The organism is Streptomyces sp. SKN60 (assembly GCF_026236535.1).
Taxonomy (GTDB): domain Bacteria; phylum Actinomycetota; class Actinomycetes; order Streptomycetales; family Streptomycetaceae; genus Streptomyces.
On sequence record NZ_JAHTMW010000018.1, the window covers coordinates 1 to 56184 of the forward strand.

At 70.3% G+C, this 56184-nt stretch carries 50 protein-coding genes, 1 tRNA gene and 3 pseudogenes (1 of these 54 only partly in view); 22 read left to right on the forward strand and 32 right to left on the reverse strand.

Annotated features, from left to right (window positions below; genetic code table 11):
• Window positions 1-1902: 1902 nt before the first annotated feature.
• Together KV205_RS26675 and KV205_RS26680 are read right to left on the reverse strand one after the other, a co-directional pair.
• Window positions 1903-2181, reverse strand: a complete 279-nt coding sequence (locus tag KV205_RS26675; protein WP_265867174.1) for a hypothetical protein — start codon at window positions 2179-2181, stop codon at window positions 1903-1905.
• A gap of 354 nt (window positions 2182-2535) precedes the next feature.
• Complete coding sequence (locus KV205_RS26680; RefSeq protein WP_265867175.1) at window positions 2536-2934, reverse strand: helix-turn-helix domain-containing protein; 399 nt, start codon at window positions 2932-2934, stop codon at window positions 2536-2538.
• Between the two features lie 77 nt (window positions 2935-3011).
• Here KV205_RS26680 and KV205_RS26685 point away from each other — a divergent pair, with 77 nt between their 5' ends.
• On the forward strand, window positions 3012-3650 hold the full coding sequence (locus KV205_RS26685; RefSeq protein ID WP_265867176.1) for an NADPH-dependent F420 reductase: 639 nt from the start codon (window positions 3012-3014) through the stop codon (window positions 3648-3650).
• Between the two features lie 125 nt (window positions 3651-3775).
• Here the strand turns inward: KV205_RS26685 and KV205_RS26690 are convergent, their stop codons facing one another.
• Complete coding sequence (locus tag KV205_RS26690; protein ID WP_265867177.1) at window positions 3776-4267, reverse strand: hypothetical protein; 492 nt, start codon at window positions 4265-4267, stop codon at window positions 3776-3778.
• A 478-nt stretch (window positions 4268-4745) separates the two neighbouring features.
• Here KV205_RS26690 and KV205_RS26695 point away from each other — a divergent pair, with 478 nt between their 5' ends.
• Window positions 4746-5855 (forward strand): helix-turn-helix domain-containing protein, encoded by a 1110-nt coding sequence (locus KV205_RS26695; protein WP_265867178.1) that lies wholly within the window; start codon window positions 4746-4748, stop codon window positions 5853-5855.
• On the opposite strand, the gene KV205_RS26700 is transcribed toward KV205_RS26695, so the two are convergent.
• Both KV205_RS26700 and KV205_RS26705 read right to left on the reverse strand, forming a co-directional pair.
• Complete coding sequence (locus KV205_RS26700; RefSeq protein ID WP_265867179.1) at window positions 5821-6294, reverse strand: hypothetical protein; 474 nt, start codon at window positions 6292-6294, stop codon at window positions 5821-5823. The two genes, KV205_RS26695 and KV205_RS26700, sit on opposite strands and share 35 nt — an antisense overlap.
• 68 nt (window positions 6295-6362) lie before the next feature.
• Window positions 6363-7259, reverse strand: coding sequence for a hypothetical protein (locus KV205_RS26705; protein WP_265867180.1), 897 nt, complete (start codon window positions 7257-7259; stop codon window positions 6363-6365).
• A 633-nt stretch (window positions 7260-7892) separates the two neighbouring features.
• Between KV205_RS26705 and KV205_RS26710 the strand changes: the two genes are divergently transcribed.
• Window positions 7893-8222 (forward strand): hypothetical protein, encoded by a 330-nt coding sequence (locus tag KV205_RS26710; protein WP_265867181.1) that lies wholly within the window; start codon window positions 7893-7895, stop codon window positions 8220-8222.
• Window positions 8223-8500: 278 nt separating this feature from the next.
• Here the strand turns inward: KV205_RS26710 and KV205_RS26715 are convergent, their stop codons facing one another.
• On the reverse strand, window positions 8501-9385 hold the full coding sequence (locus KV205_RS26715) for a LysR family transcriptional regulator (RefSeq protein ID WP_265867304.1): 885 nt from the start codon (window positions 9383-9385) through the stop codon (window positions 8501-8503).
• 147 nt (window positions 9386-9532) lie between these two features.
• On the opposite strand from KV205_RS26715, the gene KV205_RS26720 reads away from it, so the two are divergent.
• From KV205_RS26720 to KV205_RS26730, 3 genes are all read left to right on the forward strand, one after another.
• The gene (locus KV205_RS26720) at window positions 9533-10288 is read left to right on the forward strand and encodes a flavodoxin family protein (protein ID WP_265867182.1); all 756 of its coding nucleotides are present in this window, start codon (window positions 9533-9535) and stop codon (window positions 10286-10288) included.
• A 323-nt stretch (window positions 10289-10611) separates the two neighbouring features.
• Window positions 10612-10806, forward strand: a complete 195-nt coding sequence (locus KV205_RS26725) for a hypothetical protein (RefSeq protein WP_265867183.1) — start codon at window positions 10612-10614, stop codon at window positions 10804-10806.
• 861 nt (window positions 10807-11667) lie between these two features.
• Window positions 11668-13167: an MFS transporter gene (locus KV205_RS26730; RefSeq protein ID WP_265867184.1), complete on the forward strand. Its 1500-nt coding sequence runs from the start codon at window positions 11668-11670 to the stop codon at window positions 13165-13167.
• A gap of 57 nt (window positions 13168-13224) precedes the next feature.
• On the opposite strand, the pseudogene KV205_RS26735 reads toward KV205_RS26730, so the two are convergent.
• A pseudogene (locus KV205_RS26735) lies at window positions 13225-13326 on the reverse strand (SAM-dependent methyltransferase); the annotation flags it as partial.
• Window positions 13327-13905: 579 nt separating this feature from the next.
• On the opposite strand from KV205_RS26735, the gene KV205_RS26745 reads away from it, so the two are divergent.
• Both KV205_RS26745 and KV205_RS26750 read left to right on the forward strand, forming a co-directional pair.
• A tRNA-Ala gene (locus KV205_RS26745) sits at window positions 13906-13979 on the forward strand.
• Window positions 13980-14366: 387 nt separating this feature from the next.
• Window positions 14367-14972: a dihydrofolate reductase family protein gene (locus KV205_RS26750; RefSeq protein ID WP_265867185.1), complete on the forward strand. Its 606-nt coding sequence runs from the start codon at window positions 14367-14369 to the stop codon at window positions 14970-14972.
• Window positions 14973-15879: 907 nt separating this feature from the next.
• Here KV205_RS26750 and KV205_RS26755 read toward each other — a convergent pair.
• The 3 genes and pseudogenes from KV205_RS26755 to eno form a co-directional block, all read right to left on the reverse strand.
• Window positions 15880-16059 carry a hypothetical protein gene (locus KV205_RS26755; protein ID WP_265867317.1) on the reverse strand — a complete coding sequence of 60 codons (180 nt, stop codon included), beginning with the start codon at window positions 16057-16059 and terminating at the stop codon, window positions 15880-15882.
• Window positions 16026-16858 (reverse strand): annotated as a pseudogene (locus tag KV205_RS26760) (SDR family oxidoreductase). The gene KV205_RS26755 and the pseudogene KV205_RS26760 overlap by 34 nt, the downstream one beginning before the upstream one ends.
• 556 nt (window positions 16859-17414) lie before the next feature.
• A complete protein-coding gene (gene eno / locus KV205_RS26765; protein ID WP_265867186.1) occupies window positions 17415-18722 on the reverse strand; it encodes a phosphopyruvate hydratase in 1308 nt (435 codons plus the stop codon).
• A 161-nt stretch (window positions 18723-18883) separates the two neighbouring features.
• On the opposite strand from eno, the gene KV205_RS26770 reads away from it, so the two are divergent.
• On the forward strand, window positions 18884-19306 hold the full coding sequence (locus KV205_RS26770; RefSeq protein ID WP_265867187.1) for a MarR family winged helix-turn-helix transcriptional regulator: 423 nt from the start codon (window positions 18884-18886) through the stop codon (window positions 19304-19306).
• A gap of 697 nt (window positions 19307-20003) precedes the next feature.
• Here KV205_RS26770 and KV205_RS26775 read toward each other — a convergent pair.
• The 3 genes and pseudogenes from KV205_RS26775 to KV205_RS36570 form a co-directional block, all read right to left on the reverse strand.
• Window positions 20004-20540, reverse strand: a complete 537-nt coding sequence (locus tag KV205_RS26775; protein WP_265867188.1) for a hypothetical protein — start codon at window positions 20538-20540, stop codon at window positions 20004-20006.
• A 147-nt stretch (window positions 20541-20687) separates the two neighbouring features.
• Window positions 20688-21496: pseudogene (locus KV205_RS26780) on the reverse strand (IS5 family transposase).
• Window positions 21497-21514: 18 nt separating this feature from the next.
• Window positions 21515-21814 carry a DUF6193 family natural product biosynthesis protein gene (locus KV205_RS36570; protein WP_374214729.1) on the reverse strand — a complete coding sequence of 100 codons (300 nt, stop codon included), beginning with the start codon at window positions 21812-21814 and terminating at the stop codon, window positions 21515-21517.
• Between the two features lie 724 nt (window positions 21815-22538).
• Here KV205_RS36570 and KV205_RS26790 point away from each other — a divergent pair.
• Window positions 22539-22688, forward strand: coding sequence for a hypothetical protein (locus KV205_RS26790; RefSeq protein WP_265867189.1), 150 nt, complete (start codon window positions 22539-22541; stop codon window positions 22686-22688).
• Between the two features lie 142 nt (window positions 22689-22830).
• On the opposite strand, the gene KV205_RS26795 is transcribed toward KV205_RS26790, so the two are convergent.
• Complete coding sequence (locus tag KV205_RS26795; protein ID WP_265867190.1) at window positions 22831-23388, reverse strand: Uma2 family endonuclease; 558 nt, start codon at window positions 23386-23388, stop codon at window positions 22831-22833.
• A gap of 206 nt (window positions 23389-23594) precedes the next feature.
• Between KV205_RS26795 and KV205_RS26800 the strand changes: the two genes are divergently transcribed.
• Window positions 23595-24029 carry a hypothetical protein gene (locus KV205_RS26800; protein ID WP_265867191.1) on the forward strand — a complete coding sequence of 145 codons (435 nt, stop codon included), beginning with the start codon at window positions 23595-23597 and terminating at the stop codon, window positions 24027-24029.
• A gap of 63 nt (window positions 24030-24092) precedes the next feature.
• Window positions 24093-24347: a hypothetical protein gene (locus tag KV205_RS26805; RefSeq protein ID WP_265867192.1), complete on the forward strand. Its 255-nt coding sequence runs from the start codon at window positions 24093-24095 to the stop codon at window positions 24345-24347.
• Between the two features lie 379 nt (window positions 24348-24726).
• Here the strand turns inward: KV205_RS26805 and KV205_RS26810 are convergent, their stop codons facing one another.
• On the reverse strand, window positions 24727-25431 hold the full coding sequence (locus KV205_RS26810) for a hypothetical protein (protein WP_265867193.1): 705 nt from the start codon (window positions 25429-25431) through the stop codon (window positions 24727-24729).
• A 191-nt stretch (window positions 25432-25622) separates the two neighbouring features.
• Here KV205_RS26810 and KV205_RS26815 point away from each other — a divergent pair, with 191 nt between their 5' ends.
• On the forward strand, window positions 25623-26621 hold the full coding sequence (locus KV205_RS26815) for a helix-turn-helix transcriptional regulator (RefSeq protein WP_265867194.1): 999 nt from the start codon (window positions 25623-25625) through the stop codon (window positions 26619-26621).
• 277 nt (window positions 26622-26898) lie between these two features.
• Here the strand turns inward: KV205_RS26815 and KV205_RS26820 are convergent, their stop codons facing one another.
• The gene (locus KV205_RS26820; protein WP_265867195.1) at window positions 26899-27084 is read right to left on the reverse strand and encodes a hypothetical protein; all 186 of its coding nucleotides are present in this window, start codon (window positions 27082-27084) and stop codon (window positions 26899-26901) included.
• Between the two features lie 922 nt (window positions 27085-28006).
• Here KV205_RS26820 and KV205_RS26825 point away from each other — a divergent pair.
• A complete protein-coding gene (locus KV205_RS26825) occupies window positions 28007-28588 on the forward strand; it encodes a restriction endonuclease (RefSeq protein WP_265867196.1) in 582 nt (193 codons plus the stop codon).
• 49 nt (window positions 28589-28637) lie between these two features.
• Here the strand turns inward: KV205_RS26825 and KV205_RS26830 are convergent, their stop codons facing one another.
• Window positions 28638-29531 carry a 2-dehydropantoate 2-reductase gene (locus tag KV205_RS26830; RefSeq protein ID WP_265867197.1) on the reverse strand — a complete coding sequence of 298 codons (894 nt, stop codon included), beginning with the start codon at window positions 29529-29531 and terminating at the stop codon, window positions 28638-28640.
• A 161-nt stretch (window positions 29532-29692) separates the two neighbouring features.
• Here KV205_RS26830 and KV205_RS26835 point away from each other — a divergent pair, with 161 nt between their 5' ends.
• The gene (locus KV205_RS26835; RefSeq protein WP_265867198.1) at window positions 29693-32683 is read left to right on the forward strand and encodes a carbohydrate binding domain-containing protein; all 2991 of its coding nucleotides are present in this window, start codon (window positions 29693-29695) and stop codon (window positions 32681-32683) included.
• A 69-nt stretch (window positions 32684-32752) separates the two neighbouring features.
• Here KV205_RS26835 and KV205_RS26840 read toward each other — a convergent pair whose 3' ends face one another.
• The gene (locus KV205_RS26840) at window positions 32753-33991 is read right to left on the reverse strand and encodes a trypsin-like serine protease (protein ID WP_265867199.1); all 1239 of its coding nucleotides are present in this window, start codon (window positions 33989-33991) and stop codon (window positions 32753-32755) included.
• Between the two features lie 327 nt (window positions 33992-34318).
• Between KV205_RS26840 and KV205_RS26845 the strand changes: the two genes are divergently transcribed.
• The gene (locus KV205_RS26845) at window positions 34319-35746 is read left to right on the forward strand and encodes an NAD(P)/FAD-dependent oxidoreductase (protein ID WP_265867200.1); all 1428 of its coding nucleotides are present in this window, start codon (window positions 34319-34321) and stop codon (window positions 35744-35746) included.
• 73 nt (window positions 35747-35819) lie between these two features.
• On the opposite strand, the gene KV205_RS26850 is transcribed toward KV205_RS26845, so the two are convergent.
• From KV205_RS26850 to KV205_RS26870, 5 genes are all read right to left on the reverse strand, one after another.
• The gene (locus KV205_RS26850) at window positions 35820-37286 is read right to left on the reverse strand and encodes a cellulose binding domain-containing protein (RefSeq protein ID WP_265867201.1); all 1467 of its coding nucleotides are present in this window, start codon (window positions 37284-37286) and stop codon (window positions 35820-35822) included.
• Between the two features lie 86 nt (window positions 37287-37372).
• The gene (locus tag KV205_RS26855; RefSeq protein ID WP_265867202.1) at window positions 37373-38983 is read right to left on the reverse strand and encodes a beta-N-acetylhexosaminidase; all 1611 of its coding nucleotides are present in this window, start codon (window positions 38981-38983) and stop codon (window positions 37373-37375) included.
• Between the two features lie 82 nt (window positions 38984-39065).
• Window positions 39066-39920 (reverse strand): carbohydrate ABC transporter permease, encoded by an 855-nt coding sequence (locus tag KV205_RS26860; RefSeq protein ID WP_265867305.1) that lies wholly within the window; start codon window positions 39918-39920, stop codon window positions 39066-39068.
• Between the two features lie 23 nt (window positions 39921-39943).
• A complete protein-coding gene (locus KV205_RS26865) occupies window positions 39944-40873 on the reverse strand; it encodes a carbohydrate ABC transporter permease (RefSeq protein WP_265867203.1) in 930 nt (309 codons plus the stop codon).
• Window positions 40874-40876: 3 nt separating this feature from the next.
• Complete coding sequence (locus tag KV205_RS26870) at window positions 40877-42148, reverse strand: extracellular solute-binding protein (protein ID WP_265867204.1); 1272 nt, start codon at window positions 42146-42148, stop codon at window positions 40877-40879.
• A gap of 272 nt (window positions 42149-42420) precedes the next feature.
• Here KV205_RS26870 and KV205_RS26875 point away from each other — a divergent pair, with 272 nt between their 5' ends.
• Window positions 42421-43266: a GntR family transcriptional regulator gene (locus tag KV205_RS26875; protein ID WP_265867205.1), complete on the forward strand. Its 846-nt coding sequence runs from the start codon at window positions 42421-42423 to the stop codon at window positions 43264-43266.
• A 15-nt stretch (window positions 43267-43281) separates the two neighbouring features.
• On the opposite strand, the gene KV205_RS26880 is transcribed toward KV205_RS26875, so the two are convergent.
• The 3 genes from KV205_RS26880 to KV205_RS26890 form a co-directional block, all read right to left on the reverse strand.
• Window positions 43282-43764: a hypothetical protein gene (locus KV205_RS26880; protein ID WP_265867206.1), complete on the reverse strand. Its 483-nt coding sequence runs from the start codon at window positions 43762-43764 to the stop codon at window positions 43282-43284.
• A gap of 43 nt (window positions 43765-43807) precedes the next feature.
• The gene (locus KV205_RS26885; protein WP_265867207.1) at window positions 43808-44509 is read right to left on the reverse strand and encodes an alpha/beta fold hydrolase; all 702 of its coding nucleotides are present in this window, start codon (window positions 44507-44509) and stop codon (window positions 43808-43810) included.
• A 115-nt stretch (window positions 44510-44624) separates the two neighbouring features.
• Window positions 44625-45206 carry a hypothetical protein gene (locus KV205_RS26890; RefSeq protein WP_265867208.1) on the reverse strand — a complete coding sequence of 194 codons (582 nt, stop codon included), beginning with the start codon at window positions 45204-45206 and terminating at the stop codon, window positions 44625-44627.
• Window positions 45207-45479: 273 nt separating this feature from the next.
• Between KV205_RS26890 and KV205_RS26895 the strand changes: the two genes are divergently transcribed.
• Window positions 45480-46682, forward strand: a complete 1203-nt coding sequence (locus KV205_RS26895; RefSeq protein ID WP_265867209.1) for a hypothetical protein — start codon at window positions 45480-45482, stop codon at window positions 46680-46682.
• Between the two features lie 43 nt (window positions 46683-46725).
• Here KV205_RS26895 and KV205_RS26900 read toward each other — a convergent pair whose 3' ends face one another.
• Window positions 46726-47652: a LysR family transcriptional regulator gene (locus KV205_RS26900; protein ID WP_265867210.1), complete on the reverse strand. Its 927-nt coding sequence runs from the start codon at window positions 47650-47652 to the stop codon at window positions 46726-46728.
• Window positions 47653-47787: 135 nt separating this feature from the next.
• Here KV205_RS26900 and KV205_RS26905 point away from each other — a divergent pair, with 135 nt between their 5' ends.
• Window positions 47788-48987 (forward strand): cysteine desulfurase-like protein, encoded by a 1200-nt coding sequence (locus tag KV205_RS26905; RefSeq protein WP_265867211.1) that lies wholly within the window; start codon window positions 47788-47790, stop codon window positions 48985-48987.
• Between the two features lie 4 nt (window positions 48988-48991).
• Here KV205_RS26905 and KV205_RS36345 read toward each other — a convergent pair whose 3' ends face one another.
• A complete protein-coding gene (locus tag KV205_RS36345; protein WP_306806348.1) occupies window positions 48992-49162 on the reverse strand; it encodes a hypothetical protein in 171 nt (56 codons plus the stop codon).
• A gap of 226 nt (window positions 49163-49388) precedes the next feature.
• Window positions 49389-49787: a MarR family winged helix-turn-helix transcriptional regulator gene (locus KV205_RS26915; RefSeq protein ID WP_265867306.1), complete on the reverse strand. Its 399-nt coding sequence runs from the start codon at window positions 49785-49787 to the stop codon at window positions 49389-49391.
• A gap of 168 nt (window positions 49788-49955) precedes the next feature.
• Here KV205_RS26915 and KV205_RS26920 point away from each other — a divergent pair, with 168 nt between their 5' ends.
• Window positions 49956-51083 carry an NADH:flavin oxidoreductase gene (locus tag KV205_RS26920; RefSeq protein ID WP_265867212.1) on the forward strand — a complete coding sequence of 376 codons (1128 nt, stop codon included), beginning with the start codon at window positions 49956-49958 and terminating at the stop codon, window positions 51081-51083.
• Window positions 51084-51182: 99 nt separating this feature from the next.
• Here KV205_RS26920 and KV205_RS26925 read toward each other — a convergent pair whose 3' ends face one another.
• A complete protein-coding gene (locus KV205_RS26925) occupies window positions 51183-51809 on the reverse strand; it encodes a LysE family translocator (RefSeq protein ID WP_265867213.1) in 627 nt (208 codons plus the stop codon).
• Window positions 51810-51929: 120 nt separating this feature from the next.
• Between KV205_RS26925 and KV205_RS26930 the strand changes: the two genes are divergently transcribed.
• Window positions 51930-52379, forward strand: coding sequence for an Lrp/AsnC family transcriptional regulator (locus KV205_RS26930; protein ID WP_265867214.1), 450 nt, complete (start codon window positions 51930-51932; stop codon window positions 52377-52379).
• Window positions 52380-52494: 115 nt separating this feature from the next.
• Complete coding sequence (locus KV205_RS26935; RefSeq protein WP_265867307.1) at window positions 52495-54234, forward strand: immunity 49 family protein; 1740 nt, start codon at window positions 52495-52497, stop codon at window positions 54232-54234.
• On the opposite strand, the gene dmpG is transcribed toward KV205_RS26935, so the two are convergent.
• A complete protein-coding gene (gene dmpG, locus KV205_RS26940) occupies window positions 54231-55277 on the reverse strand; it encodes a 4-hydroxy-2-oxovalerate aldolase (protein ID WP_265867215.1) in 1047 nt (348 codons plus the stop codon). The two genes, KV205_RS26935 and dmpG, sit on opposite strands and share 4 nt — an antisense overlap.
• Before the next feature lies 1 nt (window position 55278).
• Window positions 55279-56184 carry the 3' portion of an acetaldehyde dehydrogenase (acetylating) gene (locus tag KV205_RS26945; protein ID WP_265867216.1) on the reverse strand. 60 nt of this gene lie beyond the right edge of the window, so only the last 906 of its 966 coding nucleotides appear in the window; the start codon falls outside the window, past its right edge; its stop codon occupies window positions 55279-55281.

A 56184-nucleotide genomic window follows, 5' to 3' on the forward strand; every position in this document is an offset into this window, starting at 1 on the left:
CGGCCTCGGTCACGTTCTCACTGGTCATCGGTGCATCCTCCATGATCGGGAGTTACACCGAACGATTTACAGTCCCCTGTCGCGTTGGGGTGTGGCTGTCCTGCTCTTGCGTTGCAAGGACTGTTCCTTTCTCGGAAGCACCCGAAGGGCACAGAGCCTCAGGGCCTCCAGCCGCTCACCGCCAAGTAGTGGGCTGGGGGCCCTTTTTGGGCGCTCAGCCATGAGCGGGCGAGAGGCGCAGGCGATACAACCCCTTCCGGAAAGTCTCTTTGCTTCTTCGGTGTCGCCACCGTCACAGCCGTAGTCCTGCGGGGCGTCCCGCCCTATGAAATTGAACTCTAAGGCCTTTTGGCCTTCTGCTCGCCACAATCACACGCAGTGCACGGTGAATTCCTGTGAACATCACGCCCGATCGCGGTCAGCGGTGGTCTCCGTTCGCCTGAATGGCCATCACCCCTTTGAATGCAAGGCCGGAAGGGGAGGTTCATGGGGTACGGGGCTCGGAGGGGGCGACGTAGGTCGAAGCGTCGGCGCGGCGCTGTGCTGCGCCGATCGCGTTCGGCGTCCGCCTCGCAGGCCGCTCCGTCGTGACGCCGGAACGCCCGTGTGCGGGCGGGGGGCCATCCCCGCGGGTACCGGGAGCATAGGTGGAATCGACTCTGCCACGTGGGTACCCGGGCTTGGGCACGGGGCCTGGCGCCCGCAGGGCCTGCTCCTCGGTGGCCGGACGGACTGTGCGTACCGGGCCACGTCGTCCTGGCGCCGCTTCGCCTCCCCGAATTACCTCCTGCTGCTGGAGTCGAGCACCCGCATGTGTACGTCCTTCGCCTCCACCGCTCCGTGCACCGCCAGGTCGGCGAGACGAACGGCATCGTCACCCGTTCCAGTTCGTCCAGCGCACAAGGCAGACGGTGGAGCCCCGCACACCGACAGGTCCAACGCCTGTGCACGGTGCCCCACACAACGGCTGGCAAATCGTGTCGCCCAAGCAGGCGATGAAGCGGTGCGCAGGACCGCGATCGGGTCCTGTGCACCGACGTCACTCCCCGTCCACCGAACCGTTCCGTCGGGGGTGGGACTGGCTGGGGGCACGTTTCTCCTGAGTGCCGTGGGACGTTCGGCCCTGAGCCGCATCGCACCGGCCGTCGTGTTCGTGCCGGAGGACGGGAGAGTCGAGCCAGTAGGCGCCATGCAGGCCGGCCAGGGGTGCGGTGTAGCCGCGTCTGTTCATGATCGACACAACGACAGCGGGAACGGGCCGGAACGGCGAGCCACCCTGGCGGAGCGTGGCGGATAGGAACAGCGGCTGAAGGTCGTCGAAGAGGTCGGCCGCCGTCCGGACGGCCTGGGCTGCCGCGTCGGCCCAGGCAAGAACGATTATGGGTACGGCGCGGGAAAGCCCGGGACGGATGCCGCACAGGCCGAATCCCTCAGGAAGCTCCGAGGTGGCGGGTTCATCCGGGCACTGTCAGAGGTGCATGGTTGGGTGAGCGCGATCGGATCCTCGAATGAGGACTGACACGAGAAGGCGGAGTCATGGGGCGTGTGACGCTCGACCTGCCGGCACTCATGCAGTTGCGGGGCCCCTGGGCGGCGTTCGGGGCGGTGTGCGCGGCACGTGGGTGGGGGGTCGCATGTGCTGTGCCCGCGGGCCGGTCTGGCATTTCGACGACGGCGGCGAGAAGGGGCTGGACCTGCACCACCTCGGCGCCGGCCGAGCGGTCATCGTAAGCAACGACCATGAGTATGCGGGCATGTACCACTGCCCCGCGGCTGAGGAATTCGGCGAGAACGAGACCGACCGCCTCGCCGGGGCACCTGACTGGTGGCGATCTGTGGTGTCGCAGACGTTGGCAGCCGGGCAGTTCGTGGGCTTCGCCTACGGCTTCGACGGTCTGGTCGTCAGTGCCAGTTCTCGGCGTCGTACAGGTACAGCACCAACGCGTGTCCTTCCGAACGGGGTGCCGCGCGGGCCGGCTCGGTCGCGGCGGCGTAGTCGTAGGCGTCCTCGGCGACGGTCATGGCGGTCGGCGATCTCAGGACGCGGTATCCGCACACGCTGCGCTTCCAGTTGTCCAGGTACAGCGTCTCGCCGAACGGCTGCGCAACAGGGTCGACGCGAGGATCGCGGTACTGGAGCGGCCATTCGCGTACGAGATCACCGTGCCGGTGGACAGCCACCTTCTGAGCCCTCCGGAGGATCTTGTAGCCATCGGGATCCACCGGTACAGGTCAGGGGCATCGAACAGCGCCGGCTCGGTGAACGCCGACGAGGGCCGGTCCCCGCCGAAGACCAGGTACTGCGTCTCGGTCGCACGCCGTCGAAGGGGCCGATGCGGGCCGCCTCGGCCGGCGGGTAGAGCAAGTAGTCGATGCTGCGATCGTGACAGGCGCCCCGGCCGGCGAGGAGCCGTCCACGCGGAGCCCGCCGACGCGGCGTGGGCGGGGGTGGACGTCTCGGGGATGCCGTGGTGGCGCGCCTGGCGGAGCCGTTCCGCTGCGACGGGACGGCTTTGCCGCAGGCCTTCCGCACGTTCAGGATCCGGATCCTGACTGCTGTGCGTCCCAGCGCGCTCGGCTGGCTGCGATGCCGGCTCGGTGCTCCTCCGCCCAGTCGGCGAGTGACCGGAGCGGGACGGTCAGGGAGTGGCCTGTGGCGCTGAGCGCGTACTCGACGCGGGGAGGGCGCAGGTCGATGACGGTGCGGGTGATCAGCCCGTCGCGCTCGAGTCGTTGAAGGGTGAGCGTCAGCATGCGCTGGGAGATGCCGTCGATCGCTCGCTGCAGGGCTCGGAACCGATAGGGCTCACGGGCCAGCGCTGCCACGACCAGGATCGACCACTTGTCTCCGACTCGTTCGAGGACGTCCTTGAGTGAACAGTCCTCGGTGCGGAAGCGCGCGGGGACGGTTACGCCCGTGTGCCTATCGGTCATCGAAGTGCCTTCTGTCGCCGAGGATGCATGGTTACTACTTTCGTGCTGGTAATCAACCATAACCACGGAGGGACGTCATGAAGGCAGGCATTCTCGGCACCGGGCGCATGGGGCGGGCACTCGCTGAGCTCCTGCGGGCAGCCGGCCACGAGGTCGTCCTCGGATCCCGGACTCCGGACGACGCTCCCGTTCCGGCGATCGGGTCGGCCGAGGCCGTCGAGCGAAGCGACGTCGTCCTCGTCGCCCTTCCGCACGTAGCGATCGAGCCCAACATCGACCTGCTGAGCACCATCGCTCCGGGCACGATTGTCATCGACCTGGCCAACGCAGTCCGTGTCGTGGACGGACGGATCCGGTCGGCCCTCGACGAGCCTCACGGACGGTGGATGGCGGACCTCCTGTCGCACACGAAGGTGGCCCGCGCCTTCACCCACGTCCCTGACGAGTTGCTGGTGAGCCGTGCGACGCGCCAGCCGGACACCTGGGCTGTCGCCGTGGCGGCCGACGACGATGACGCACTCTCGATCGCCGGTGAACTGGTGCGCTCAGCCCGGTACCTACCAGTCCCCGTGGGCGATCTCGACCACTCGGCAGTCCTCGACCCCGGCGGTCCGCTGTTCGCGAACCTGTACCTGCCCGGGGACATGCAGGACCTGCTCAGCCGGAAGGACTCCTGGAAAGAGGCATCCGCCTGTCCCGCCATTCCCGGCGTGTGACACAGCGACTGCGTACGTGACAGCCCGGACATTCGATCCGATGGCGACGTGGCCGAAGGCGCGACCCGGTCGCTTCCCACCGCCCGGTCGCGTAGAGATGCGTCCGGGCGGTGGTTGGTGGCTGGTCAGGATGCGGGGCAGAGCGTCTTGCGCAGTCCGATGTTGATGTGCTTCCCGGCGTCATCGGTCAGCTTGTTTCCGTCGTACGAGAACTGCTGTGCGGCGGCGTGATCCGGGTTGGCCACACCGCTGTCGAGGGCGGCGCACTGCTTGCGAGCCGCGTCGACGGCCTTGTCCTCGTCGTGGACGAGACCGGCGTCGACGTCGAAGAGGGCTGCGAGGACGGCGTCCCGCTCGGCGCCGGTGGGCTCGGGCGGCAGGCCCGCGTCCTTGGTGGAGTCCTGCGCCGGGGTACTGCTGGGGGTCGGAGCACTCGAAGCCGCTGGCGCACTGCTCGTGGCGGCCCCGGTGGCCGGAGCGCTCGACGTCTCGGGCGCGGCGCTCACGGTGGTGCCGGCAGTGGCATCGGCCTTGCTGTCGCTGGTGTTGTCGTCGCAGCCGACGAGGGTAAGGGCGAGCGCGGCGACGACGGCGGCAGTGGTGATTCGGATACGCATGGTTCCTTCTGGTGGAGTGGTTCGGTAGGTGTATCGGGGCGGGGACGGCATCAAGCCGGCAACGGTGCTGTGGCATGCCCCGGACGGGTTGGCAGCGCCCCGTCGCCTCCGGCCGACGGCGATGCCGTATATCCAGGGCGAGGTCGGCGTCGGGAATGCGCTTCGTGATTCGGGTTGTCGGGCCCTGGAGGGAGACGGTCGGGGGATGTCCCGCTGCCCGGCCGTCGGCGCGTTGGGAGCCCGCTCGTCAGTGCGGGAACCGTTCGATGGGAGCCTCTCGTCGGGATGGATGGCGAACTCCGCCGCGCAGGTCGGCTGGCATGGACACGGCATAATGTCGCTGCTCAGCAGCGGGCTGCCCTTCGGCGTGCGCGGGCATGAGACGGCCGTGCCGGGTCCAATGCCCCTGTGGTGTGAGGTGAGTTGTGAGAGTGCGGATCGTCGTGGGATCTGGTGGACGCAGACGGGGGCCAGCCTGATGAACGCGGTCCTGGACACCTCGCTCGTGCCGCAGCAGGACCGGGAGGAGATCCTCCGCACGGCGTTGTGGGAGTCCTTCGTGCGCGTCGACATCGATCACCATCGGCCGGCCGGGGACATCTCCGCCCGCATGGGGATCAGCGCCGTCGGGTCGATCGGGATCTGCTCGGCGCAGTCGACCGCGGTCACGGTGCGCCGGACGGCTCGGCTCGCCCGCGGGGACGATGAACCGGTGATCTTCGTCGGTCTGCAGATGACCGGGACCAGCCTGGTGGAGCAGCACGGCCGCCAGTCCGTGCTGCGGCCGGGGAGCCTTGCGGTGTACGAGTCGATCGCGCCGTACACCCTGCATTTCGGCCAGGCCCTCGACCAGCACTTCCTGCGCATCCCCCGCTCGGTTCTCGCTCTGCCCGACCGGGCCCTGCGCGATGTCGCCGCGACCTCGCTCGGCTCCGACAACCCCCTCTCCCGCCTTGCCTTCACGTACTTCTCCGAGCTGGCGGTCAGCCAGGACCTGCGGGACGGCGTGTTCTCCGAAGCGATCGTCCAGCCGAGCATCGAGCTCCTGCGCGCGGTCGTGACCTCGCAGCTCGGTGCCTCCCATCTGCATCGGGCGGCGATGGAGAATTCGCTCGGTCTGCGGATCACCCAGTACATACGCCGCCATCTGCCCGATCCGACTCTGTCCGCCGCACGGATCGCCGCCGCGCACGGCATCTCGGTCCGGCATCTCTACACGGTGCTGGCCCAGTCGGGGATCAGCCTCGGTGACTGGGTCCGCTCCCAGCGCCTGGCAGAGTGCAGAAAAGAGCTGGCCGGCCCGGGCGGGCGAACCCGGACCATCGCGGGCATCGCCCGGAGCTGGGGCTTCATGGACCCCACCCACTTCAGCAAGGTGTTCAAGCAGACGTACGGGATCACGCCGCGGGCCTGGCGGGAACAACACCACCCCGCACCGTCGCGGCGCAGGGGCACGGCTCGGGACGCGCGGTCGACGGACGGGTCCTTATGCGGTGGTCACCGGTCGATCCGTGTCCGGCCCCTCCCCCGCGGGGGCCGGACACGGTGTGGGCTCACACCGCGAATGCGGCGCACGCGTCGCGGCTGACCCAGCGGTGCGAACCGATCGAGTTGTTGACGGTGCCGAACCTCGGATCTTCGAACCAGTAGTCGTCCCGGAGGTCGGAGGCGTATCCCTCGGATCGCAGCAGGCAGATTTGGTGGTTGTAGTCGAAGGTGCCGAAGGCTCCGGGGAAGAACTGCACCTCCGAGTAGTTGCCCTTGTTGAGGATCGAACTTGCCTTGTAGGCGTCGTCGGTCTGGAACTTGCCGGAGCTGTCATTCCAGTTGAGGTCGTTGTCGCTGGCCGACCCGAGGACGGTTCCGTCGCAGTTGACGCCGTCGTAGGCTGCCATGTAGCCGCTGGCGATGCCCGCGTAGTTGTCGGAGCACGTGCCGGCGGTGGCGGCGGAAGCGCTGGGCGAGGTTCCGAATATCGCGACGGCCGACAGGGCCGTCGCGGCGGCGACGAACGAGATTCTGCGCATGCTGAACTCCAGATTTCGGTAAGGGGCGTGTGCTCACCGGCGCGGACGTATGCCGGCCGGGGTCTGGATCAGGACAGGACTTCCCGGGCCTGCCGCAGGGCGAACAGGCGCATCTTGCGGTAGTCGTCCCACTGCTTGGGGTAGGGCTTCGCGGCCTGGGCCCGGTATCCCTCCTCCAGGGAGCGGGCGGTTTCGGCCAGTGAGGACTGCTTGGCGCAGGTCGCCTCGGTGACCGCGAGCTTCTTGTCGAAGGCGTCGGCCTTTGCGACCGGCATGTCCTGGATGGCGGTCTGCCGCGCCTCGCGGAGCTTCTCGGGAGTGTCGAACGGGCGCCCTGCCGCCTTCATGCAGCGCGCCCACCGCCCGAGCGCCGTGGTGAACCGCTTGTCCCTGCGCAGGTCCTGGGAGTAGAGGGGGAGGAGATTCTCCACGGTCCGGCTGGACTTGTACCAGGTTTCGGCGTCTCCGTAGAGCTTGCCGCGCGCCTCGTTGGTGCAGCCGCCACGCGGGTAGCTCAGGGTGCCGTGGCCACCGGGCACCTTCACCTCCATCCGGTCATCGGGGTCACCTTCGAATGCTTTGCTGTAGGCGATGCGGGCCGGCCGGTCGAGCTTGTTCTGGAAAAGGATGGTCGGGTGGGAAGAGCGGATCTTCGCACCCAGGTCGTCGAAGACACGGCCGTAGCCGTACTTCGCCGCCCAGCGGACGTCGTCGATGACGAAGGAGCCGTTCTTGCGCTCGTCGACACTCGGAACCGGGAACTCCCAGTACGGGAGGTGCCGGCCGTCCATGCACTGCTTGATGAGCTTCTGCTCCGCACGCTCGATCTCGATCGCCTCCGGCAAGGTGAGATCCCGTACCTCCGTGTCGGAGACGCTCTCCCACGCCGGCGGCCCGTCGGCGCAGCCGGTCGCGCTGCAGAGGGTCGCCATCAGCAGCAGGGTCGCGGATGCCTTTCGCCGCATAGAGGTCGCGCCTTTCGATGGTTCCGGGGGGCGGGCACGATCACCTGCGGTGAGCTCGCAGCTCCAGGTCATGCGCGCCGAGAAGTGCGCTGCCGGCCGGGATGGCGGTGCGCCGCACACCGCGAGAGTAGAAGCCGAAACGGGCCCGGACTTGGCCATGCGTGCACAGAACTTGGTGCATCGTGCGAGCCGTCGCCGCTCTGCGCGGCCCGGGCCCTGTCCGTGCGCATCGAGCAGCGCTCCGCCGCCGCGTCTTCCCCGTTGAGTGCTCCGGCCAGGACTCCACGGACGGGTGGTTTCCCCAGGTCGGGGCTTGATCGTTTCTTGATGGGGAAGCCACTGCCGGTACTTGGGCGGAGTGAGCCCCTGTCACCGAGATGAGGGAGATGCCGAGTGGACTGGTCGTTGTCCCGTCCCGCGATCGTGTGCCGTGTGTGCACGGGCAGGAAGACCGACGTCGTCGCGGTTGAGGGACGCCAAGTCCTGAGGTGTCGGCACTGCAGGAGGACCTGGCGGCCCTACGACACGGCTCCTTCGCCCGCCCCGGACTACCGCACCGCCTACAGGATCGCCCCGCCGGAACGCGACGAGGACGAGACGCTTTCGGCGCTGGAGACAGCGGCAGCGAAGCCGGTGGGGCAGCGTCACCCGGACCCGGCAGCCCGCCGTCTCCTTCTGCTGCGCCGGGCCGCACTCGCCGACCGCCGCGCCTACGCCACCGAACTGGAGCATCTGCGCGGAGGTGCGACAGTCGCACAGGCCGCGTACGCCCAGGAACACGCCGACGCAGCCGCAGAAACGTTACGCGCCTTCGACGTGAACACCGACAACGTCTACGCCGCTGGCGTCATCCGGGCGGAACATCCGATCTGGGACGACGAACCCGACGCCGGCCGGGCCTACGTCCGGCAGGAATACGCGGAGTGGACCCGCGCCGAGCGCGCCCGGCCCTCAACAAGCTGACAGTGCTACGCCGACGCTTCCCGTGCGGCCCTTCCATGTACGCATGTCCTGGGTCTGCCTGCCTGTGGCGACTACCTGAGGGGCTGCCGGATTGGGTTTGACCCTGGTCGAGCGTGAACCGCTGTTATTGGGCGACGCCGTCGCGGGGAAGCGACCAGGGCCGCGGACCGGCTGCACGGACTGCCGGCCCAGCCTGGGCCGCTCGGTACCGGGCGCGTTCGGCCGGCGGAGACCGGCGACCGGGCGGGTCGAGGAACTCCTGGAGGCCCGCCGGTGTTTCAGAGTTCCTGCGCCGCGGTGTGCAGCAGCAGGTCGCGCAGTGCCATGGCGGTGTCCGGCGGCTCAGCGGCGGTGAGGACGAGCTGGTCGGCGGTGGTCGAAGGGCCGGCCAAAGGGATGACGCGCAGGCCAGGTGGCTGGTGGTCGAGTGCGGATTCGACGGTGATGCCGATGCCCGTTCCCGCGGCGACGTGAGCGGCGATGTCACGCACGCTGTCGGCGGTCTGGATGATGCGCAGGTCGGCTCCGCTGATGTGGAAGGCGGACAGAAGACGGTCGCAAAGACCGCTGTTGATCTGGTGGGGCCAGGTGAGCAGGCCGGTGGTGGACAGCTCGGACGCGCTCAGCTCAGCGTGTCCGGCGAGAGGGTGGGTCATCGGCACGAGAGCCATGAACCTCTCTGTGGAGAGCACTCTTGCGCGCACGCCGGTGACATCGCCGGTCGCCCAGCCGATGCCCAGCCCGATGGCGTCCGAGCGCAGGGCGGTGAGCTGGGCTGTCGTTGGCATGGCCTGCGGCACGATCGTCACGTCGGGGAACCGGACGCGCAGTTGCGGCAGGCAACGCAACAGCAGCTGGTGGTCGGTGTATTGGGCATGAGCGACGACGAGGGTCCTGCGGCTGCCGATGCCGGCCGCCAGGGAGCGGCCGCGCTGCTGGAATCGGCGCAGTTGGGCCAGAGCGGCGTGCGCGTCGGGCAGGAGTGCCTCGCCCAGATCGGTCAGCGCCACGCGGCGGCTGGTGCGGTGGAACAACCGCCCGCCCAGGCTGTTCTCCAAGCGCTTGATCGCCTCGCTGACCGTGGGCTGCCCCCGGTGCAGGCGTGTGGCGGCACGGCCGAAGTGGAGCTCCTCCGCGACCGCCACGAATGCTTCCAGTTCCATCCTGTCCACGGGACGAGGCTAGCGCGATCGATCGGTTCAACCGATCGCTGTGGGCCGAAGTTCGGCGTTGATCGCGCGCCGGGTGCGGGTTGTGATGGCTGGGCGAGCAGGGATCTCCCGACCACCGGACATAGTGAAGAGAGAGACATGACTGTCAATGACGCTGTTTTCGAGAACGACGCTGTTGTCGAGAACGATGTGCCCACGGCAACGGTGACCGTGGTCTATCACTCGGTGCACGGGCACACCCGGGTCCTGGCCGAGCACCTTGCCGACGGAGCGCGGCTGGTGCCGGGTGCACAGGTGCATCTCGTCGAAATCCTGCCCGGGGATGTCATCGCGGGCCGTTGGCACGATGCGGACGTTCTGGAACTGCTCGATCGTTCCGACGCGATCGTCCTCGGCTGTCCGACGCTGATGGGCAGCGTGTCGGCAGTGTTCAAGGCCTTCATGGAAGCGGCGTTCACGCCGTTCGTGACGCAGTCGTGGAAGGACAAGCTGGCCGGCGGGTTCACCATGTCCGCCTCGCAGAGCGGCGACAAACTGGCGGTTCTGGAGCAACTGGCCGTCTTCGGCGCGCAGCTGGGCATGCAGTGGATCGGCGTGGGTGACATGCCGGGCAACAACTGGAGCGGTGGCACACGCGACGATGTGAACCGGCTGGGTTCATGGCTGGGTCTGATGAGCCAGAGCCATGCCGACCTGGGTCCGGAGCAGGCTGGATCGCGCGGCGACCTGATCACCGCGAAGCGGTATGGCGAGCGAATCGCCAGGCTTACCCAGCGCTGGGTCAACGCCGTGCCGTACGAAACGGACCGCATGACCGAACACGAAGCCCGCGCCTTGTCGGCCTCCCTCAGGAACACGGACGACATGCCGGCGCCGCTGACGTCCACGCCATAGCGGAACCGACATGTCGCCATCCCCGGGGGGCCTGTCAAACTCGAGAGGCTCTTCCAGATCTTCGTAGGCGTTGATCGTCCGTGACCGTGCGTCAGTTGAGCAGGATGACGTGACGCAGGAGGCGGTGGCGGCGCGGCCGTACATCAGGCGCTGGAGGAGCTTGATCTTCGTGTTGGTGCCCGCAGTGCGGCCGTTGTGGTGGCGCAGAGCGAGGGAGGCATCGACGGCGGCGCGGTCGCGCTCCAGACCGTTCGCGAAGGAGTGCAGAAAAGGGAAGGCCAGCTCTGCGGGTCCGGGCAATCCAGGCAGGCCAGCGTCTTCGCATGGGCGGCGATTCGGTCGAGCGAGGCCGTCCGCTTCTCGGCGCTGCCCTCGCGCGGGATGAGCAGGTCGGCCAAGGCATGTATCTGGCCGGCCATCTCGGGGCAGGGGTGGGCGAGCTGGTCGCGCAGAGTGTGCTGGTCCTCGTCGAGGCGGTCGGGGTGGCAGGTGAGCAGACCGGTGACCTCGCGGGGTGAAAGGGCAGCGTGGTCGGCCTCGACGCGGCCCTGGTTGATTTAGCAGACCAGGAGGTCGGCACTGCCGGCGTAGCCCTGCTGCCGACGCCCTGGTCGAGGAGGCCATGGACCTGCTGCCAGTTCCCAGGTGGTGGCGGCGCGCTTGCCCTCGCGCAGGGGGGGGCGAACCTACTCCAGCACGAGGCGTGCGCGCCGACCTCTTTCAGTGCTGTTTCGGCCAGGCCATGCCAGAGGTGCCAGCAGTCGCCAACCTGCACGATCGTCGGGTCGGCCTCGGTGGTGGCCTGGACGAAGGCGCCCGAGCCGTCGCAGCACGCCGCGCGGACGCCGGGATGCTCGCGCAGCCAGGCGGTCACGGTGGTCGCCTTCCGGTCGGGCAGGCGATCACGCCGGGTGCGGCTGCCGACGGAGCCGCTCGTGGCAGCGGCCGACGTCGGCACCGAAGAGGGTGCGCTTGGCCTCGTCGCCATGGTCGAGGTATCGGCGGGCCCTCGCCTCGAAGTCCGGCGTCGACCTTCCGCCCACAAGGCCCGCCGAGCAGGAGCGGCTGCTGCTCGGCGGGCGGGATTGCGCCGCACCGGCCGTTCGACTCGACGACCGGGACGGGGAAGGGTGCGAGGTTCCGACCACCGATTCCCTCATCACTCGGACCGCGTACGACTGGGTGAACCCAGCGCACCGCTTGGCGGTGCCCCAGGGGGCGCCATGATCACGACTCCCCACGATGCTTGATGTTGTCAATTGTTTACTTAAGCACCTCAAGCATTTACTTGACCATCTCAAGCATTGGGGCCTACCTTCGTCATATTACTTTAGGACATCAAACATCTACGAGCTGAAGCACCGAGAAGGTCCCCACCCATGAGTCACGAGATCACCCCGCCCACCACCGATCCCCGGCGCGAGACGCTCGTCGTCTTCGCGCTGAGCCTTGCCGCCATGGTCGTGTCGATGATGCAGACCCTGCCGGTCCCGATCCTCGGCCTCATCCGTGCCGACCTCGGCACCTCGGCCGCGAACGTGAGCTGGGTGACCACCGCCACCCTGCTCTCCGCCGCCGTCTTCACTCCGCTGCTCGGCCGCTTCGGCGACCAGCACGGCAAGAAGCCCACGCTGGTAGCCGTCCTCGGCGTCATGGTCGCGGGCTCCGTCATCGCCGCCCTGGCGACCTCGCTCCCCCTGCTGATCCTCGGCCGCGTCCTCCAGGGCGCCGCCACCGCGATCTTCCCGCTGGCCCTGTCCGTGCTGCGCGAGGAGGTCCGCCCGCAGAAGCTGCCCGGCGCGATGTCCCTGGTCAGCGGCACCCTGGCCTTCGGTAGCGGCCTCGCGCTCGTCGCCACCGGCCTGCTCACCTCCGGCACCGACGCCGACTACCGCAGCGCCTTCTGGATGGCCACCGGCTTCGCCGCGATCGCCCTGCTCGCGGTCGTGTTCCTGGTCCCCGCGACCCGCCACAAGACCGGCGGACGCACGGACTTCCTCGGCGCCCTCACCCTCGGCTCCACCCTGCTGCTGCTCCTGCTGCCGATTTCGCAGGGCCACGAGTGGGGCTGGACCTCCGGCCGCGTCCTCGGCAGCTTCGCAGCCGCGGCCGTCATGACCGCCGTCTGGGTCCTCACCGAGCTCAAGGTCCGCGATCCCCTCGTCGACATGCGGATGTTCGTGCACCGGCCGGTACTCATGGCCAACCTGGCCGGCCTGCTTGTTGGCTTCGGCATGTTCGCGAACTTCCTGGGCGTCTCGTACCTCGTCCAGATGCCCGAGGCCCTCACCGGCTACGGCTTCGGCGCGTCCATCCTGCGCGCCTCCGTCGAGTTCCTGCTGCCCGGTGCGATCGTCTCCCTGCTCGCCTCGCCGATCGGCGGCCGGCTCGTCCGCCACCGCGGCCCGCGCACGGCGCTGGCCCTGGCCGCCGTCCTCGGCGCCGTGGGCTTCGGCTGGCTCACCCTCGACCACGGCCACACCGCCTCGGTGATCGGCGCGGGCGTGATCGTCGGCGCGGCCGTCAGCTTCGGTTACGCGGCGATGCCCGCCGTCATCATGTCGAGCGTCCCGCACCACCAGAGCGGCATCGCCAACGGCATCAACTCCATCTCGCGCTCCACCGGCAGCGCGATCGGCAGCGCCGTGGTCACCACGATCCTGGCCTCGCAGACGATCGAGCACCTGCCCGCAGGCGTCCCTGCCCTGCCCGCGGAGTCCGGCTTCACCCTCACCTTCTGGATCGGCGCCGCCGCCTTCGCGCTCGTCGCGGTCATCGCCCGCCTCGGCCTGCCGGCCGGCCAGGCGCCCCGTACCCAGCGGGTGAGCGCACCGGCCGCCGCGAAGGAAGCCGAGAAGGCGACGGCAGCCGCGGCATGACCAGAGGGGCGGGCCCGCCGGACGACGGGCCCGCCCCTCTTCCGTACCGCCGTCAGGTCATACGCGGTCGGCTGCGATCTGGACGTACGGGAAGGAGCGGTCCTTGTACGACTCGATGAACGCCTCCTCGATACCGGTGACCAGCGAAGACAGCCAGCGTCAGCCGGGGAGCGATGTTGGTGTGGAGGTCCTGGGACAGCCGCTGGGGCTCACGCCGCCGGGCACGGCCGGCCGTGGTTGACGGACCAGAAGACGAGCAGGGAGATGTGGTTGCCGTTGGCCCATCTCGACTCTTCGTCCAGGTCGGCGGCCTGGTCGTCTCCTGCCCGCCGGAGAGGCCTCTCATGCCGGAGATGCCGACATGGGCGTACGCAGTGGTGTCGCTCCAGCCGAAGGCCGACTTCAGTTTGTCCTTCACTCCGTTCACCGCGTTGACGGTGTTGCCGTACGACGGTCAGCAGCACGACTCCGTCAGGGCCAAAGCCAGCCCCAGGCTCCTGCCTCCGGCTCCAGCGATTGAACAAGGAGAGCCCAGGGCTCACAGCCCACGGGGAGGGCCGTCGACCACTCGGGTCCCTTCACTTTCCCGCCGTGCTGGACACGAAGAAGGTCCTGGCGGCAGCGCAGCGGAGGCGTATGAGCCTTGGCCGACCTGGGAGACTTCCTCATTCCCGAGGTGTCGGACGAGATCCCTGTCGTGGCGCTCGGCGCCGGCGTTCATATGATCCCTGACAGGACGGGGCTCGTAGCGCAGTGGTCGTCGCGCCTTCACCGCATGTAGGAGGACACCGGTTCAAATCCGGTCAGCCCCGTCCTGCCTCTGCCACAACAGCTGTCCTGGCACCATCCCCACAGGTGCGGGGAGCAGAAGCCGGCGGTGACGGAGGCGGAGCACTGGCGGGGCCTCCAAGGGAGAGGTGCTGGTGATGGCGCGTCGGTCGAAGGTGGAGTTGTACGCCGGCATCCGACGCGATCACCGGGCCGGTCCCTCGATGCGGGCCGTGGAGGGCACGTACGGCGTGACCTGTCGGACGGTATGCAAGGCGGTGAACGCGGCTTGGCCGGAGCCGCACAGGAAGCCGCCCCGCCGACTTGATCGGCTGCAGCGTCAGGGGTTTTCTCGTCACTCCACAGCGCGGCGATGAGTTTGTGGCTCCCGGAGGGTCCAAGCTCGTGACACCCCAGGAAAGGACAACGCCATGTCAGAGCTTCTCGTCGACTTCATCACCTCCCTCGACGGCTACGCATCGGGACAGGGATGGCCCGGGTTCTGGGGACTCGAGGGCCCGGAGTACCTCGCATGGCTCGGCGAGCAGCCCAAGGCCACCTACCTGATGGGAGCGAACACCTACCGCCTGATGTCGGGCTTCGCCGCAGGCGAAGTCCCCAATGGCCAAGACGAGTTCAGGCCCGAGGAAGAGGCGTCCGTCGACGAGCTCACGCAAGCCTCCAAGGTGGTCTTCTCCTCCTCACTCAAGGAGCCACTGACGTGGGCCAACTCCACGCTCGTCCGGGACGACGCCGTCGAAGCGGTCCGCGCCATGAAGTCGAGTGGCTCGGGACTCCTCAGCACGATCGGCAGCCTCAGCCTGTGCCGGTCCCTGCTACGGGCCGGACTCGTCGACCGCTTCCGGGTCGTGATGTTCCCGGTGATCACCGGGGCAACGGGCGAAGAACGCATCTACGACGGCTATCCGGACGTTGCCCTCGAGATGATCGAGCACCGCACCTTCGACGGCCGCATCCAGCTGGTCGAGTACAAGCCCCACGTGCTCGAGCACCCGCCGCTCGGCGTCCCTGCGTGACGTCGCCCCGTCGGCGCCGGTCTGGACAGCCGCCAGACCGGCGCCGACGGGCACGAAGCAATACCTAATAGGGGCGAACGGCCAACGTCAGGACGCCGAGGATCCAGGGCAGGGTGAGGCCGGCGATGACGGCATCGCGGTCACGGTCGGTGCCCGCGGCGAGGGTGTGAAGGCTGGGCAGGTCGTCTTGCCGGACTGCGTCCAGCCAGTCCAGCAGGTGTTCGCCCGGCGCTCGGTAGCTTCGAGCAGTGGCGGGAGGGCGCCCGTCCTCTCGAGGCATACGCGTCGCCAGTGCGAGTCGGCCGGGGCCTGCGCCGCCGACAGACACGGGAGCGGGGGCGGGTCGGGCGCTCCTCGGCGAGATCGCCCGCCGGACCCAGACGCCGGCCTGACCTTCCCTCGCCCTCGTCCCGCAGGACGGCGACAACACGGCCGGGGGGCAAGCCTTCTTCCACGCGTGCGGACTCAGGCTCGACGGACCCGACAGGCCAGGAGCAGCCTTGGGCTGCCCCGTGCCGGAAATCCTCGCGGCGAAAGACACGACCAGCGCCGGACACAAGTGAGCCCCCCGGATGCAACTCGGGGAGCGAAGAACCCCCAACGGAACCCCCGCGCGAACGGGGAGGAACCGTAATCGCAGACGCGTATGCCACGACAACCGGGGCATCCCCGCCCGAGCGGGAAGCAAGGCGAGCAGGGCCGTCGCGGAACCATCACGCCTCGGCGGGAGCAAGACGCACCACCCCAAGGGGTCCCCGCGGTGAGTACCTCACAACCACACAACACCCCCGCCCACCAGGCCAAACTGGCCTTATCGATCAGCAGTGACGTCTCGTGTCGATCGGTTTGGGAGTCGCTCGAATTCTTGTCAGGGCAGCATCGGAATGCTCCTGGTGAAAGGTGCGGGTCATGCCCGGATGTCGAAGGTCGAGCTGTACGCGGCGATCCGGCGTGACCACCGTGGCGGCATGTCGATGCGCGAGCTTGAGGACAGACATGGCGTGAGGTGGTGGACGGCGCGGACGGCGTTGAACTCGGCCTGACCGGAGCGATTCAGCGGAATGCGTCGGCGTTCGATGTAGCCCACTGCCAGAACGGTCGGGCTGAGGTTCCGGTGATCTGTGAAACCGTGTCGCGAACCGTCAGCAGTTCGTCGTTGATGTCTGCGCCCGTGACATCGAGCACCGCGTCCGCGGCCTCGGCCCCGAAGGCCGCGGCCATCTGTGCACGAGCCTGTTGGCGGGTGATCTCAGCGAAGGGGATCTGGCGCCCCAGTGCTGCCGCGATGGCCTCGACCTGCTGTCGGGGGGCACTGGCTCGGGACTGGTCAGGGCGTAGGTGCGTCCGTGGTGGCCGGGCTCGGTCAGTGCCACCTGTGCCACTGACGCGATGTCCGCGGGGTGGATGGTTGGCAGCGCGGTATCGGCGTACGGCGCGCGGACGGTCCCGTGCCCACGGACGGCGGACGCCCACATCAAGGTGTTCGAGGCGAACTGCGTCGGCCGCAGGATCGTCCAGGCCATGCCGCTTGCCTTGAGCAGTTCTTCCACCGCCAGGTTCTCGCCGGCAGGGCCGAGGTGGGGGTGGGTCTGCACGGTGATGGACGACACCAGCACGACGAGTTCCACGCCCGCCTGCCGGGCACCATCGAGGATGTCAGCGTCTGAGCCCAGACGCGGCACAAGAATGAGCGAGCGCACGCCTGCCAGCGCAGGCTTCAACAACGCAGGCTCCGACAAGTCGCCCTCCACGGCTTCGACCCCTGCCGGGAAGCCGGCCCGTGCGGCGTCACGGGTGATCCCTCTGAGCTGACCGACACCGCGTGTGTGCAGCTCCTTCAGCAGGGCACTGCCTATGTTTCCGGTGGCTCCGGTCACGAGGATCATGAGCGTGAGTCCCGTCGTCAGATGATCAAGCAGGCGACACGCTGAAACCTCGATCACGCTTCAGGTCCAGCAGACACCTGCCCACACTTCTGCTGGGCACGTTCGTACGTTCGCCGACATCGCTCCATCGACATCCGTGCCTCGGATGATCGCCCACTGCCTCCGGAGCCAGTCGACAAACGCTGCTCCTAAATGATCGGTGAAGCCACCAAACAGCCCACGAGCCACAGCCCCTCAAGCGGCTATCCCGGTTACCGGCCCACTCACCGCGAACAGCGGCGCAGCGGGTACAACCCCGCCAACGAGTCGTACTCCGCCGCAGGACCATCCCCGCGAGTGCGGGGAGCAGACGACGTCCGCTCCTCTTCGAGAGCACGCAGGGGCATCCCAGCGGGCGCGGGGAGCAGAGACCCAGGGTTCGACCGACCGTGCCGACCGGTCCGAGAAAAGCGCAGTCACACGGGGGTGAACAACCCAGGAAGATTCGCCTCCCCGGCACGCGAGCGGGCCCCCAATCGATCTGAGGGCCCGCGCGGTCTCTACCTCCGCCTGCTGTTCACGCCTGTCGCAGTGCGGAGCGGCCCGCGAAGCGCGCCGAGTCGCCCAGCTCTTCCTCGATCCGTATCAGTTGGTTGTACTTCGCGGTGCGGTCCGAGCGGGAGAGCGAGCCGGTCTTGATCTGACCGCAGCCGGTCGCCACGGCCAGGTCCGCGATGGTGGTGTCCTCGGTCTCGCCCGAGCGGTGCGACATGACGGCCGTCCAGCCCGCCTGGTGGGCCGTGGCCACCGTGGCCAGCGCCTCGGTCAGGGTGCCGATCTGATTGACCTTGACCAGGACCGAGTTGCCGACGCCGGTGCGGATGCCCTCGCGCAGCAGCGTCTCGTTGGTGCAGAACACGTCGTCGCCGGTGAGCTGGCAGCGGTCGCCGACGCGGGCGGTCAGCTCGCGCCAGCCGTCCAGATCGTCCTCCGCCATCGGGTCCTCGATAGAGACGATCGGGTAGGCGTCGATGAGCTTGGCCAGGTAGTCGGCGTTCTCGGAGGGGGTACGGCGCACCCCCTCGCCCGCGTAGTCGTACACCCCGTCGCGGAAGAACTCCGACGACGCCGGGTCCATGATCAGGCCGATGTCCGTGCCGGGGCGGTAGCCGGTGCGCTCGATGGCGGCCATCACGAAGTCGAGCGCCTCCTCGGCGGTACGCATCGCGGGCGCGAAACCGCCCTCGTCGCCCACGCCCGTGGAGTGCCCGGCGGCCAGCAGGTCGCGGCGCAGGGTGTGGAAGACCTCGCTGCCCATGCGGACGGCTTCGGCGAAGGTGTCCGCGCCCACGGGCGCGATCATGAACTCCTGGAAGTCGAGCGGATTGTCGGCGTGGGCGCCACCGTTGACGATGTTCATCATCGGCAGCGGCAGGAGGTGCGCGTCGGCGCCGCCGAGGTATCGGTAGAGGGGCTGCCGGTGGGCCGCCGCCGCGGCCTTGGCGGTGGCGAGCGAGACGCCGAGGATCGCGTTGGCGCCGAGCCGGGACTTCGTGGCCGTGCCGTCGAGGGCGACGAGCGCGGCGTCGAGACCCGCCTGGTCCGCCGCGTCCCGGCCACGCACGGACGCCGCGATCTCCCCGTTGACGTGGGCCACCGCGCGGTCGACGCCCTTGCCGTGCCAGCGCGCGGAGTCTCCGTCGCGCAGTTCCACGGCCTCCCGGGCACCGGTGGAGGCGCCGGAGGGGACGGCCGCGCGCCCCAGGGACCCGTCCACCAGGACGACGTCGACCTCGACCGTGGGATTGCCCCGGCTGTCGATGATCCGGCGGGCGGTGACGGATGCGATGCCGGTGTCGACGACGCCGGCTTCCTTTGCAGACATGGGTGTTCCTCCCCGTTGTCGTGTGGCGTGGCTCCGCTGCGACAACGCTGGCGCTGAGCCCCGCAATCCAAACCCTACAGCAATGCTGTGCAGTTTTGCTGTACAGCATTGCTGTACAGGTCAGCTGCACGACCTGGCTGACCAGCGGGGTAAAGTGCCCTATGCCCACCCCGGAAGCCGCCGCCATCGCCGCCGAACTGCGCACCGCCATGGGTAAGCTCACTCGCCGCGTCAAACACGAGGACCGCATCCCGCTGGGCCAGGCCGCCGTACTCGGGGCCCTCGACCGGAATGGCGCCATGACCACCAGCGACCTCGCCGCCGATCAGCGCGTACGGCCCCAGTCGATGGCCCGGTCCGTGGGGCTCCTCATGGACCAGGACCTGATCACGCGCCGGGCGCACCCCACGGACGGCCGCAAGTCGCTGGTCGAGCTGACGGACGCGGGCCGGGCCGCGCTCGAAGCGGAACGGGGCCGCAGGGCCGGCTGGCTCGCGCAGGCCATCGAGGCCGAACTCACGGATGAGGAGCGGGCGTTGCTGGCACGGAGCACCGCCCTGCTGGAGCGGCTCGCCACCCGCTAGCGCCCCTCGCCCCACCGGCCGAAAGGCCAAGCACTTCAGTACGAGGACTTCCGGGCGGCACGCCCAGAGCACGCACCACGGGACACAGCCGCTCGGCGGCGGGCGCTCCTTCAAGGGCGAACGCTGCCAGCCGAGGCACTAGCACGGTGGTGAGAACGCAACGGCGTGGTGAGCGCCATGGTGAGTGACCACACCAACTCCTCGACACTCACCATACCCCGCGCCAGCAGAAGGGGCGGCCCTGGTGAGCACAGTGGTAAACACCCGCAGACATGAGCAGCCGGCGGGCGGAGGCACTCGCCTGACTGCTCAGCGGCCATTCCCGTGAGTGTCGGGGGCAGCCGATGCGAGCGTTGGCAAGCTTGCGGTTGAGGAGGCATACCCGCAAGCGGGAGTAGCGGAGGGCACGTCTGCTCCGGGCTGAAGCATGGCCGGGGTCATCCCTGCGGGCTCGGGGAGCAGGGGATCGCCTTGGCTACGGCCTCCTGGGTCAAGGGACCATCCCCGCTGGCCTGGATCCTAGCGCCGATCCAGGCTGCCGCGAAGCCGACCACGATAGGAAGGAGCGCGAGTTTGAGCGTCTGGTGCTCCTTGAGAAGATCAATCACGCATCGATCTTCCCCTGCAGCACGCCCCCCCGTTAAGGGCCAGCAACCCCGGCGGCCCGGGTGCTCAGCTTGTCATTTGACATCGTTTCTTATGGCTGCGGTGCGGAGTGGACGGCTTCAGGGAAGCCCAGCTCGTCAAGCAGCGCGTCGAACAGCTCCTCCACGAAGGCCTCCTGTGCTCGTAGCAGTTCCTCGATCCGAGACCGCTGCGCCGCGGCCTGGACACCAGCCGCTGAAGCCCACACGAGAGCGCCTTCGGCGTCGGCCGACACCTCCGCATCGAGCTCTGCACGCTTGTGTCCGATGGCTTCTTCGAACTCCGGGGTGGCCATCCACAGGCTCACGTCGTCTACGTCCTCCGGTTCCTCGACGAGGAGAGCGGCGGCGTTGTCCAGGTTGAGCCATGCTTGCCAGCGGTGCCCGTCGGCGTCCAGGCCGGTCACGAGGGCGATGCTGCTGTCGGAGACGTCGGCGACGCAGGCTGGCGCTCCGGTCCATTCGACCAAGGTGGACAGGTACTCGTCCTCCCAGAGGCCTTGTTCCAACTGCAGGCTCTGCCAGCCGCCCAGTCGCGGCTGCCACTCGTGCATGTCGTCCCTCAGCCCTGAACCGGTGCTGTTGAACATGGGTGCTTCCAGCAATGGGCGCTTGCTGCGCGCAAAGACCAAATGACCCGAAAAGCCCATCGAACCTCCTCGTCGAATATCAGCGCACCCTACGAGCTGCCACTGACATCACCGGTGCCAGCCGACTGCTGCTCCTGACCGACCGGCTCACCGGATCAACCGGCGGTAGCCGATGAGGACTGCGGCTACGCCGACGAAGGCGAGGAAGTGTTCGGCTTTGCGTTCGTAGCGGCGGTGGAGCCTCCGACAGCCGGCCAGCCAGGACATGGCTCTCGACCACCCACCGATGCCGGCCCAGCCGCTGCGAGGACTCGACGCCCCTGCGGGCGATGCGGTGGCGGATACCGCGCTCGCGGAGCCATCGGCGCAGATGGTCGTAGTCATAGCCCTTGTCCGCATGCAGCTTCGCCGGCCTCCGACGCCGGGGACCACGGCCGGATCGGATCGGTGGGATGCCGCGCACGAGCGGCTCCAGGCCCAGACTGTCGGGCAGGTTCGCACCGGAGATGCCCAGCGACAGCGGCAGTCCGTTCCGGTCACAGATCAGATGAATCTTTGATCCCGAATTGCCGCGGTCGGTCGGATTCGGTCCCGTCAGCGGCCCCCTTTTGCAGCCCGCAGGCTGACGGAGTCGATCGCGCATCGCGACCAGTCCAGCTCGCCCCGTGCTCCGAGTTCGTCAAGGAACACACGGTAGAGCCTCGCCCAGACCCGGTCCCGGCTCCACTGAGCGAACCGGCGGTAGACCGTGGGCCAGGCCGGGCCGAACACCGGCGGAAGCTGTCGCCAGGTGCAGCCCGACGTCGCCACGAAGATGATCGCCGCCAGAGCCTCACGGTCACCTGCCCGACGCCGGCCACCGCCCTGCGGACGTGTATCACTTCCGTCGGCGGCACCACCCGCCTGAACAGCACCCACAATTCGTCCGGCACCAGCCGCTCAACGAGAGCCGTCATGCACGGATCAACGAACGATCACGCCATAAGAAACGACGTCTTACTGCTATGGCGGCGTTGGGCTGCCTTCTCGTGGGTGACGAGTTCATCCGGCGTGCCGAGAAAGGTGGGACCGCACCCGGTCGGCAGGCGTTCCACGACCATGGCAACGGCTTGGGCGGCTGTCTCCGCAGGCCCCACGGCCTGCGAACGGAGAGGTCCCGAGACCCAGTAACCGCTGTCGGCTGCGGGCCGGATGTAGGGGATGTCGCACGTCCACGGGAACAGCTGCCGCAGGCTCGGTTCAGCGTAGTCGAGGTCCAGCAATTCCGGACGCACGCGCCCGTCAGCACGGACCGCTCACCAACCCGCTTCAACCCAGTCCTCGTTCGATGGATTCGTTGCCATCATCGAACCATCATCCACGCTGCGCCTTCGGCGTCACGAGGTGGGAGCCGCTTGCTCGTCGACGCTTGGTGCCCTTCTGGTGGAGGGCCGGTCGGGCGTACGGCTCGCCAGTGGTGAGGACCTGTCCACCTCGTAGCGGGCAGCTGGGCGCTGGTTCTTCGAGCCAGCGCCCCGGTACGGGCCGGAGCGCGGGGGTGAGCTTGTTCGGTTCCGCCGGTCGCTCCCAGGGCCGGCGGACGTCGGCGACGAGTGGCCGGGCGAGGCGGAGCTGGGTGTGGAAGGAGATCACGACCCAGGTCCAGCGGTCGGCCGCATCGGAGTCACGCAGGCTGGCGACCACCGGCCGGGTTGGCCGGCGCGAACTCCGCGCGGGTCGGAGCCGGGCGAGCATCACCCGGTCTGAGCGGAGCCGACCGAGAACCTGCACTGGCAGCCCGGCAGGTGGGCGATCCGCGGAGCATCGTAGCCGGCGTCGAGCACGCCCCAGGATCTCCGGGTCTCCCTCCGCCAACTGCCCAGCGCCGATCAAACGGACCCCACCTCCGAGATCGGGTGCACGACAGGGCTGGCGCAGCGGACCGGCCCCCCGGGGGCGGCGGGCTGGCCAGGAACCGCTCCAGCGACGCGACGCGGCGATGAGCTCGTCGTTCTCGGCTTGGTTCTCTGCGATCTCAGCCTCGAACTGCGCCTTCCGCGCCTCGGCCTGATCGGTCCCGCCCGGAAGCAGGTCGCCGCGCGCTCGACGACCCCCGCGGCGGTCTCGTACGCGACGCGCGACTCGTCCTCCGAGTCGTTCTCGGCGTAGGCGTGCAGGGCGTTCTCCAAGGCCCGCCGACCGCCGCGACCATAGATCTCCGCGAGTAGATCGTCGTCGAGCTGGTTGGTCATCAGGCCCCGAAGTCGGTGCAGCTCGACTACCCCAACGATGGGAGTCGGCGGCTGTGACGTCAGGCCAGGTCGGTGGTGTCGAGCTCGAGGTCGAACGGCTCGGGCAGCCGGATGCGGGCGCCGAAGGGGTGGGGGCCGTCGACACGCGTGTAGCCGAGCCGTCCGGGCTCGGAGTACAGGGTGACGCTCTGCTCCTGCCGGTCGACGACCAGGTAGAGCGGGGCGTGGTACTCGGCGTACCGCTTCCGCTTCACGACCCGGTCGGTGTCCCGGTTCGACTCGGAGGTGACCTCGACGATGAGGAGGGTGTCCTCGGGCAAGAGCGCAGCTGCGCCCTTGGCCTGGGCGGCGGGAACGACGGCGATGTCGGGCACGTACCAATTCGACGACCCGGGCAGGTCGAGGTTGCCGGAGCCGGTGACGCAGCCGAGTTCGCGGGCCCGGGGGCGGATCTGGTCACGGATGGCTTCGGCGGCGGCTTCGTGGTCCCAGGTCGGTGACACGGGCTCGATGATTCCCTCGATGATCTGGGCGCGGTCGCCTCGGATGTGCTGGACGGCGTACTTAAGCGCTCGTTCGGGGTCGTCGATGCCGTGGTAGTCAGGGACTGTGCTCATGGTCCGTCCTACGTCCCGGGGCGGGCTGGTGGGCTGCTGAGGTCGACGCTACCGCGCGCAGGGCAAGCAACGTGCTGTCTTAGGGCGCGCCTGCGCGGATCGGTGCGACCGACCCCGGCCAGGCAGTCCTGGGTAGCAGGATCACCGGCATGAGTGAGTGAGGGATCGCCCTGATCGCCGGTGGGGCGGCCATTCCGGGCAGCATCGTGACCGGCTTCTTCTCCTGGCTGGCCGGGCGTCGGCAAGCCACCGGAGCGGAGGCAGCCGGCCGGGCGCAGGCCGGGGCGCTGATGGCCACCGTTCAAGCCACGTTGGACGACCAACGCCGCGCCCGAGCGGTGGACCATCGGCGCCAGATCTACGTCCAGTTCCTTGAGGTAGCTGAGGAACTGCTTCTGACCGTACCGAGCTCGGGCGGCGAGGAGGTCTTCACCTCTCTGGCTCCTCGGCTTGCTACGGCTCGGGGAGCGATCGAGATCGAAGGTCCCCGCGAGGTCGCTCGGGCTGCGAAGGAGTACATGAACGGTCTCTTGGTGGGGGGTCGGACCCGGCACTGTTTCGGGGAGCAGGGACCACAACGAGTGGCCGATTTGCGGCTGGCATACCTCGCGGTGATGCGCCGTGCCCTCAACGAAGCCTGAGCGGGCCAGTCAGGGCAGCATCCGCCGCGTCCCACGCGCGTCACGCTCACCAAGCAGGGCGACGTGGTTCCCTCCGGGTACCAGGCCGTGGGGCCGCTCGGCGTGGACGCGGGCGGCGAGCTGGCCGTCGCGGCCGAGCGCGGTCTGGTCGTCAGCACATCGAGCAGTCGGGCGACGGCCGGATCCGGGGTGTGGGGGCGGGGCCAGGAGCTGGACATGGACATGGACATGGACATGGACATCGTGGAGGACGTCCTCGGGTGGCGTCCACAGGCCGAGCAGACCGACAGCCCGGCACAGGGCGGGGAAGCGGCCTGACGTCACGGACGACCCAGTGGCAGAAGTCGGCCATGCCCCAGGGGCCGCAGCAGCCGGCAGCGGCCTGGCGGCAGGCGTCGAGGATGGCGGTGCCGATGACGGCACCGCGGGCGTCCGGGGCGTGGACCAGGCCGAGATCGCCGGCCGTCGGCTTCGAGGCGTGCCCGGCCGACCGGCGGATTCGCGGCAGGGATTCCGACGCGCGAACAATCGGCTCAGCTGTCACAACTACCGTCCCAGGGCGGACAGAAGCCGAGGCCGTCGGGATAGGGCCGGCCGATACGCCTTCGTCCTCGTCGTCCCCTCCTCCGGAACAGGCCGAAACGGGCTCCCTCGAATTCATGCGGCGATGCCTGCGGCGGCCGTCTCGGTTCCGGGGTCAGGCGCGCCACACCTCGGCCGCGGCGAGGAACGCCGACGACGACGGGCGGTCCGGGGTTCCTCCCCTATTGATCTCGCCCGGCTGGGCACGGCCGTCGACGAGTGCCCGGGCGCGTCCACACGGGCCGAGCACCAGGCTCAGGCTGTGCTCCACACCGGCCAGCGGGAACCGGTCGGTGGCGAAGGCGCGCCGGTCGAGCACCTCGGCCATGCGCACCTCGATGCCTCCACCCCGCGCCCGCAAACCGGACGCGAGGTCGAGCCGAACCTGGACCGCGGACCGGTGGAACCGGGGAGCGGACCAAGGCAGGCCGTCGAGTTCGGGGAAATGGCGGACGAAGTGATCGGCCAGCCAGAGCGCGAGGTGCGGGTCCTCCCCGACAACCCTCACTCCGTCCGGCCGCCAGAGCACGACAGCGTTCCCCGCGCCATGGGTGGACCACTCCACCTGCCAGGTGGAGATGTAGGCCGTACACGAGCCCGATTTGTCGAAGAGCTGGAGGCCGGGGTTGGCGCCGACCAGGATCGGCTTGCGCGGTGCGGAATCGCTGTCCGGAGCGCCTCCGACCGCCGACGCCGGCGTGGCGGTGGCCAGGAGGCCCATCGCGCCGAGGGCGGTGCCCATGCGCACGATCCCGCGTCGGCTGACCGGGGCGGAAGGCCGGCTGTGGTCGTAGTTCGTAGGGGTTCGGTTGGAGCTCAAGGCGCCTCCTCGTTCGTGGTGACACGGTCACGGATCACCATCGGGCGGGAACGGCGGTGGCTTCCACGCATTCGAGGCCCTTCGAATCCGTCGGCCCGTCCCGGCGGCGATGGGACACTCCTGGGATGGCGATGAGGGTGCAGTTGGACGCACGGGCTTGGAGCAGGTCGCGGTTTGCCACGTCTGCTGCCATGGAGGTTCTCGGCGTGCTGCGGCACCGCGGCCGGCATCCGGCCGCTCACGCACGGCGGTGGCATGCCCGTGCCCGAAGGGCACTCCCGCCGGCGCAGCTGGCGCTGCTGGAGGCTCTGGTGCCCGACGATCACAGCTACGCCCCGGATTTCCTGACGCCTGTGCCGCGCCACGGGGAGTCCATGCCGCAAGTGGCTGCCCGTATCGCGGCGACCCCCGGCGAGGAGGTCGACTACCAGCTCGACATCGCGATCCGTGGCCGGCGTGTGTGGCCCCACGTCCTCGCGCTGCATCGCAACGAGGCAGCCTATGAACGGTGGCGGCGCCCGATGCCCCCGGCGCTTGCGAGGCTGGCGCGCGACGGCGGTGCCGCTGTGGCGACGGCTGCCGCCACAGCGATGGCGACCCTGTTCGAGTCCGTACTGGCACCGGACTGGCCACGAATCCGAGCGGTTCTGGATGCCGACATCAGCAATCGTGCCGACCAGATGGCCGCGCACGGCGCGGCGGCGGTACTCGACGATCTCGGCGAACGCATGCGCTGGACCGGCACCGAGCTCGTACTGGAACGCACCTACTCCGGGATCATCGACTGGGCCGACGAAGGAGTGCTCTTCGTGCCGGCCACGACGCATGCCGGGCCTGTGCTGTTCGCTGCCGAACGTCCGCACACGCCCGTGCTGTTCTACCGGGCGCGCGGCATAGGCGCTCTCGCGGAGCGCCCCACGGGCGCGGACCGATCGGCCCTGACAGGACTCGTGGGCGCCACCAGAGCCGCGCTGCTGGCCACGCTCGACATGCCCGCGTCCACGCTCGAGTTGAGCCGGAAGACCGGCTGGAGCAACGCGACCGTCTCGTACCACCTCGGCATCCTGCTGCGATCAGGACTCGTCGATCGACACCGCCGAGGCCGCATCGTCCAGTACGTGAGAACCGACCTCGGGACGGCACTCACGACAACATCAACGGCGGAAGAGCACACCTCCCGTACCACGTAATCTCCGACAATCTGCACCAACAGCGTGACAACACAGACCGCGAACCACCGATCCAACGGTGGTCAGCTCGGCCAGTACGGCTTTCCCTGCTTTGGCCCTGAGTCACCGGACCTGTCTGAACCGCTCCTGCCTGCGGCAGCCAGGCATGACGTCCGCTCAAACTCACTTCGGACGGGGCCGCCGTCTCCCGATCGCGCTCGCCTGGCGTCCATCCCCGCGGGCGCGGGGAGCAGCTCTGTCCCCGACCACGTCAACCTCTCCGCTCGCCGCCCGTGTTTCAGCAGGGGCCCTTGTCCTGGCCCGTGCCGCATACCGGTCCGGGGTCCTCGTAGATGAAGATCAGGAAGATGACGAAGGCCACCAAGGCGACCGATGTGCCGATACGCCAAAGCAATTCGATGCGCTTCCGCGCGCCCTCGTCGTGCTCGTGCTCAGCCTGATCGTCGCTGTCGTCGCTGCTCATGGTTCCCCCTCGGATGAGTGCGGCCGTGGAATACCCCGAATGCGTGAGTGTCAACCACGTCAGCGCGCGGAGGGAGCGGTGCTGCAGGGCCAGGGCGGCTGCCGGTCGCGATGACGGTGGGTGCCGGGACCATCCCCGCGCGAGCGGGAAGCAGAACCGGATCCTCTCCCCCGTCGTCACCGGGTCGACAGCCCTCAGCTGCTCGTTCCGATGGCGTTCCGGGAGCTGCAGCCGCCGGCAAACGCCCGGGGGGCTGCACGCGGTCCTGGCCCTGTGGTGCCGGTGAGGGAGCACTTGGTTGAACAGCTGCCGTGTGAGCGGGAGACCACATCCTCACCCGACATGACAAATGGTGATTACGACATGACGGATCGTCAGCATCGTGGCCTACATTGGTCGGTCGCGCCAATCACGCGCGGTGACGTGGGGAGGGGACTGCGGCCTTGCCGTTCATCGAGGGGTATACGAAGCGGGACGGAACGGTGGTCCGGCGTCATTGGCGGGCGCCGGCAGGAACGCGCCGGGAGACGGCACTCGCCTTCGGCATCGTGGCGGCGGTGCTCGTGCTCGGAGGCTCAGGTCCGTCAGCGGGTGGGAGCGGGGCCGGTGCGGAGCGGTTGCCGGCGCCGCGGTCCTCATCCGCGGTGACGCACCCGGTCAAGTGGCCGGGCTGGGAGCAGCCGACGCCCCGCCCGGCTCCGGCCGTGTCGTATCCGATCCGGTGGCCTCGATGGGAGAGGTCGGCCCCGAAGCCCGCGCCGACGGTGTCGTACCCGATCAAGTGGGAGCGGAACGGAGCCGGGAGGTGAGCCGCCGCCCGCCCGCGAGACGTCGCCCGGCCCGGCGACGGTCGAGGAGGGCATCCGGTGGTGGGCAGCTGGTCCTCTTCGGTGGCGGCCTGGTGATCCTATGGGCCGTGGTCATGAGCATCGCGAGATTCCTCGCCGCCAATCCGGTGATCCTGGTCGTCCTGGTGCTCGCGGTCGTCGGCTCGTCGGCGGCCTGGACGGTGAAACGGCAGCGGGCGGCGCAATGGGCTCGAGTGAGGGCGCAGGGGCTGCGGTATGCGCTCACGCAGCTCGACGCGCTGCACCACAGGCAGTTCGAATACGCGGTTCGGGACCTGATGCGGCGTGACGGGTGTGTGGATGCCGTACAGGTCGGCGGCGCCGGTGACAACGGCGCGGACGTGAAGGCCACCGACCCGTACGGGCGGAGGTGGGTCATCCAGTGCAAGCACCGCCGGGCGGGACTGTCCGGGGCCTCGGTGGGCACGCCTGACCTGCAGGTTCTCAACGGCACCGGTCGGCCGGTGCACAAGGGTGACGTCGTCGTACTCGTCACCAACGGCAAGTTCTCCAAGCCCGCGCTCGAGTTCGCGCGCTCCCAGCGGTTGCACCTCGTCGACCGGACCGTCCTGGGTGAGTGGGCGAGCGGCTCCCGTCCCCTGTGGGAACTGCTGCGAGCCGTACCCCCGCCTCGGCGGCCGACGTCCTCGTCGTGACCGACAGAACCCGCCCGCCAAGGTGAGCGGCAGGGGAGGGCAGATGAGGCTACGAAGGGTTCGCCGGTGCACTCACCGCTTCCAGTAGGGCGGTGACTGTCTCGTTGTACGGGGTCGGGATGCCGAGGCGGGCGCCGGCGCGGACCACTGCGCCGTTGCGGGCGTCGTACTCCATCTGGCGGCCGGCCAGGCGGTCCCAGAGCATGCTGCTGCCGGACTCGGGCGGCATCGACCGGAGACGGGTGAGGACCTGGTCGGCGAGGTCGGCGGGGAGGCGGGCGCCCGAGGCCAGGGCAACCTGGCGGGCCTCCTCCACCAGGGCACGGCCGAGTTGGGCGATGCGGGGGTGGGCGAAGACCGGCATGCGGTGCATCGTCAGGGCGGTGACGGCGCCGTTCGCGGCGTTCAGGCACAGTTTCGCCCAGGCCGCGGTGACGAAGTCGTCGACCGGCGTGACCTCGATACCGCTGCCCTGGCACAGGGCCGCGAAGTCGGCGCCGTCCTCGTCCCCCGGGACGGTGAGCCGTGGTGGGCCGAACAGCCGTGCCTGACCGCGGCGTTGCGACTCGGCCGAGATCTCGACCACGGCCGGAACGATGCGGGCGGGGCCGGCGAGGGGGGCGACGCGTTCGCGGTGTTCCACGCCGTTCTGGAGCACCGCGACCCGGGTGGTCGGGCCGCACAGGCGGCTGAGCCAGGGGGCCGCTGCGGGGGTCTGATAGGCCTTGGTCGCCAGTACGACCCATTCCACGGGCGACAGTTCGGCGGGGTCGGTGACTTCGGGGACGGACGTCTCCAGGGCCGACCCGTCGGGCCGTTCGATGCGCAGCCCGCCCAGCGGTGAACGTACGCAGGCGGTCACGTCCAGCCGCCCGGTCGACATCAGACCCGCGGCCACGACGCCGCCCACCGCTCCCACGCCCACTACCGCAACTCGCGTCATGTCCACCCACCCACCCTAAGGGCTTTACCTCCAGTCACCGGGGCGGTAACTTCCGCCCGACGCAAGAGATTTCAGAAATTTTCCGATCGTGTTTCCAACGGGCTGGTCCCCATCCCCAACCAACCAGCCCGCAGGGAGCGCGCCTCCGCCTGGAGAATCCGATGAGCCGCACTCCCCTTCCGCCGGCTGCGCGTCCGGTGGCCGTGCTGGCCGTGGCCGCCGGCCTGTTCGGCCTGCTCGCCGCGCCGCCCGGCGAACCCTCACCCCGTACGGCCCCCACCGCGGCCGTCGCGGAGAACACCGCGACGGTCTTCTACTGGACGCGGACGAAGAACTGGGCCGCCTACAACCTGCATTACGCCCCCGACGGCGGCTCCTGGACCACGGTGCCCGGCGTCGCCATGGAACCCGCCTGTACGGACTGGGTGAGGAAGACCGTCAGCCTCGGCTCGGCCGCCGGACTGAAGGCCACGTTCAACAACGGCAGCGGCACCTGGGACAACAACGGCGGCCAGGACTACGCCCTGGGGACCGGGAACATCACCGTCAAGGACGGCGTCGTCGCCCACTCCGACCCCTGCGCGGACACCACGCCCGCCCCCACCCCCACGCCCGCCGCGAAGGCGACCGTCTACTACTCCACCGAGGCCCTCGGCTGGTCCACCGCCAACATCCACTACCAGCCCGCCGGCGGCGCCTGGACCGCCGTACCGGGCCTCGGCATGCAGGCCGCCTGCGCCGGCTGGTGGAAGCGGGAGATCGACCTGGGGACGGCCGCCTCGCTCAAGGCCGCCTTCAACAACGGCAACGGCACCTGGGACAACAACGGCGGCTCCGACTACACCATCGGCACGGGCGTCTCCACCGTGCGCAACCGGGTGGTGACGGCGGACGCCGCCGACCCCTGCGCCGCCGCACCGCCCGACACCCAGGCACCGACCGCCCCGGCCCGGGTGACCGCCGCCGCCGACGGAGTCTCCGTACTGCTCGGCTGGGACCCCGCCACCGACGACCGGGGCGTCACCGCGTACCAGGTCACCCGGACCGGCGGCAGCGGCGGCACGGTCGTGACCGATGTCGGCTCCACCGTGTACACCGACACCGGGCTCGTCGAACGCACCTTGTACACCTACACGGTGAAGGCCGTGGACGCCGCCGGGAACGTCTCCCCCGCCTCCGCCCCGGTGACCGCCACCACCGGCGACAAGCCCGCCACGCCCGCCCCCGGGAAGCCGCTGGGCACCGACCCGCGCAAGGACCCGATCTACTTCGTCCTCACCGCCCGCTTCAACGACGGCGACCCGTCGAACAACCGGGGCGGCAGCCAGCACGTGAAGTCGGGCAACGCCGCCCACGACGACCCCATGTTCCGCGGCGACTTCAAGGGCCTCATCCAGAAGCTGGACTACGTCAAGGGCCTCGGCTTCTCGGCGATATGGATCACGCCGGTGGTCCTCAGCCGCTCGGACTACGACTACCACGGCTATCACGGCTGGGACTTCTACAAGGTCGACCCGCGCCTGGAGTCCGCCGGCGCCTCCTACCAGGACCTCATCGACGCGGCCCACGCCAAGGGCATGAAGATCTACCAGGACGTCGTCTACAACCACTCCTCCCGCTGGGGCGCCAAGGGCCTGTTCGTGCCGACCGTGTACGGCGTGCGGGACAGCCAGTGGAGCTGGTACTACGACGAGCAGCAGCCGGGTTTCGAGTACGACGGCCTGACCATCGACGCCAAGACCGGCAAGTCGTACTACAACGGCGACCTGTGGTCGACCGCCGAGCCGGCCGGCAACACCTGCGTGAACTGGGGCAAGCCGACCGGCGGCCGGAGCGCCGAGGGCTACACCCTCTACAACTGCCAGTGGCCGAGCCCCACTTCGGGCATGTTCCCGGCGGATCTCTACCACCGGTGCTGGATCGGCAACTGGGAGGGCGAGGACGCCCGCTCCTGCTGGCTGCACGAGGACCTTGCGGACTTCAACACCGAGAACCCGGCCGTCCAGAACTACCTGATCGGCGCGTACGACAAGTACATCGACATGGGAGTCGACGGCTTCCGCGTCGACACGGCCGTGCACATCCCCCGCACCACCTGGAACCGCCGCTTCCTGCCGGCCATCCAGGAGCGGGTCACCCAGCGCCACGGCGCCGAGGCGGCCGCGAACTTCTTCGTCTTCGGGGAGGTCGCCGCCTTCGTCAACGACAAGTGGAACCGCGGCTCGGTCAACCACTCGGCGCAGTTCTACACCTGGAAGGAGCGCAAGGAGTACGACGCCGACGACGCCAGGGCGAGCCTGGAGATGTACGCCTACGAGCAGGGGCTCGGCCCGGCCGGACAGCCCACCTCCACCAACGCCTTCCTGAACGGCAACAGCTACCACGCGCCCGACCACAGCCGGTTCTCCGGCATGAACGTCATCGACATGCGCATGCACATGAACTTCGGTGACGCGCAGAACGCCTTCTCCAACGGCAAGGACTCCGACGACAGTTACAACGACGCCACCTACAACGTCGTCTACGTCGACAGCCACGACTACGGCCCCAACAAGTCGAGCGAACGGTACGCGGGCGGCACCGACGCCTGGGCCGAGAACATGTCCCTGATGTGGACCTTCCGCGGCATCCCGACGCTGTACTACGGCTCCGAGATCGAGTTCCAGAAGGGCAGGAAGATCGACTGCGGGCCGACCTGCCCCCTCGCCGACACCGGCCGCGCCTACTTCGGCGACCACGTCGCCGGCTCCGTCACGGCCTCCGACTTCTCCCAGGTCTCCGCGGCGAGCGGCCAGGTCGCGACCACCCTCCAGCAGCCCCTGGTGCGGCACGTGCAGCGGCTCAACCAGATCCGCCGCGCCGTCCCCGCGCTACAGACGGGCCAGTACTCGACCGATGGCGTCTCGGGCGGCTTGGCGTTCAAGCGGCGCTACACCAGCGGCTCGACGGACAGCTTCGCGCTCGTCACGGTCTCGGGCGGCGCCACCTTCGCGGGCGTCCCGAACGGCACGTACACCGACGCCGTCACCGGCGACGTCCGCACCGTCACGAACGGCAGTCTCACCGTGGCCGCGCCCGGCAAGGGCAACCTGCGGGTGTACGTCCTGAACGGCCCCGGCAGGATCGGCACGGCCGGACCGTACCTCAAGTGACGGGTGGCCGTACGGGGCGGGCCTCGCCCGCCCCGTACGGCCGGACCGGATCCGGTCCTCGCCCGCTCGTCAGGGGGCGAGAGCGAGCGCGAACCGGTCGAAGATGTCCAGCACTTCGATCCAGCCGATGTCGCTGCTGCAGACCTTCTCCCCGTCGATGATCGTGCAGCCGAACCCGGCGACGACCATCCCGTTGAGCTGCCGGGAGTTCGGGTCGTTGATCGTGATCACGGGGCCGCCGCTGTCGCCGGTCCGCGCGACGACGCCGCCGTTGTGCGGGACGCCGGCGCTGCCGAAGATGTGGGCGCCTTCGGTGACCCAGGTGGCGTCGCCGGAGTGGGTCGTCCGGATGTTGCAGACGACCTTGGATCCGTAGCCGAGCTGGCAGACGAAGTCGCCCACCGCGACGTTGCGCACGCTGTTGAGCCGGCGGGTGTAGCCCTGCGCGTCGGTGCCGTCCCAGGTATAAGGACTCGTTCCGGTCTCGATGAACGCCGAGTCGAGATCGGCGATCTCGGCCCCGACCGGGCCGACGCGGTTGCCGCCGGCCGTGAACACGACCTCACCCTGGCCGTAGCAGTGACCGGCCGTGACGAGCCAGCGGCGGCTGTCCACGGTGCTGACGGCCGGGATGCCGCTGGTGCAGTGCGCGCGCGAACCCGTCGCGGGCCCGAGCGCCGCCCCCGCGTAGAACGGCGAGGTGTCGTCCCACCGGCCGCTCAGCGGCACCATCGCAGGCGACTGCCGGACCCGGACCGGCGTGGCCCCGGCCTGCGTGAGCTGCTTCGCGACGGCGGGCCGGGCGAGGTACTCCCGCGCGGCCTTCGCGTCGTCCACGCCGAGGTCGATCGCGCCGCCGTCGACCGTGCTGCTCGCCATCTCGACCTTGAAGGGCAGGTCCTTGCGGCTGACGAGCGCCGTCATCTCCTTCCTGAGCTGCTGCCGGGACTTCGCGCTCCGGCGTACGTGCAGCAGCTCCGTGTCGGCCTTCGGGTTCACCTCGCGCACGGCGTCGACGAAGGCGGCGCGGCGCCCCGGGTCGGTGAGGTAGAGGTTGACCGACCGGTAGTCCGGTGCCATCTCCACCTGGGTGTACACATCCGCCTGCGCGCCGCGTCCGGCCCGGGCGGCGGCATCGGCCACCACCCGCAGCGGTTCCAGCACCTCGCCCTGTTGCTCCGGTGTCATCGCGGCGACGACGTCGGCGGACAGCGGTTCGGGTGCCCCGGCCTCGGCGGAGGCCGCCATGAGCGGCAGGACGGCGAGCGCCGCGGCGAGCACGACGGGGCGCCACACAGCCTTCTTCATCGATCTCTCTCCTGGTTACGGAGCGGATACGACATGACGGAGCGTGACGCTAGGGGTGGGCGCGGGACGCGACAAGGAGACGCGACGGACGAACGGCACCGCGTGTGACCGTCGCGGGCGGCGCGCGGGTGTGCGCGGAGCTCGGAAGGGGCGCGCGGCTGCTCACCGGCCTGCTCGAGGGCGGACACGTCAAGGTGCGCGACATGACGGACCAGCAGTCGTGGCCGACTGGCGGCACGGATCACCCGGTCTAGGATGTGCGGTCCCTGCACCCGCCGCGGCCGGCGCCCCCTCCGCCGCGGCACCCACAGATCTGGACACCGCGTCATGACCTCCGCCGTCATCGTCGGCGGCGGGCCCAACGGGCTCACCGCCGCGGCCCTCCTCGCGAAGGAGGGTCTGGACGTCACGCTTCTGGAGGCCGCGGACGAGGTCGGCGGCGGCACCCGCAGCCACGAGGCCATCGTCCCCGGGCTGCTGCACGACCATTGCTCGGCCATCCATCCGATGGCCGTCACCTCCCCGGCGCTGCGGGCGCTCGGCCTCGAACGGCACGGCCTGCGCTGGCGGACGGCGGAGGTCGACTGCGCCCATCCGCTCGACGACGGCAGCGCCGGGGTGCTGCTGCGTTCCGTCGAGGAGACCGCCCGTCTGCTCGGAGGCAATGACGGCGGCCGCTACCGTGCGCTGTTCGCCGCCTCGGTACGGGCCTGGGACGCGCTCGCCGAGGACACGATGGGGCCGCTGCTGCGGGTCCCGGCGCACCCGCTGCTGGTCGCCCGCTTCGGTCTGCCGACCGCGCTGCCGGCCACGGTCCTCGCCCGGCTCTTCAGCTCCCCGCAGGCGCGGGCGCTGTGGGCGGGCGTGGCGGCCCACAACTTCCGTCCGCTGTCCCGCCCCTTCACCTCGGCGATCCCGCTGGGCATCCTCACCGCCGGGCACGCGGCCGGCTGGGCGGTGGCGGAAGGCGGCTCGCGGTCCATCGCCGATGCGCTGGCGGGCGCGTTGCGGGCTTACGGCGGCGTGGTCCGGACGGGGGTGCGCATCACCGACGCCGCGCAGATCCCGCCCGCCGACGTGACGCTGCTCGACCTCGATCCGGGCCAGGTCGCCGCCCTCTACGGTGACCGGCTGCCGGGGCGGGTACGGCGGGCGTACCGGCGTTTCCGGCGGGCGCCGGGCGCCTTCAAGCTCGACCTGGCCGTCGAGGGCGGAGTGCCCTGGACGAACGAGCCGTCCCGCCGCGCCGTCACCGTCCACCTCGGCGGCCCGCTCGCCGAAGTGGCCGGTGCCGAGCGGGAGGTGGTGGCCGGGCGGATGCCGGAGCGGCCCTTCGTGCTTGTCGGCCAGCAGTATCTGGCCGACCCCTCGCGCTCGGCGGGCGACGTGCACCCCGTGTTCACGTACGCCCATGTGCCGCACGGGTACGACGGGGACGCGACCGAGGCGATCCTCGGGCAGCTGGAGCGGTTCGCGCCCGGTGTCCGTGAACGGGTCGTGGGCATGCGGGTCACCCGGCCCGCGGATTTCGCCGCCGGCAACCCCAACTTCACCGGCGGCGACATCATCACCGGGGCCAAGACGATCCCGCAACTGCTGCTCGGCCCGCGTCCGGCGTTCGACCCGTACGCCACCGGTGTGCCCGGCGTGTTCCTGTGCTCGGCGGCCACTCCGCCCGGTCCCGGGGCGCACGGCTTGTGCGGTGCGGGGGCGGCGGCGTCCGCGCTGCGCCACCTCGGGGCCGGGCCCGCGTGACGGAGCGGGGCCGCTCCGGCCGTACGGTTCCTGGCACCCGTACGGCCGGAGTGGCCCGGTGGGCCGGCCTCGCTCAGGAGGCGGGCACCTCGTCGACGAAGGTCGTGCCGGCGCTGCGCAGGGCGGCGATCTTCGCGGTGACCTGGGCCGGGGTGAGGACCTGGTCCTTGACGTGCAGGACGTAGTCGACCTGCTGGTCGTAGGCGCGCGGCGTGGTGGACGGCTGGCCGTTGAGGTCGATCAGCCACTGGTTGAAGTTGATGGACATGGGTCGTTCGGGCAGGTAGGCGGCGTCGTGGGTGCCGAAGACGGCGCCGTCGATGTAGTAGGTGATCCTGCTGTCGTCGATGGTGACGACGAGGTCGTGCCAGCCGGCGAAGCTCTGCCGGCTCTCGCTGTGCTGATTGACGGCCTGCCAGGGGTCGGGGTTGTAGGTCTCCCAGGAGGTCGTGTACAGGATGTTCGCGGGCTCGCCCCAGCCGCCGTTGGGCAGGTACTCGAAGTCGTACTCGGCGTAGTCGTCGGCCATCGGGGCCTTGAGGTCGTTGATGGTGAAGAAGGTCTGGACGATGCGGTCGCCGTCGGGGCCGTACTTGGGCGCGTCGGAGAACTTCACCCGGGCCGCGTAGGTGCCGTTCTTGAACTTCGTGGCCTTGGTGAGGACTTCGGTGTGGGTCGTGGTGGAGCCGGTGCCGGCGCTGGAGGTCTCCAGGTTCATCACCGTGTTGCCGCTCTGGTTGACGAAGGTGACCTTGGACGGGTCCCAGGTGGCGCCGGGGACGCCGGGGCCGCCGGAGTTGGAGCGCACGTTCCAGCCGTGGCCGGCGAGGGCGGGGTCGGTGTGCGAGGTGTAGGAGAAGTCGTCGAAGAGGGTCTGGCCGCCGCCGGTGGGCGGGTCGGTCGGGGTCGGCGGGTCGGTGGGGGTGGGCGGGTCGGTCGGCTCGTTCCCGGCGGGGGCGGTGCCCCATACGTTCGTGCCGGCGATCTGCGCGGTGACCTTGGTCCAGTCGGCGTAGGCGAGCTGGGTGCCGCTGAAGGAGTAGTCGTCGCTCTGGGTCAGGGTCTGCCAGGTGGACTGGTAGAAGCGCAGCTGCATGTCGCCGGTGTCGGCGCCGGGGGCGAGGGTGCCGGCCCCCGGGGTGAAGCCGATCTCCAGGTAGCGGTCGGCCGTGGGAGTCGGGTTCGCGAGCGTGCCGAAGGTGCCCGTGATGACGGAGCAGCCCTTGACCGCCCAGGAGCAGGCGAAGCGGTAGGTGGCGGTCGGGGAGTCGGCCTTGAAGTAGTAGCGGATCTTGACCTGGATCAGCTGGACGGTGGTGCTGCCGGTGTTGCGCAGCTTGAGCCACGGCTCGGTCTGGTCGGCGGTGGCGCCGGCGGCGCTGGTGCGGTACTGGACGGCGAGGCCGTCGCCCGAGGCGGCGGAGGCGGACGCGGTGGTGAGGGGCAGGGTGGCCAGGGCGGCGCTGCCGACGAGGGCGGTGAGGGCGAGGGCCGCCCGGGTGCTGCGGCTGGTGGTACGGCTGGTGCTACGGGTACTCATCCGGCGTTTCCTTTCGTTCTTCGTTCGCTCCCGCGCTCCGCGGGAGGGGTCGTGGGGGTGTGCGGGTGGAGCGGCGGGACGTTTCGTCATGCGGGGGTGTGCGCCGGCCGGTTCGGGAGCGTGTCGTGCGGGACGCCGAGTGCGGTGAGCCGCGCCCGGTGGCCGTCGAGCCGGGTCCGGAAGTCCCGCCAGTCGCCGGTGGGGGCCCACGCCCGCTCGGCGAGGGCGCACAGGCGGGGGTAGGTGAGGTACTCGATGTGCTCGGGTGTGGGCACGAACTCGGTCCACAGCTGGCCCTGGGTGCCCAGGACCCTCCCGGCGAGCGGCGGCTCGCCGGCCGGCGGGACGAGGTCGACGCCGTACACGCTCCGCAGGTCCAGGGTGTGGCCCGGCTGCGCGGGGGGTTCCCCGGGGCCGGGGCCGCGTGCGTAGTCGAAGTAGGTCGAGCGGTGGTCGGCGTGGATGACGTCGTGTCCCCGGCGGGCCGCCGCCCAGGCGTGTCGTGGCGTACGCCAGCTGATCACGGTGCAGGTCAGGGGCAGGGTGGTGGCGTCCTCGGCCCAGGCGACCGGGCGCCGGCCGGCCCGTACGACATGGTCGGCCATGCCGGCCATGAACCAGCTGTGCAGCTCCCGCGGGCCGGACAGCCCTTCCCGTGCGGCGCGGGCGACGGCGGCCGGGCTGGACTCCCATTCCGCCGTGGGGACTTCGTCGCCGCCGATGTGGATGTACGGGGAGGGGAAGAGGTCCATCACCTCGTCGAGGACGGTGCGGAAGAAGTCGAGGACGTGGTCGTCGACGCCGAGCACATTGGGGCAGACGCCCCAGTGCGTCCACACATCGAGGCGCGTGTCCGGGTGGTTGCCCAGTTCGGGGTAGGCGGCGAGCGCGGCCCGTACGTGCCCGGGCACCCCGACCTCGGGTACCACCGTGACACCGCGTGCGGCGGCGTAGGCGACCAGGCCGGCGAGTTCGGCGCGGGTGTACGAGCCGCCGTGCGGACGTCCGTCGAAGTGCTCGCTGCCGACGGGGCCGACCATCGACTGTGCGCGCCGGCCGCCGATCTCGGTGAGCCGGGGGTAGGCGTCGACCGGCATCCGCCAGCCCTGGTCGTCGGTGAGGTGCAGCTGGAGGACGTTGAGCTTGTGCAGGGCGAGGAGGTCGACGAAGCGGCGCAGGTAGGACACGGGCTGGAAGTGGCGGGCGACGTCGAGCAGCATGCCGCGCCAGGGGTGCGCGGGTACGTCCGTGATCTCCACGCCCGGCAGCTCGGCGCCCCGCCCGGCCCGCTGCCCGGCCCGCTGCTCCGCCCCTTGCCCGTACGGCACCGACAGGGCTTCGTACGGCAGGAGCTGACGTACCGTCTGGACGCCGCGCAGCAGTCCGGTCGGGCGGGCGGCGCGCATGAGCACTCCGCCGGAGCTGACGGTCAGTCCGTACCCCTCCTCCCCCAGGGCCGTCAGGGCCGGATCGAGGGCGAGGACGAAGGCGCCGTCCTCGGCGTGCTCCAGGCGGCCCGGTCCGGTGACGGGCGCGAGGTACGTGCGCAGCAGGTCGGCCGCGCCTTCGGCGCCGGGGGCGACGCGCAGCCGCGTGGTGTGGTCGAGGTGGAATCGGCCGGGGCGGGCGGCGAGCCGGCTCGGGCGGGGGACGAGGGCGCGATCGGGGCGTGGGGGTGCGGGGTTGAGCAGGTCCACGGGACTGTGTCTCCCGGAGTTCGACGGGGCGCGGGGCGGGCGGGGGTGATGCGGAGGTGCCGGACAGGCCCTGGCTGTCGGCCTAGCCCTTGACTCCTCCGGCGGTCAGGCCGGAGGTCACATGGCGCTGCAGGGCGAGGAAGACGATCAGCGCGGGCAGTGCGAAGAGCGTGGAGGCCGCCATGGTGGCGCCCCAGTCCGTGCCGAAGGTCGTCTGGAAAGAGGAGAGCCAGACGGGCAGGGTGCGGCTGTCCTGCTGCTTGATGATGAGGAAGTTGGCGTAGGTGAACTCGTTCCAGGCGGTGATGAATCCGAAGAGCGAGGTGGCCATCAGGCCGGGGGCGAGCAGCGGGAACGCGACCCGGCGGAAGGCGCCCACCCGGGTGCAGCCGTCGACCTGCGCCGCCTCTTCCAGTTCGGGTGGGATGCCGGCGATGAAGCCGCGGAGGACCACCACGGTGAACGGCAGGGTGATCATGAAGTAGATCAGGGTGAGCGTGGGCAGCCGGTCGAGCATGCCGGTGTCGCGGGAGATGATGTAGATGGGGATGATCAGTGACTCCCACGGCGCCATCTGGGCGATGAACACCGCCAGCATGAACTGCCTGCGGCCGCGCCAGCGCAGCCTCGCGACCGCGTACGCCGCGCCGAGGCCGACGACCAGGGCAAGGAGTACGGCGCCGAGGGTGACCAGGATGCTGTTGCGCCAGAAGAGGGCGAAGTGGTCGGCCCGGACCGCCGCGCGGAAGTGGTCGAGGGTCCATTCCGAGGGGATGAGGCGGGGTTCGTAGGACTGGATGTCCCGGGACGGCTTGAGGGCGGTGGTGACCATCCAGTACACGGGGAAGAGGCAGATCGCCACGGTCAGCGTGGCCGACGCGTAAAGCGGGATCCGGCGCAGGGCGCGTCGCGGGGCGGACCTGCGGGTGGTGGGCACAGGGGTCACAGCGGTCACGGTGGTCACAGGTGCTCCCCTTCCTGGCGGAACAGTTGGCGGAAGTAGAGGACGAGGACGCCGCTCATGAGCAGGACGGTGACCATGGAGGCGGCCGATCCCAGGTCGTAGCGCTGGTTGGCGAGTGCGGTCTGTACGGCGTACACCGGCAGGATCGTGGTCGCGTCGCCCGGCCCGCCCCGGGTCATCACCCAGATCTGGACGAAGGCCTTGAAGGTCCAGATCACCTCCAGGGAGACCACCAGCATGAAGATCGGTCTCACCAGGGGGAAGGTCACGGAGCGGAAGATCCGCAGGGCGCCGGCGCCGTCGAGGCGGGCGGATTCGTAGAGCTCCTCGGGCACGGTGGTGAGGGCCGAGTAGAGGGTGATGGCGGCGAACGGCACCGACTGCCAGACGATGAGGACGACCAGGATGGTGAACGCGGCGGTGCCGTCGGCGAACCAGGTGTAGCCCTCGAAGGAGGTGAAGCCGAGGTCGGTGAGGGTTTCGTTGACGATGCCGAACTCGGAGTGGAACAGCCACTGGAAGACGGTGGTGGCGGCCACGACCGGCACCGCCCACACCAGGACCAGCGAGCTCAGGACCACGGCCCTGCCTGTCCTGCCGAGCCGTTCGATCATCAGGGCGACCAGGGTGGAGAGGATCACGATGGTGACGACGTTGACGGCCATGAAGAGGAAGGTGCGGCGGACGACGGCCCAGAATCTGGGGTCGGTCCACAGGGTCTGGTAGTTGCGCAGACCCACGAACTCGGCGTCGCCTCTGATCAGTTCGCGCAGCCGGAAGTCCTGGAAGGAGATGAGCAGGGCGCGGCCGAACGGATAGAGCAGGAGGTAGAGCATGCCCAGGACCGCCGGTGCGATCAGCAGGTAGGGGCCGAGGGTGAGGGGGCGTCTGCGGGGCACGCGCCGGGAGGACCTGGCGGCGGGCATGGGTCAGGAACCGCTGTTCAGGGTGGTGGTGATGGACCGGGACGCCTTGGCGGCCTCGGACTTCGCGTCGCGGCCGATGAGCACGGCGGTCATGTAGTCCTTGATGGGGTTCTTGGCCTCGACCGCCGCCCACTGCGGGGTGTTGGGCGTGGCGTGTCCGTTGACGGCGCCGATCGCCATGGCCGCCGCGCCGGGGTCGGAGCCGACGGCGGCCGCCAGGTTGGTCTTGTTGGGGACGTAGCTCATCGCCAGGGCGAGCTTCTTCTGCCACTCCTCGCCGGTGAGCTCCTTGAGGAAGGTGTAGGCCTCCTTCTGATGCGCGGCGACGGCGGGCACGACGAGGTCGGAGCCGCCGGTGAACACGGCGCCCGGGGTGTCGGCGGTCTTGCCGGGGATGGGGAAGAAGCCCAGCTTGCCCTTGAGGGCGGGGTTGCTCTGGGTGATGACGTTGGCTCCGCCGGGGGCGGCGATGACCTGGGCGATCTGTCCCTTGGCCACGACCTCGGCCTGGAGCGGGCGGGACTCGTCGGAGTCCTTGGGGCCCTTGCCGAGGGCCTGGAGCCGCTTGTAGAACTCCATGGCGCGGAGCGCTTCGGGGCTGTCGAGGCCGCCCTTCCAGGCGCTGCCGTCCTGGACGGCGAGGTCGCCGCCCTCGTCCCAGACGAAGCCGGCGAGGGTGAACCAGTTCTGGCCGGGGAGGTAGATGCCCTGCGTGCCGTTGCTGTTGAGCTTCTCGGTGGCGGCGAGCCACTGGTCACGTGTCTTGATCTTCGTGGCGTCGATGCCCGCCTGCTGGAACAGGTCGGTGCGGTAGATGACGACGCGGTTGGCGGCGTAGTACGGGATGCCGTACTGCCGGCCCTCCCAGGCTCCGGGTTCGGCGAGGCCCTTGAGCCAGAACTCGCCGCCGAGTTCGGTGACCTTGCCGGTGAAGTCGGTGAGGCCGCCGCTCTGGGCGTACTGGGCGACCTGGGTGTTGCCGACCTCGATGACGTCGGGGGCGTCGTTGCTGGCCAGGGCGGCGGTGACCTTCTCGCCGATGCCCTCCCACTCCTGGATCTGGATCTTGACGTCGATCTCCGGGTGAGCCTTCTCGAAGCCGGCCTCGAACTCCTTCTGGAAGGCCTCGGACACGCTGTCGCGCATCAGCCAGACGTCGAGGACGGTCGGTCCGCCGGCGTGGTCCTCGGTGTCGCCGCCGCCGGACGCGGAGCAGGCGACGAGTCCGGTGCTCAGCAGCATGGCGCCGAGCAGGGCAAGGGGGCGGTGCTTCACGGTTCACCTCTGGGGAGCCTGAGAACGGGAGGTAAAGTCCGACCTGACCAATCGGCCGTCGAGTGTTTACCAGTTGGCGCGGGGATGAAGGTGGCATGGACCAATGTCGCCGTCAACCCCCGGAGCAGAGATGACATTTGGGCCAGCGGGGCGCGGAGAAGCAGCCAGACGGCCAAACGGCCACGGGACCTGCACGACTACTGCAACCTGACCAGCTGACCAGTTATAGTTGACCAGAGAAGCTATCGACCGACGACGAACGAGAGCACCGTATGGAGATCGACGCGGCGGCCTCTGGCGCGATGCTCAAGCGCGAGCGGGTCCGTGACGCGATCCTCGAGCTCATCGAGGCGCGGCGTCCCGGCGACGCCATCCCGTCCGAGCGCGCCCTGTGCTCCGAACTCGGGGTGTCCCGCCCGACCCTGAGGGCGGCGGTCGACGAGCTGGTCGTGGCGGGGCTGCTCGTGCGCGAGCACGGCCGGGGCATGTTCGTGGCGGCGGAGAAGATCACCCAGGAGCTGGTCTCCGACCAGCACGCCTTCAGCCTGCCGCGGGCCGGCGGGGTGTGGACCAGCAGGCTGCTCGAGTTCAGCACCCTGCCCGCCGGTGCCCGGGTCAGCCGCAAGCTCCGCATCTCCCCCGCCGCCGAGATCCTCTACGTCGCCCGCCTGCGCCTCGTGGACGGCTCCCCCATGGCGATCGAGCACCTGCACGTCCGGGCGGATCTGGCCCCGGGCCTGACCAGTGAGGAACTGGAGCAGGGCGACCTCTACGAGCATCTGCGCGACCGGCACGGCCTCCAGGTCGACGAGGCGGTGCAGTCGATCGAGCCCACCGTCGTCACCCGCGCCGAGGCCGAACTCCTCGACGTGCCCGAGCTCTCCCCCGCACTGCTCTTCGAGCGCCTCACCACGGACACCCGCGGCCGCGCGGTGGAGTACGTGCATTCGCTCTACCGCGGCGACCGGTACCGGATCGTCTCCCGCCTCACCCTCAGCGCCGGCGATGCGCAGCCCACGGGGAACGAGGGCCACCATCCGGGCATTCCACCGGGCGACTTCACCGGGGGCGACCCGGTCCCCTTCTCCACCAGGGGCGTCGTGCAGCAGAACGTCTGAGCGGGGCGGGGTCGGTCAGAGGTGGCAGGTCTCGTCGTAGATCAGGCCGTGCCACCAGCCTCCCCCGCGCCATGTCTGGCGGTACGCGAAGGGGTCGGGCAGCGTCCTGCGCCGCAGCTCCTCGTCCAACTCCGCCACCAGGGCCGCCAGTTCACGGCGCGCACGGTGCGGCGGGAGCCGGGACAGGACCAGCGCGAGGAGGTCGCGGGCCACTGCCACGTTCTCGCCCCGTTCGCAGTCGTCGCAGCCGCAGACGGTGCGCCGTGGGTAGAGGGGACTTCCGGGGCGGGCCAGGAATGTCCGGAGGCACTTCAGGGCGATGCGGGTGTCGCCGAGGCCGAGGCCTTCGTCGCGGGGGCGCCGGGACTCTTCCGCGTGGATCGCGGACACCGTCCGGCCGGAAAGCCGGTCGATCTGCGGGGGCGCGCCGATGCTCCCGTACATCCGGCGGGGCCTGGTGATCTGGGCGCGGAGCGCGCCGGGCCGCTTACGCGGCATGGGCCTTTCGGACAGCGGTCATCCGGTGATCATGGCATGGGCCTCAAGGGCTGTCGAGGCTCGTCGGTGGCAGGCAGGCGACCAGCAGGTCCGCCAGCTCGACGGGGCGGCTGAGCGCGACGCAATGGCTCGCGGCGATCTCGTGCGGGACCACACCGAGGCGTTCCCGCACGAGCCGGCGCAGGAAGTCGGGCGGCAGGAAGCGGTCTTCCGTGCACAGGACGCATGCCGTCGGCACGGTCGGCCAGGTGTCGAGCGGCCAGGGCTGGGCCGACGCGGCCGGCGAAGGGTGTGCCCGTTCCCTGCCCATCGCTTCCTCGGCGAGTGGGCGGGGCACGTCGTGGTAGAACGCGACATAGGGGTCGTCACTGCCGGTGAGGCCGCCGTCCCGGGCGGCCTGGCGCCTGACGGCCTCGGTGTAGTCGGTGTCGCCCCACCACTGGTCGGGTGACTCGCCCGGCGCGGGGACCATTCCGGCGACCAGCACCAGCGCCTCGACGGGACGGCGTGCCGCGACGAGCGGCGCGGTGAACGCGCCGAACGACTGGCCCACGACGACGAGGCCGTGGCGGTCGCCGACCGCCTCGACCACGGCGTCGGCGTAGTCGTCGAGGGTCAGCGAGTCGTCGTCGCCCGGGAGGTCCGGAGCGACCACGTCGTGCCCGCGGGCCCGGAGTTCGGCCTCGACCAGGTGCCAGTACCAGCCGACGTCTCCGGCACCGTGGATCAACACGAAGGTCTGCACGCCATGCCTCTCGTCCGTTCTCGCCCAGCGGGCTCCCACCACCATGTTCCCTTCAGGCGGGAAGGGCTCGCGCCCCGGCGGCGGCTCCCGCCCGAGCCGCCGCCGGGGCGGTCGGTCAGAAGGTGAGGTGCTGGTAGTGCCGCAGGCGGGAGCCGGCGGCCTGTTCGGTCATGCCGAGGGCGGTGGCGACCTGGGAGATCGCCTCCTGCCGGCCGCCGGTGATGAACCGGGTGGCCAGGGGGCCGAAGACGGCGGCGGCCGATTCGAGTTCGCCGACGGCCTTCAGTACGGCGAGCGGGTGTTCGTCGACGAGCTGGTCGAGGCGCTCCTGCAGCCGGCTCAGCAGGGTGTCCACGTCCTCGGGCAGTTTCACCGCGCGGGCCGCGACGTCGTCCATGTGGGCCTCCCAGTCCCGCTCGGGCCCGGAGACGTCGTAGTCGTGGGGGTAGTCGGGGTTGATCTTCTTCCAGTCGATCGGGACGGTCCGCTCGCCGCGCCACCCGCACGCGCAGCTCCCCCGCATCGCCGTGGCGGCCGGCCTGTGGGAGTCGCCGGTGTAGACCCACCAGTCCGTCGACTCGTGGAAGTAGGCACCGCTGCCCATGTCGAAGTAGACCGGCCCCGGCTCGCTGCCGTCGGCGAGCAGCACCCCGACCTTGCCCTCGTGCGACTCGAATCCGTCACGCTTCCAGCACATCGCGGGAATCCCTCCTCGGCGGCACAGAGCGGCGGCCCGAGCGGGCCGCCCGCGTCCACGATGGGACAGCGGACGGCGGCGTCGCAGGAGAGTTGGCATATTCCGAAGGCAAGTGGTTGCGCGGCGGATCGCCGCACGCCCCCCGGCCCGGGAATCGGGCCGTTCGCCGGTCGGGCCGGCGTTCGATCGGTGACGGCGTGGGCGGGGTATCGCCTCCCTCGCCCGGATGGCGGACCATACTGGTCACGCCCTGCTCACCCACCGAACGGTTCCATGGCCAAGAACAGCACTCCACCGACCCCCGTCCCCGACACCGCCTGGCTCGGGCGCGGACGCCACCTCGGGCCCGAGCCCGAGCGGGACGTCCGGCGCAACCTGATCGCGCTCAAGGCGGCCCAGGTGATCGACGACTTCCTGGACCTCGACCCCGTGGAGGCGGCCCGCTCCACCGATCTGTACCCGCGGGACGAGTCCGCCGATCCCGGCCCGTCCGCCCGTCGGCTCTTCGAGGCGCGGTGGCGCGTCGGTGAGGGGGTCACGGTGCGGGCGCAACTGACGACGTACGAGCCCGAGTCGCGCCGTACGGACGGTGAGGGCGTCGGCTGGGTCCTGGCCGCCGAGGCGGAGCGGGCGTGGCAAGCGGACTGGCCGTCGCCCGCCACCGTGTTCTGGCCCGACAGCGACCAGGTCGCGTGGGACGACCACGACACGGTGCCGGGTGTACGCCTGCGGGCGGCGAACCACCTGCCCAAGGACGACGACGAGCTGCGCCGCGTGCTGCGGGTCTGCCTGCGGCAGAGCTGGTACATCCATGTCGTGGTGCACGAGGCGATGACGCCGGACGTGCTGGGGCGGCAGCCGATCACGGCGTTCCTGCCGCCGAGTCTGCGTCACCGGGTGGTCGAGCACCGGGCCGCGCCGGAGCAGGCGCTGATCGCCGACTTCGCGGTCAAGAAGGAGGCGGGGGCGGGACTCCCGCGCGGTGGAGCCGTCGTCCTGGCCCCGGCGGAGCGGGTTCCGGGGTACGAGGCCGAGCGCTTCACCGTACGCAATGTCTTCCTGGACGGCACGGAGCCGACCGAACTCCTCGGCAAGATCAAGGAGTTCGCGGCGCTGCCGCAGCCGATGCCGGCCGACGCCGAGCAGGTCCTGACCCGGCTGCGCCAGGGCTGGCACCTGCTCACCCCGGACGAGGAGCTGGTGCACGCCCGGGCCATGGTGACCCGGTACGCCAAGGCGCTCGAAGCCATGACGGCGTCCTGCGACCTGTACCGGGAGGCGGCCGAGTCGGCGCTCGCCGCCCTCGCCGAGGCGACCAGGGGCAACGGCTCGCCCCAGACGCCCGCGGCGGCGCCGGCGGCGGCCGCGGTACCCAAGCAGAACGCCTCGCCGCTGAAGAGCCTGACCAAGGCGTTCTCGCTCTTCCGGGGGACGGGCGTGGAGACAGAGGGGCGGCAGAGTACGGACGGCCGGTGACATGCGCCGGGAGGGGCATCGGCCCGGGCCCGCCTCGCGGGCGCTATGCCGGGACGGCCTTCAAGGCCTCGGCGAGCAGCGCGACCAGTTCGCCGATGACCGGCGGCCGGAGGCCGGTTCTGCTCACGGCGAGGACCTCGCGGTGGAGCGGTGTGGACTCCGGCGGCAGGGCGACCCGTTGGACCGTGGGCCGGCCGGTCTCCTCGGCGAGCAGGGTGACGGGGATCAGGCCGACGGCCAAGCCGGCTCTGATCATGGCGAGCATGCTGTGCAGGTCCTCGGTCTCCAGCGTGACGTCCGGGGAGATGCCCAGTTCTCCGGCCCAGCGCCGCAGCAGACGCCGATCGGGGTTGTGCGGATGCCCTGAGGTCCATCCCCTCTCCAGGCATGCGGCCAGGTCGAGTGGGCGACGGCCCGGCTGGGGCCCCGCGACGAGGACCAGTGGCTCGTGCCCCAGGGAGGTGATCTCCCACTCGGGGGAGGGGACCGGCGGGTCCTCGGGCAGGTACCGGTAGGCGATGAGCAGATCGAGGTCGCCCGAGGTGACCCTGGGCAGTCCTTCGTGGGTCTCGACGATGACCAGGCGGATACGGGCGGCGCCTCGGTCGCCGGCCTGGAGAGCGGTCAGGACGCCGGGCAGCAGGTGGCTCACGGCGCTGGGGTAGGCGCCGACGCGCAGTTCGGCGATCTCGCGATTGGAGATGCCGTCGGCGGTGTCCCTGAAGCGGGCGGTCGCCTCGAAGAGCGTCCGGGCCGCCTGGGCGAGGGAGCGGCCGGCGGCGGTCAGGATGAGCCGGCTGCCCGGGCGGCGGACGAGCACTTCGATGCCCAGGTCGCGCTCCAGCGCGGCGATGTGCTGGGAGACCGCGGACGGCACGTAGCCGAGGGCTGTCGCCGCCTCGGCCATGGAGCCGTGCTCCACCACGGCCAGGAAGGTGGAGAGGAGCTTCAGATCCGGCTGGGTCTTCATGGACCGTGAACTCTCCCTTCTTGATCCATCGCTTTACGTGTCCGTACGCCAGTGCCAGAGTCTGGGAAACCCACCGCTTCCGCGCCCGCCACCCAGGCCGCCGCCTGCGCACTCCCTCCGTCGAAAGCTGAGGCCATGGCCCTCGACCTGCCCGCCCTGCGGGCCCACTTCCCGTCCCTCGACAGCGGCCTCGCCTTCTTCGACGGCCCGGGCGGGACGCAGACGCCCCGCCCCGTCGCCGAGGCCATCGCGGCGACGCTGACCGGCCCGCTGTCCAACCGGGGAGTCGTGAGCCCGTCCGAGCGCAACGCCGAGCGCGCCGTGGCGGACTTCCGCGCCGCCTGTGCCGACCTGCTGGGCACGCCCTCGAACGGCATCGTCCACGGGCGCAGCGCCACCCAGCTCACGTACGACTTCTCCCGTCACCTGGCGAAGGACTGGCGGGCCGGCGACGAGATCGTCCTCAGCCGCCTGGATCACGACTGCAATGTGCGGCCCTGGATCCAGGCGGCCGAGCGCGCGGGGGTGAGGGTCCGCTGGATCGAGCTGGACGCGGCGACCACGGAGCTCGACCTCGCGTCGTACGAGCGGGCGCTGTCGCCCCGTACGCGGCTGGTCGCGGTCACCGCGGCCTCGAACGTCCTGGGCACCGAGCCGCCCGTGCGCCGGATCGCCGACCGGGCGCACGAGGTCGGCGCCCTGGTGTACGTGGACGGAGTCCATTACGCCGCGCACCACCTGGTGGACATACCCGCCCTCGGCGCCGACCTGTTCGTCTGCTCGCCGTACAAGTTCCTCGGACCGCACTGCGGTGTGCTCGCCGGCCGGCCGGAACTCCTGGAGACCCTCCGCCCGGACAAGCTCCTGCCGTCGCCCGACACCGTGCCGGAACGTTTCGAGTTCGGCACGCTGCCCTACGAGATCCTGGCGGGGGCCACCGCGGCGGTGGACTTCCTCGCCGCTCTCGACCCGGGCGCGGCGGTCTCGCGCCGCGAGCGGCTCGCGCGGTCACTGGGCTCCCTGCACCGGCACGAGCTGGCGCTGCGCACCAGGCTCGAGGAGGGCCTGCACGCCCTGGGCGACGCCGTCTCCGTGCACTCGAAGGCGGCCGACCGTACGCCGACCCTGCTGATGTCCTTCGAGGGCCGCGACGCCCGCGAGGCCCAGGCGCATCTGGCCGGGCGGGGCGTCGTGGCCCCGGCCGGATCGTTCTACGCGTACGAGCCCTTCACCGCGCTGAAGCTGGAGGACCCCGCGCTCCGGGTCGGCCTCGCGCCGTACAACACCGCCGACGACGTGGACCGGTTCCTCGACGGGCTCTCCTCGTTCCTCTGAGGTGTCACCGGCCGGCGGTCCCCGCCGGGACTCCGGCCGGATCGCGGCGCTGCTGTCCGTGGTGCTGCTGCTCGCAGATCCGGACGACACAGGTGTCGTCGAGCGTGAGCGGTCCGACGCCCACCCTGACCCGGAGCCGGGCGCCCACGTCGGGCCAGTTCGGGTCCACTGCCATGACCTGCTGCGTACCCGAGACCCATTCCCCGTAGCGAAAGCCGTCGGACAGCAGGCTCCACACCGTGGACGGCGGGCTCAAGATCAAGCGACGATCCCGCGACACCGCGACCGCCTTCCCTTCTCTCCCTAGGAAATGGCGTCCAAGGCCGCGGCCGACGCTATCCGCACCGTGCCGCCCCCGCACGCGGAAGGCGGCCGCACGCGGGGGCGACCGACAGGGTGGGTCAGGCGGCGGGTCCGGGCACGAAGACGCGTTCGAGGAGGGTGTACAGGGTGTCCCGGTCGGTGTCGTCGAGCCGGGCCAGGCCGTCGTGCGTGGTGTGCATCTTCGCGCGGATCGCGTCGGTGACGCGCTCGCCCTCGGGCGTGAGGATGACGTTCTTGACGCGCCGGTCGGACGCGCCGGCTTCGCGGCGGACGAGGCCGCGCTTCTCCAGCCGGTCGATGATGCCGGTCATGTTGGAGGCGTCGCAGGTCATGGTCTCGGCCAGGGCGCGCATCGCGGCGGGTCCCCGGCGCAGCACGGTGAGCGCCTTGCCCTGGCTCGCCGTGAGGTTCTCGCTCGCCGCCGCGACGGTGAAGTCGCCGTAGTAGACGCCGAGCGACACCGAGAGCAGCTCCATGAGCTGGGCGGTGTCGACGCGGGGCGTTTCGGTGCGAGGAGCTTCTGTCATGGGGCCACTCTACCGCGAGAAACTTGACTACCTCAAATATCTACCTCTACCTTCATTCCGTTGCATGAAGTTCTCAAGCATCAAGGTTGTCAAGCAGTAGCCATGAGGAGCGTCCCCGTGACCGTCACCGCGTCCCCCGCCTCCCGCGCCGCCGAGATCCTTTCCCGGCCCGTCGCACTGAAGGGCCTGACCGTCCCGAACCGCATCGCGATGGCGCCGATGACGCGCATGTTCTCCCCCGGCGGCGTTCCCGGCGAGGACGTGCAGTCGTACTACGCGCGCCGCGCCGCCGCCGGCGTGGGCCTGATCGTCACCGAGGGCACCTACGTCGGCCACGAGTCCGCCGGGCAGAGCGACCGTGTGCCGCGGTTCCACGGCGAGGAGCAGCTGGCGGGGTGGGCGAAGGTCGCCGCGGCCGTGCACGAGGCGGGCGGCACGATCGTGCCGCAGCTGTGGCACATCGGCATGGTGCGCGAGCAGGGCCAGGCGCCGTACGCCGACGCCCCCGCCGTGGGCCCCTCCGGTATCCGCGTCGACGGCACCGAGGGCACGGGCAAGGCGATGACCCAGAGCGACCTGGACGACGTCATCGGCGCCTTCGCCGAGGCCGCCGCGGCGGCGGAGCGCATCGGTTTCGACGGCGTCGAGCTGCACGGCGCCCACGGCTACCTCGTCGACCAGTTCCTGTGGGAGCGGACGAACCGCCGTACCGACGCCTACGGCGGCGACTCCGTGGCCCGTACGAAGTTCGGGGCCGAGATCGTCGCCGCGGTCCGCGCGGCCGTCTCCCCCGACTTCCCGGTGATCTTCCGCTACTCGCAGTGGAAGCAGGAGGCGTACGACGCGCGGCTCGCCGAGACCCCGCAGGAGCTCGAGGCGATCCTGGCCCCGCTCGCCGCGGCCGGCGTCGACGCCTTCCACGCCTCGACGCGCCGCTACTGGCTCCCGGAGTTCGAGGGCTCGGACCTGAACCTGGCCGGCTGGACCAAGAAGCTCACCGGCCTGCCGACGATCACGGTCGGTTCGGTCGGCCTCGACGGCGACTTCATCCGCGCCTTCGCGGGCGAGGGCGCCGAGCTCGGCAGCCTCGACAACCTCCTCGACCGCATGGAGCGCGACGAGTTCGACATGGTCGCCGTCGGCCGCGCGCTGCTCCAGGACCCGGAGTGGGCGGCGAAGGTCCTGGCGGGGCGGAGTGACGAGCTGAAGCCGTACGACGCGGCCGCGCTCAAGACCCTGAGCTGAGCCCCGGGCGCCGGGGCGGGTCCCGTGCCCCGGCGCCGCCAGGCGATCACCCCGCGCCGACAGGCATCGCCTGGCGCCGTCAGGGGGCAACAGGCGCCGTCAGGCGATCAGGCGTTCCGCCAGCAGGAGTGCGCCGATGGCGATCATCATGGCGCCGGAGACCCGCGAGACCGCCCGGGCTGCCGAGGGCCGGGTCGTGAGCACCGTGCGGGCGAGCACGCCGACGGCGAGGTAGACGACGGCGCACACCGTCAGGTGCACGGTGCTCAGGAGTCCGGTCTGCGCGGTGACCGGCCAGCCCGTGGCCGGGTCGATGAACTGCGGGAACAGGGAGAAGTACAGCAGCAGCGCCTTGGGGTTCAGGCCGCTGGTCCCGGCGCCCTTGATCACGGTCCGCAGACGGGAGGCCCCCGCCCCCTGGGCCCCTGCCTGGGCGGCCGCCGGCGTGGCGGGCTGCCGGAACACGCCCCAGCCCAGCCAGAGCAGGTAGCCGGCGCCGGCGACGGTCAGCGCCGTGAGCACGTTCGGCGAGTTCGCCACGATCACCGCGAGGCCGGCGACCGCCATCAGGGCGTACGCCGTGTGCCCGACGATCAGGCCTGCGACGGCGGGGACGACCGAGCGGTCCCGCAGGCCCGCGGAGATCGCGTAGGCCCAGTCGGCACCCGGGGTGAACACCAGCAGCAGGTCCACTGCCAAAAAGGCCGCCAGTGTCGTCGTGTCCACGATGGTTCCCTCGGTTCCTTCTCACTCTTCTTGCTGTGCGTGGGAAGGCTAGGGCGGATATGCCCGAAAGTGTTTGCGTTCTTACCCCATGATCGCGAGATTCGGGGGAGAATCTTCTCCATGGATGCCCTGGACCGGAAGATTCTTACCGAGCTGCAGCTCGACGGCCGCCTCACGGTCACCGAACTGGCCGCCCGCGTGCAGCTCAGCGTCTCGCCCTGCCACCGCCGCCTGCGCGACCTGGAACGCGAGGGCGCCATCCGCGGGTACCGCGCCGTGGTGGACCCGAGCGCCGTCGGTCTGAACTTCGAGACGCTCGTCTTCGTCACCCTGCGCTGGGAGGACCCCGACACGGTCACCGCCTTCGAGGAGGCCGTCGCCGCCATCCCCCACGTGCTGCAGGCCCAGCGGCTGTTCGGCGAACCCGACTACCTCCTGCGGGTCGCCACCACCGACCTCCCCGCCTTCCAGCAGTTGTACGACCGGCAGCTCGCCCGGCTGCCCGGCGTCCAGCGTCTGACGTCCACGCTCGTGATGAAGAACGTGGTCGACGACCGCCCGCTGCCCTGACAGCGGCCGGGCCGACCGCGACCGGGCTCACCGCGGCCGGGCTGTCAGAGCCGCCGTCTAGGCTGTCCCACAGATTCGATCAAGGAGCGGGGCAGTGCGGATAGAGCGTCACCAGGTGGGCGGGGCCGTCGTGTCGGCGGCGCGCGAGGACTTCACGAACCGGATCGGGGGCCAGGTGCGGTCCATGTCCCGGGGCGGCCGGATGGCCACCTACGAATGGCAGTCGATCGCCGAGGAGTTCCTCGAGTATCTCGGCGCGCTGTCCGTCGAGACGCCCGACCTGGACACCCCGGAGGCGAAGGCCGCCCTCAAGGACGCCTCCGAGGCCGCGGCCGGCGCGGTCGCCTACGCGGCGTACCACCCGCACTGCAGCTTCCAGATCTTCCTGGACTACGTGAACTTCGGGATGAGCTACGACCCGGGTGAGGACGCGCCCCCGGAGAGCGTGACGCCCGGTGACTGGATCGACGCGCTCTGTCTGGCGGTCCTCAGGGACAAGGCCACGTGGCACGGCGAGGCCTTCCACTTCGCCCGGCAGAAGTTCGCCGAGCGGGTGCAGGGAACGCCGCTCGGCGAGCTCGCCACCGCGCTGACGGCCGTGTTCCTGGACGACACCGGCGACGACGAGGAGGAGTATCCGCCGAGCGCGCAGGCCAAGCTCGCCGCCGTCGACGCGGCCCTCGACCGCGTCCGGGCCCGCGCGGTGGAGACCGGCGAGCCGCTCCTGGAGCAGTCGAACAGCGCGGCGCTGCGCACCGTGCGCGCGCTGGCCGCCGAGGACCGGGGCGCTTTCGATGCCGCGCTGGCCGACCTCCTGGTCCGGCACAGCAGCGTGCACGGCGTGTCGGCCCGGCCGAGCAGCCTGCTCCCCCTCGTGCCCATCGCCCTGGCCGCGCTCGCGTACCGGAGCCTGGGCTGGACGCCGGCCGTCCACACCGACTACCTGCCGCACGCGCTGGTCACCGGCTTCGAGTCCCGGGGCCCGCGGGTCACCGGGTTCGGCAGGGACCGGCGGCCGGACGCGGTGGCCGCGCTCGCCGCGGGTCCGCTGGTGGTGGACCGGCCGGTCGGCGAGGGGACGGTGGGCGCGCCGATCGAGGCCAGGTACGACGAGCACGTTCAGGAGGCGTTCACCCCGTCCCCCGGGAAACCGCTCGCCGTGTGGCGGCTCGCCGGCGTGATGGGCGATCAGGAGCGGCTGTTCAAGTGGCGCGCCGAGAACCCCGACCAGGTCACGGACGCCCAGCTCGCGAAGCTCCGGCTGGCCTCCGCGGCGGGGGCGGCCCTGTTCCGCATCGCCCTCGCGGAGCCGGGCACCGAGGTCGAGGTGACCGTCGACGGGCGGACGCTGCGGTACGAGGCGAAGCGGGGCGAGGACGCCGGCGCGGGCAACTGGCAGACGGCCACGGCCCTCGCCCTCATCACCGGTGTACGCCAGGATCTCGCCCCGCTGGTCCTCACCGGGCCCGCCTTCGCCCGCCCGGACGGCTCGGCCTTCACCGCGTACCGCGAAGCCCTCCACGCGTATCTGAAGGGCACGGATCCGGAGGCGGCCGCGCAACGGGCGCTGGATCAGGCGGAGAAGGCCAAGGACTGGGGGTTCGCCATGCCGCCGGCCGTGCTGCTTTCGCAGCTGGTGGAGGGCGACGAGGAGAGCTTCAACCTGGCCCTGGCCGACGCGCTCGAAGCCCACCGCGACCATTACCGGGTCGCCGACCGCGCCGACGACCCCGACGCCTCGGTCAACCTCGACATCCTCGCCCTGGCCTGCCACGCGCGGCGCCGCGGCTGGACCATCCGGGTCGAGTCGCCGTACCTGCCGCAGGCGGTTCTTCGGGCGGCCGAACCCTTCTAGGGGCGGTCGCCCGTCCGGGACCGGGCCGGCGCCAGGGCCAGGGCGATGTCCAGGATCATGTCCTCCTGGCCGCCGACCAGGCGGCGGCGGCCGCATTCCAGCAGGATGGCGCGGACGTCGACGTCGTAGCGGCGGGCGGCGGTCTCCGCGTGGCGGAGGAAGCTGGAGTAGACGCCGGCGTAGCCGAGGGTGAGGGTTTCACGGTCGACGCGGACGGGGCGGTCCTGGAGGGGGCGGACGAGGTCGTCGGCGGCGTCCTGCAGTTTGAACAGGTCGCAGCCGTGCCGGAAGCCCGAGAGGTCGGCGACGGCGACGAAGGCCTCGATGGGGCAGTTGCCGGCGCCGGCGCCGTGGCCGGCGAGGGAGGCGTCGACGCGGCGGACGCCGTTCTCGACGGCGACGACCGAGTTGGCGACGGAGAGCGAGAGGTTCTCGTGGGCGTGGATGCCGATCTCGGTGTCCGGGTCGAGGACGTCGCGGTAGGCGCGGACGCGGGCGGCGACGTCGTTCATCGTGAGGCGGCCGCCGGAGTCGGTGACGTACACGCACTGGGCGCCGTACGACTCCATCGACTTCGCCTGCCGCGCGAGCTGTTCGGGCTCGGCCATGTGGGAGAGCATCAGGAAGCCGGAGACGTCCATGCCGAGCTCGCGGGCGGCGGCGATGTGCTGCGCGGAGATGTCGGCCTCGGTGCAGTGGGTGGCCACGCGCACCGAGCGGACGCCGAGGTCGTAGGCGTGCCTCAACTCATCCACCGTGCCCACGCCCGGCAGCAGCAGGGTGGTGAGACGGGCGCGCCTGAGGACCGAGGCGGCGGCCTCGATCCACTCCCAGTCGGTGTGGGAGCCGGGGCCGTAGTTGACCGAGCCGCCGGCGAGGCCGTCACCGTGGGCGACCTCGATCGCGTCGACGCCGGCCTCGTCCAGGGCCGCGACGATCCGCTTGACGTCGTCGGGGGTGATGCGGTGCCGGACGGCGTGCATGCCGTCCCGGAGCGTGACGTCCTGGACGAAGACGGGGGTGCTCGGGGTGGGGGTGCTCACTTCAGGCCTCCTTCGCGGCGGCGATCTGCTCGGCCATCCGCACCGCGGCCGAGGTCATGATGTCGAGGTTTCCGGCGTACGCCGGGAGGTACATGCCCGCGCCCTCGACCCTGAGGAAGACGGAGACCTGGTGGGTGGGCCGGGTGGCCGCGCCGTCCGCGAGGAGGGTCTCGACCGGCTGGTCGGCCGGGATCTCGGTGATCTGGACGTCCTGGACCATGCGGTAGCCGGGGACGTACGCCGAGACCTCGGCGACCATCTTCCGTACCGACTCGGTGATCTGCGCCTTCGCGGTCTCGCCGTCCTCGCCGGCGGGCAGCGTGGCCAGGGCGAAGACCGTGTCGCGCATCATCAGGGGCGGTTCGGCCGGGTTGAGGATGATGATCGCCTTGCCGCGCCCGGCGCCGCCCACCTGCACGATCGCCGAGGAGGTGGTCTCGGTGAACTCGTCGATGTTGGCCCGGGTCCCGGGGCCGGCCGACTTCGAGGCGATCGAGGCGACGATCTCGGCGTACGCCACCGGGACGACCCGGCTGATCGCGGCCACGACCGGGATGGTGGCCTGGCCGCCGCAGGTGACCATGTTGACGTTCGGCGCGTCGAGGTGCTGGTCGAGGTTGACGGCCGGGACGACGTACGGCCCGATCGCGGCCGGCGTCAGGTCGATCACGCGGATGCCGAGCGGGCGCAGCTTGGCGTCGTTGTACCGGTGCGCGCCGGCGGAGGTGGCGTCGAAGACGATGCCGATGTCGTCGATCTGCGGCGACTTGAGGAGGCCGTCGACGCCCTCGGCGGTGGTCTCGAAGCCGAGGCGGGCCGCGCGGGCGAGACCGTCGGAGGCGGGGTCGATGCCGACCATGACCCCCATCTCGAGGTGCTGCGCGGTGCGCATGATCTTGATCATCAG

Excerpts from the sequence above, each read along its gene's own strand:
- KV205_RS26840 (WP_265867199.1), bottom strand. The coding sequence starts at position 33,991 with ATGAAGAAGGCTGTGTGGCGCCCCGTCGTGCTCGCCGCGGCGCTCGCC.
- KV205_RS26865 (WP_265867203.1), bottom strand. The coding sequence starts at position 40,873 with ATGCCCGCCGCCAGGTCCTCCCGGCGCGTGCCCCGCAGACGCCCCCTC.
- KV205_RS26680 (WP_265867175.1), bottom strand. The coding sequence starts at position 2,934 with ATGACCGATAGGCACACGGGCGTAACCGTCCCCGCGCGCTTCCGCACC.
- KV205_RS26700 (WP_265867179.1), bottom strand. The coding sequence starts at position 6,294 with ATGCGCAGAATCTCGTTCGTCGCCGCCGCGACGGCCCTGTCGGCCGTC.
- KV205_RS26880 (WP_265867206.1), bottom strand. The coding sequence starts at position 43,764 with ATGCCGCGTAAGCGGCCCGGCGCGCTCCGCGCCCAGATCACCAGGCCC.
- KV205_RS26795 (WP_265867190.1), bottom strand. The coding sequence starts at position 23,388 with ATGAGCACAGTCCCTGACTACCACGGCATCGACGACCCCGAACGAGCG.
- KV205_RS26915 (WP_265867306.1), bottom strand. The coding sequence starts at position 49,787 with ATGGAGCTGCTCTCGGTGTCGCTCGGCGTCTACTACGGCGACTTCACC.
- KV205_RS26905 (WP_265867211.1), top strand. The coding sequence starts at position 47,788 with ATGGCCCTCGACCTGCCCGCCCTGCGGGCCCACTTCCCGTCCCTCGAC.
- KV205_RS26690 (WP_265867177.1), bottom strand. The coding sequence starts at position 4,267 with ATGCGTATCCGAATCACCACTGCCGCCGTCGTCGCCGCGCTCGCCCTT.
- KV205_RS26770 (WP_265867187.1), top strand. The coding sequence starts at position 18,884 with ATGCCCACCCCGGAAGCCGCCGCCATCGCCGCCGAACTGCGCACCGCC.
- KV205_RS26835 (WP_265867198.1), top strand. The coding sequence starts at position 29,693 with ATGAGCCGCACTCCCCTTCCGCCGGCTGCGCGTCCGGTGGCCGTGCTG.
- KV205_RS26830 (WP_265867197.1), bottom strand. The coding sequence starts at position 29,531 with ATGACGCGAGTTGCGGTAGTGGGCGTGGGAGCGGTGGGCGGCGTCGTG.
- KV205_RS26820 (WP_265867195.1), bottom strand. The coding sequence starts at position 27,084 with ATGAGCAGCGACGACAGCGACGATCAGGCTGAGCACGAGCACGACGAG.
- KV205_RS36345 (WP_306806348.1), bottom strand. The coding sequence starts at position 49,162 with ATGGCAGTGGACCCGAACTGGCCCGACGTGGGCGCCCGGCTCCGGGTC.
- eno (WP_265867186.1), bottom strand. The coding sequence starts at position 18,722 with ATGTCTGCAAAGGAAGCCGGCGTCGTCGACACCGGCATCGCATCCGTC.
- KV205_RS26715 (WP_265867304.1), bottom strand. The coding sequence starts at position 9,385 with ATGGAACTGGAAGCATTCGTGGCGGTCGCGGAGGAGCTCCACTTCGGC.
- KV205_RS26685 (WP_265867176.1), top strand. The coding sequence starts at position 3,012 with ATGAAGGCAGGCATTCTCGGCACCGGGCGCATGGGGCGGGCACTCGCT.
- KV205_RS26890 (WP_265867208.1), bottom strand. The coding sequence starts at position 45,206 with ATGTGCTGGAAGCGTGACGGATTCGAGTCGCACGAGGGCAAGGTCGGG.
- KV205_RS26815 (WP_265867194.1), top strand. The coding sequence starts at position 25,623 with ATGGAGGTTCTCGGCGTGCTGCGGCACCGCGGCCGGCATCCGGCCGCT.
- KV205_RS26705 (WP_265867180.1), bottom strand. The coding sequence starts at position 7,259 with ATGCGGCGAAAGGCATCCGCGACCCTGCTGCTGATGGCGACCCTCTGC.
- KV205_RS26720 (WP_265867182.1), top strand. The coding sequence starts at position 9,533 with ATGACTGTCAATGACGCTGTTTTCGAGAACGACGCTGTTGTCGAGAAC.
- KV205_RS26900 (WP_265867210.1), bottom strand. The coding sequence starts at position 47,652 with ATGAAGACCCAGCCGGATCTGAAGCTCCTCTCCACCTTCCTGGCCGTG.
- KV205_RS26930 (WP_265867214.1), top strand. The coding sequence starts at position 51,930 with ATGGATGCCCTGGACCGGAAGATTCTTACCGAGCTGCAGCTCGACGGC.
- KV205_RS26875 (WP_265867205.1), top strand. The coding sequence starts at position 42,421 with ATGGAGATCGACGCGGCGGCCTCTGGCGCGATGCTCAAGCGCGAGCGG.
- KV205_RS26850 (WP_265867201.1), bottom strand. The coding sequence starts at position 37,286 with ATGAGTACCCGTAGCACCAGCCGTACCACCAGCCGCAGCACCCGGGCG.
- KV205_RS26775 (WP_265867188.1), bottom strand. The coding sequence starts at position 20,540 with ATGTTCAACAGCACCGGTTCAGGGCTGAGGGACGACATGCACGAGTGG.
- KV205_RS26895 (WP_265867209.1), top strand. The coding sequence starts at position 45,480 with ATGGCCAAGAACAGCACTCCACCGACCCCCGTCCCCGACACCGCCTGG.
- KV205_RS26695 (WP_265867178.1), top strand. The coding sequence starts at position 4,746 with ATGAACGCGGTCCTGGACACCTCGCTCGTGCCGCAGCAGGACCGGGAG.
- KV205_RS26825 (WP_265867196.1), top strand. The coding sequence starts at position 28,007 with ATGAGCATCGCGAGATTCCTCGCCGCCAATCCGGTGATCCTGGTCGTC.
- KV205_RS26750 (WP_265867185.1), top strand. The coding sequence starts at position 14,367 with ATGTCAGAGCTTCTCGTCGACTTCATCACCTCCCTCGACGGCTACGCA.
- KV205_RS26725 (WP_265867183.1), top strand. The coding sequence starts at position 10,612 with ATGGGCGGCGATTCGGTCGAGCGAGGCCGTCCGCTTCTCGGCGCTGCC.
- KV205_RS26730 (WP_265867184.1), top strand. The coding sequence starts at position 11,668 with ATGAGTCACGAGATCACCCCGCCCACCACCGATCCCCGGCGCGAGACG.
- KV205_RS26845 (WP_265867200.1), top strand. The coding sequence starts at position 34,319 with ATGACCTCCGCCGTCATCGTCGGCGGCGGGCCCAACGGGCTCACCGCC.